The 51028-nt window shown below is 61.2% G+C and carries 43 protein-coding genes and 1 tRNA gene (1 of these 44 cut by a window edge); 26 read left to right on the forward strand and 18 right to left on the reverse strand.

Annotation, left to right across the window (positions count from 1 at the left end):
- The 7 genes from PGB28_RS08810 to PGB28_RS08840 form a co-directional block, all read right to left on the reverse strand.
- Positions 1-610, reverse strand: the 5' portion of a protein-coding gene (locus tag PGB28_RS08810) for an ABC transporter ATP-binding protein (protein WP_271421133.1). The gene continues 920 nt to the left of window position 1, outside the view; only the first 610 of its 1530 coding nucleotides appear in the window; its start codon is at positions 608-610; its stop codon lies beyond the left edge, outside the window.
- Complete coding sequence (gene xdhC, locus PGB28_RS08815; RefSeq protein ID WP_271421134.1) at positions 607-1545, reverse strand: xanthine dehydrogenase accessory protein XdhC; 939 nt, start codon at positions 1543-1545, stop codon at positions 607-609. Before xdhC ends, PGB28_RS08810 begins: the two co-directional genes overlap by 4 nt.
- Positions 1542-3983: a xanthine dehydrogenase molybdopterin binding subunit gene (xdhB, locus tag PGB28_RS08820; RefSeq protein ID WP_271421135.1), complete on the reverse strand. Its 2442-nt coding sequence runs from the start codon at positions 3981-3983 to the stop codon at positions 1542-1544. The genes xdhC and xdhB overlap by 4 nt, the downstream gene beginning before the upstream one ends.
- Entirely contained in the window at positions 3980-5374 is a 1395-nt protein-coding gene (gene xdhA / locus PGB28_RS08825; protein WP_271421136.1) for a xanthine dehydrogenase small subunit, read from the reverse strand. The genes xdhB and xdhA overlap by 4 nt, the downstream gene beginning before the upstream one ends.
- Before the next feature lie 262 nt (positions 5375-5636).
- Positions 5637-6101, reverse strand: coding sequence for an SRPBCC family protein (locus PGB28_RS08830; protein ID WP_271421137.1), 465 nt, complete (start codon positions 6099-6101; stop codon positions 5637-5639).
- A gap of 25 nt (positions 6102-6126) precedes the next feature.
- Positions 6127-6609, reverse strand: coding sequence for an SRPBCC family protein (locus tag PGB28_RS08835; protein ID WP_271421138.1), 483 nt, complete (start codon positions 6607-6609; stop codon positions 6127-6129).
- Positions 6606-6935, reverse strand: coding sequence for an ArsR/SmtB family transcription factor (locus PGB28_RS08840; protein ID WP_271421139.1), 330 nt, complete (start codon positions 6933-6935; stop codon positions 6606-6608). Before PGB28_RS08840 ends, PGB28_RS08835 begins: the two co-directional genes overlap by 4 nt.
- A 124-nt stretch (positions 6936-7059) precedes the next feature.
- Between PGB28_RS08840 and dnaE the strand changes: the two genes are divergently transcribed.
- Positions 7060-10557 carry a DNA polymerase III subunit alpha gene (dnaE, locus tag PGB28_RS08845; protein WP_271421140.1) on the forward strand — a complete coding sequence of 1166 codons (3498 nt, stop codon included), beginning with the start codon at positions 7060-7062 and terminating at the stop codon, positions 10555-10557.
- 52 nt (positions 10558-10609) lie between these two features.
- Here dnaE and PGB28_RS08850 read toward each other — a convergent pair whose 3' ends face one another.
- A complete protein-coding gene (locus PGB28_RS08850; RefSeq protein ID WP_271421141.1) occupies positions 10610-11353 on the reverse strand; it encodes a sulfite exporter TauE/SafE family protein in 744 nt (247 codons plus the stop codon).
- A gap of 173 nt (positions 11354-11526) precedes the next feature.
- Here PGB28_RS08850 and PGB28_RS08855 point away from each other — a divergent pair, with 173 nt between their 5' ends.
- Positions 11527-13227 (forward strand): acyl-CoA dehydrogenase family protein, encoded by a 1701-nt coding sequence (locus PGB28_RS08855; protein ID WP_271421142.1) that lies wholly within the window; start codon positions 11527-11529, stop codon positions 13225-13227.
- Between the two features lie 73 nt (positions 13228-13300).
- Here PGB28_RS08855 and PGB28_RS08860 read toward each other — a convergent pair whose 3' ends face one another.
- Positions 13301-14143 (reverse strand): Hint domain-containing protein, encoded by an 843-nt coding sequence (locus PGB28_RS08860; RefSeq protein WP_333908229.1) that lies wholly within the window; start codon positions 14141-14143, stop codon positions 13301-13303.
- Between the two features lie 405 nt (positions 14144-14548).
- Between PGB28_RS08860 and PGB28_RS08865 the strand changes: the two genes are divergently transcribed.
- Entirely contained in the window at positions 14549-15550 is a 1002-nt protein-coding gene (locus PGB28_RS08865; protein WP_271421144.1) for a hypothetical protein, read from the forward strand.
- Here the strand turns inward: PGB28_RS08865 and PGB28_RS08870 are convergent.
- Positions 15547-15753 carry a SlyX family protein gene (locus PGB28_RS08870; protein ID WP_271421145.1) on the reverse strand — a complete coding sequence of 69 codons (207 nt, stop codon included), beginning with the start codon at positions 15751-15753 and terminating at the stop codon, positions 15547-15549. The genes PGB28_RS08865 and PGB28_RS08870 overlap by 4 nt on opposite strands.
- A gap of 106 nt (positions 15754-15859) precedes the next feature.
- Between PGB28_RS08870 and hisS the strand changes: the two genes are divergently transcribed.
- Genes hisS through hisG form a run of 3 tightly spaced genes read left to right on the forward strand, consistent with a single transcriptional unit; the run spans position 15860 to position 19148 of the window.
- Positions 15860-17374 (forward strand): histidine--tRNA ligase, encoded by a 1515-nt coding sequence (hisS, locus tag PGB28_RS08875; RefSeq protein ID WP_271421146.1) that lies wholly within the window; start codon positions 15860-15862, stop codon positions 17372-17374.
- Positions 17374-18462, forward strand: a complete 1089-nt coding sequence (locus PGB28_RS08880) for an ATP phosphoribosyltransferase regulatory subunit (protein ID WP_271421147.1) — start codon at positions 17374-17376, stop codon at positions 18460-18462. Before hisS ends, PGB28_RS08880 begins: the two co-directional genes overlap by 1 nt.
- Complete coding sequence (gene hisG / locus PGB28_RS08885) at positions 18459-19148, forward strand: ATP phosphoribosyltransferase (protein ID WP_271421148.1); 690 nt, start codon at positions 18459-18461, stop codon at positions 19146-19148. Before PGB28_RS08880 ends, hisG begins: the two co-directional genes overlap by 4 nt.
- A 6-nt stretch (positions 19149-19154) precedes the next feature.
- Here the strand turns inward: hisG and PGB28_RS08890 are convergent, their stop codons facing one another.
- Positions 19155-20600, reverse strand: a complete 1446-nt coding sequence (locus PGB28_RS08890; protein ID WP_271421149.1) for a COG3904 family protein — start codon at positions 20598-20600, stop codon at positions 19155-19157.
- A 199-nt stretch (positions 20601-20799) separates the two neighbouring features.
- Here PGB28_RS08890 and PGB28_RS08895 point away from each other — a divergent pair, with 199 nt between their 5' ends.
- Positions 20800-21336 (forward strand): SH3 domain-containing protein, encoded by a 537-nt coding sequence (locus PGB28_RS08895; protein WP_271421150.1) that lies wholly within the window; start codon positions 20800-20802, stop codon positions 21334-21336.
- Between the two features lie 44 nt (positions 21337-21380).
- Here PGB28_RS08895 and PGB28_RS08900 read toward each other — a convergent pair whose 3' ends face one another.
- Positions 21381-22364, reverse strand: coding sequence for an NAD(P)H-quinone oxidoreductase (locus PGB28_RS08900; RefSeq protein WP_271421151.1), 984 nt, complete (start codon positions 22362-22364; stop codon positions 21381-21383).
- A gap of 3 nt (positions 22365-22367) precedes the next feature.
- On the reverse strand, positions 22368-23078 hold the full coding sequence (locus PGB28_RS08905) for a COQ9 family protein (RefSeq protein WP_271421152.1): 711 nt from the start codon (positions 23076-23078) through the stop codon (positions 22368-22370).
- A 168-nt stretch (positions 23079-23246) separates the two neighbouring features.
- Here PGB28_RS08905 and rpsU point away from each other — a divergent pair, with 168 nt between their 5' ends.
- Positions 23247-23453: a 30S ribosomal protein S21 gene (rpsU, locus tag PGB28_RS08910; protein WP_271421153.1), complete on the forward strand. Its 207-nt coding sequence runs from the start codon at positions 23247-23249 to the stop codon at positions 23451-23453.
- A 166-nt stretch (positions 23454-23619) separates the two neighbouring features.
- Here rpsU and PGB28_RS08915 read toward each other — a convergent pair whose 3' ends face one another.
- The gene (locus PGB28_RS08915; RefSeq protein WP_271421154.1) at positions 23620-23856 is read right to left on the reverse strand and encodes a hypothetical protein; all 237 of its coding nucleotides are present in this window, start codon (positions 23854-23856) and stop codon (positions 23620-23622) included.
- A gap of 463 nt (positions 23857-24319) precedes the next feature.
- Here PGB28_RS08915 and PGB28_RS08920 point away from each other — a divergent pair.
- The 6 genes from PGB28_RS08920 to rplA all read left to right on the forward strand — a co-directional run bounded on the left by PGB28_RS08920 (position 24320) and on the right by rplA (position 29108).
- A tRNA-Trp gene (locus PGB28_RS08920) sits at positions 24320-24395 on the forward strand.
- Positions 24396-24514: 119 nt separating this feature from the next.
- A complete protein-coding gene (locus PGB28_RS08925; RefSeq protein ID WP_271421155.1) occupies positions 24515-26839 on the forward strand; it encodes a caspase family protein in 2325 nt (774 codons plus the stop codon).
- A gap of 80 nt (positions 26840-26919) precedes the next feature.
- The gene (gene secE, locus PGB28_RS08930; RefSeq protein ID WP_271421156.1) at positions 26920-27117 is read left to right on the forward strand and encodes a preprotein translocase subunit SecE; all 198 of its coding nucleotides are present in this window, start codon (positions 26920-26922) and stop codon (positions 27115-27117) included.
- Between the two features lie 188 nt (positions 27118-27305).
- Positions 27306-27839: a transcription termination/antitermination protein NusG gene (nusG, locus tag PGB28_RS08935; RefSeq protein ID WP_271421157.1), complete on the forward strand. Its 534-nt coding sequence runs from the start codon at positions 27306-27308 to the stop codon at positions 27837-27839.
- A gap of 143 nt (positions 27840-27982) precedes the next feature.
- Positions 27983-28408: a 50S ribosomal protein L11 gene (rplK, locus tag PGB28_RS08940; RefSeq protein WP_271421158.1), complete on the forward strand. Its 426-nt coding sequence runs from the start codon at positions 27983-27985 to the stop codon at positions 28406-28408.
- A 1-nt stretch (position 28409) separates the two neighbouring features.
- Positions 28410-29108, forward strand: coding sequence for a 50S ribosomal protein L1 (gene rplA / locus PGB28_RS08945; RefSeq protein ID WP_271421159.1), 699 nt, complete (start codon positions 28410-28412; stop codon positions 29106-29108).
- 173 nt (positions 29109-29281) lie between these two features.
- Here the strand turns inward: rplA and PGB28_RS08950 are convergent, their stop codons facing one another.
- Positions 29282-29593 carry a hypothetical protein gene (locus PGB28_RS08950; protein WP_271421160.1) on the reverse strand — a complete coding sequence of 104 codons (312 nt, stop codon included), beginning with the start codon at positions 29591-29593 and terminating at the stop codon, positions 29282-29284.
- Between the two features lie 91 nt (positions 29594-29684).
- Between PGB28_RS08950 and PGB28_RS08955 the strand changes: the two genes are divergently transcribed.
- The 5 genes from PGB28_RS08955 (at position 29685) to rpoC (ending at position 41642) form a co-directional block, all read left to right on the forward strand.
- A complete protein-coding gene (locus PGB28_RS08955; protein WP_271421161.1) occupies positions 29685-31301 on the forward strand; it encodes a tetratricopeptide repeat protein in 1617 nt (538 codons plus the stop codon).
- 339 nt (positions 31302-31640) lie between these two features.
- Positions 31641-32159 carry a 50S ribosomal protein L10 gene (gene rplJ / locus PGB28_RS08960; protein ID WP_271421162.1) on the forward strand — a complete coding sequence of 173 codons (519 nt, stop codon included), beginning with the start codon at positions 31641-31643 and terminating at the stop codon, positions 32157-32159.
- A gap of 71 nt (positions 32160-32230) precedes the next feature.
- Positions 32231-32614, forward strand: coding sequence for a 50S ribosomal protein L7/L12 (gene rplL, locus PGB28_RS08965; RefSeq protein ID WP_271421163.1), 384 nt, complete (start codon positions 32231-32233; stop codon positions 32612-32614).
- A gap of 555 nt (positions 32615-33169) precedes the next feature.
- Positions 33170-37306 (forward strand): DNA-directed RNA polymerase subunit beta, encoded by a 4137-nt coding sequence (rpoB, locus tag PGB28_RS08970; RefSeq protein ID WP_271421164.1) that lies wholly within the window; start codon positions 33170-33172, stop codon positions 37304-37306.
- A 97-nt stretch (positions 37307-37403) separates the two neighbouring features.
- Positions 37404-41642 (forward strand): DNA-directed RNA polymerase subunit beta', encoded by a 4239-nt coding sequence (rpoC, locus tag PGB28_RS08975; protein WP_271421165.1) that lies wholly within the window; start codon positions 37404-37406, stop codon positions 41640-41642.
- Between the two features lie 79 nt (positions 41643-41721).
- On the opposite strand, the gene betA is transcribed toward rpoC, so the two are convergent.
- Together betA and betI are read right to left on the reverse strand one after the other, a co-directional pair.
- The gene (gene betA, locus PGB28_RS08980) at positions 41722-43380 is read right to left on the reverse strand and encodes a choline dehydrogenase (protein ID WP_271421166.1); all 1659 of its coding nucleotides are present in this window, start codon (positions 43378-43380) and stop codon (positions 41722-41724) included.
- Positions 43377-43955, reverse strand: coding sequence for a choline-binding transcriptional repressor BetI (betI, locus tag PGB28_RS08985; protein WP_271421167.1), 579 nt, complete (start codon positions 43953-43955; stop codon positions 43377-43379). Before betI ends, betA begins: the two co-directional genes overlap by 4 nt.
- Positions 43956-44051: 96 nt before the next feature.
- Here betI and PGB28_RS08990 point away from each other — a divergent pair, with 96 nt between their 5' ends.
- From PGB28_RS08990 to PGB28_RS09000, 3 genes are read left to right on the forward strand one after another with little or no spacing between them, the layout of a single operon-like run.
- Entirely contained in the window at positions 44052-45140 is a 1089-nt protein-coding gene (locus tag PGB28_RS08990) for a CaiB/BaiF CoA transferase family protein (RefSeq protein WP_271421168.1), read from the forward strand.
- Positions 45133-45801 (forward strand): nitroreductase, encoded by a 669-nt coding sequence (locus tag PGB28_RS08995; protein ID WP_271421169.1) that lies wholly within the window; start codon positions 45133-45135, stop codon positions 45799-45801. The genes PGB28_RS08990 and PGB28_RS08995 overlap by 8 nt, the downstream gene beginning before the upstream one ends.
- Positions 45802-45807: 6 nt before the next feature.
- Positions 45808-46695: a DMT family transporter gene (locus PGB28_RS09000; protein WP_271421170.1), complete on the forward strand. Its 888-nt coding sequence runs from the start codon at positions 45808-45810 to the stop codon at positions 46693-46695.
- Here the strand turns inward: PGB28_RS09000 and PGB28_RS09005 are convergent.
- Entirely contained in the window at positions 46642-47466 is an 825-nt protein-coding gene (locus PGB28_RS09005) for a putative rhamnosyl transferase (RefSeq protein ID WP_271421171.1), read from the reverse strand. The two genes, PGB28_RS09000 and PGB28_RS09005, sit on opposite strands and share 54 nt — an antisense overlap.
- A 363-nt stretch (positions 47467-47829) precedes the next feature.
- Here PGB28_RS09005 and rpsL point away from each other — a divergent pair, with 363 nt between their 5' ends.
- The 4 genes from rpsL to PGB28_RS09025 form a co-directional block, all read left to right on the forward strand.
- Complete coding sequence (gene rpsL, locus PGB28_RS09010) at positions 47830-48201, forward strand: 30S ribosomal protein S12 (protein WP_005621086.1); 372 nt, start codon at positions 47830-47832, stop codon at positions 48199-48201.
- A 12-nt stretch (positions 48202-48213) separates the two neighbouring features.
- Positions 48214-48684, forward strand: a complete 471-nt coding sequence (gene rpsG, locus PGB28_RS09015; RefSeq protein ID WP_271421172.1) for a 30S ribosomal protein S7 — start codon at positions 48214-48216, stop codon at positions 48682-48684.
- 20 nt (positions 48685-48704) lie between these two features.
- On the forward strand, positions 48705-50822 hold the full coding sequence (fusA, locus tag PGB28_RS09020; RefSeq protein ID WP_271421173.1) for an elongation factor G: 2118 nt from the start codon (positions 48705-48707) through the stop codon (positions 50820-50822).
- Positions 50823-50909: 87 nt separating this feature from the next.
- Positions 50910-51028, forward strand: a 119-nt coding sequence (locus tag PGB28_RS09025) for a GTP-binding protein (protein ID WP_271421187.1), incomplete at its 3' end; no start/stop codon positions are given.

Below are 51028 nucleotides of genomic sequence, written 5' to 3' on the forward strand. Positions count from 1 at the left end.
CGCGGATTTCTTCCAGCTTGTGGGAGATATAGAGGATCGCGGTGCCCTCTGCGGACAGCTTGCGCAGCGTCTCAAACAGAATCTCCACCTCCTGCGGGGTCAGCACCGAGGTCGGTTCATCCATGATCAGCAGGCGCGGGTCCTGCAAAAGGCAACGAATGATCTCGACCCGCTGCCGTTCGCCCGCTGACAAGCCGCCGACGGTGCGTTCAGGATCGAGCGGCAGGCCATAGGTTTCCGAGACCTCGCGGATCTGCCGCGCCAGATCGCGGGGCTTGGGCGGGTTCTCCATGCCAAGCGCGATGTTTTCCGCCACGGTGAGGGCGTCAAATAGTGAGAAATGCTGAAACACCATCGCCACGCCCGATGCCCGTGCCGCGCGCGGCTCGGCCGGGGCATAGGGTGCGCCGTTCAGCGTCATGGTGCCGCTATCGGGTTTGACCAGCCCGTAGATCATCTTGACCAGCGTGGATTTCCCCGCGCCGTTTTCGCCCAGAAGCGCGTGCACTTCGCCAACGCGGATGTCAAAGGAGACGTCCGAATTGGCAGTGACGCCCGGATAGGCCTTGGTCAGGCCCTTGATTTCCAACAGAACCTCGCTGTCACTCACGCTTCCATCTCCCTCGTCGCAGTCTGTTGCTGCCGCATTTCCAAGTACCGGGCCGCAACGCCCACCGCAATTGCCTGCGGGTGTTTGCCAAGCGCCGGATCCCCGATGGGGCAGGTGATGCGCGAAATTTGCGCATTGCTATGGCCCAATACCGTTAACCGTTTGCGAAACCGCGCCCATTTGGTGGCCGACCCGATCAGCCCGGCGCTGGTAAAACCGTGGCTTAGTGCGGCATGGCACAGCTCCAGATCAAGCGCATGGGAATAAGTCAGGATCAGGTGATGGGCATCATGCGGGGCGTGCGGCATGAGCGCGGGCGGTTTGGCCGCCGGGATCACGGTGACGTTGGCGGGGCAGGTCGTGGGGAACCGCTCTGGCCCCGTATCGACCCAGGTGATCGCCGTGCCGGGCAGCGGTGCCAGCACATCCACCAGCGCACGGCCCACATGGCCCGCGCCCCAGATCCAGATCGTGAAGTCGGGCTTGGCGATGGGTTCGACGAACCAATTGCCGTGCAGGGCGGGCTCCGGCGCGGTGCCGGAATTGCGCATCAGGGTCTCGGCACGGGCGACCGAAAGCGGCCGGTCCCCGGGGCCGCGGGCGTAAAGCCCGGTTTCCGGCACGTGTCCAAGCCGCGTGGCGTCATAGGCTTCGGTCAAAAGCGTTACCGCCCCGCCGCAGCACTGGCCCAGTTCCGGGCCAAGCGGGTGATGGGACAGGTGATAGGCAGTGCCGCGCGCCAGACGCGCGCGCGCCGCCTCTGCCGCCTGATATTCCAATGCGCCACCGCCGATTGTGCCGCTTTGTCCGCTATCCCAGACCAGCATGGCCGCACCCACTTCGCGCGGGGATGAACCCTTGATCCCGGCAATCACCACCCGGGCCACGCGGCCATGTTGGGTCACAGCGTTAAAAAGGGCCGCGCGGTCAATCATCCCAATTGCCTCCGCACGGCCCAAAGGATGCGTTCCGGAGTGGCGGGTGCATCCAGGTCCGGATACCGCTCACCGCAGGCGGCGATGGCGTCCGAAATCGCGAAAAACGCTGACATGCCGAGCATGAAGGGCGGCTCGCCCACGGCCTTGGAGCGATAGATCGTCTCGGAACGGTTTTCACCATCCCAGAGGTCGACATTGAAGATCTCGGGCCGGTCGGAACAGGCCGGGATCTTGTAGGTGGAGGGCGCATGGGTGCGCAGCCGCCCCGCGTCGTCCCAGACCAGCTCTTCCATGGTGAGCCAGCCCGCGCCCTGCACGAATCCGCCCTCGACCTGGCCGATATCCAGCGCCGGGTTCAGCGAGGCCCCGGCATCATGGATGATATCCGTGCGCAGGATGCGGTTTTCGCCGGTGAGCGTGTCGATCACCACCTCGGTCAGCGCTGCCCCATAGGCAAAGTAGAAAAACGGCCGCCCTTGCCCCTTGATCCGGTCCCAGGCGACATCGGGCGTCTTGTAGAACCCGGTCGCCGACAGGCTCACGCGGTTTTCATAGGCGGATTTCGCGGCCTCTGCGAATGTCAGCTGGTTGTCGCCTACATATACGTAGCCATCCTCAAAGCGGACGTTTTCCACCGGTTGCTGATGCAGCTCCGCCAGATGCGCGGCGATGCGCCCGGTGATCTTGTCACAGGCGTCGCGCACGGCCATGCCGTTCAGGTCAGAGCCCGACGAGGCGGCGGTGGCCGAGGTGTTGGGGACCTTGGCGGTGTCGGTCGCGGTGATGCGGATCGTTTCCATCGGCACACCAAAGCGCGACGCGGCGACTTGCGCGACTTTCTGGAACAGGCCTTGACCCATCTCCGTGCCGCCATGGTTCAGGTGGATCGAGCCGTCCTGATAGACATGCACCAGTGCGCCCGCCTGATTGAGATGGGTGAGCGTGAAGGAAATGCCGAACTTCACCGGGGTCAGCGCCAACCCGCGTTTGAGGATCGGGTTCTGCGCATTCCACTCCGTCACCTTCGCCCGGCGTCCGGTGTAATCGGCCCGCTCGGCCAAAGCGTGGGTCATTCCATGCAGGATGAAATCGGTGACCTCCATGCCATAGGGCGTCGTCTGCACCCCGGCGGCAGGTTTTGGCACATCGGGCGCGGCGACGTTATCGGTGGCCCCGCGCGAGGCGAGATCTTCCGACGGACGCTCTGCAGGGCCGGGGGCGGCGTAGCGCGTGGCTTTCCCGTCCGAATGCGCACCGCCATAGCGATGGCCGGTGCCGGGACCCGTCGCCTCGGGCGCGGCGTAGTAATTCGCGCGTCGCACCTCCAGCGGATCGCGGCTAAGGTGATGCGCGATATGGTCCACAACCCGCTCGATCCCCAGCATGCCCTGTGGCCCGCCAAAGCCGCGAAAGGCCGTGGCGCTCTGGGTGTTGGTTTTCAAACGGTGACTTTCGATGCGGGCATGCTCAAGATGATAGGCATTGTCCGCATGCAACATCGCGCGGTCGGCCACAGGCAGGGAGAGGTCCTGCGCCCAACCGCAACGGGCGTATTGGAGGAAATTCACGCCCAGTATCCGCCCCGCATCGTCAAAACCCACCTCATAGTCGATGCGGAAATCATGGCGCTTGCCGGTGATCATCATGTCGTCGTCACGGTCATAGCGCATCTTGCAGGGCTTGCCGGTCAGCCGCGCGGCAATGGCGCAGGCGCAGGCCAGCGCATTGCCCTGGCTTTCCTTGCCGCCAAAGCCGCCGCCCATGCGGCGCGTCTCGACCCGGACGCCATGCATGGGCAGGCCCACGGCCTCGGCCACCTTATGCTGAATCTCGGTCGGATGCTGGGTGGAGGAATGCACCAGCATGTCGCCATTGTCCTGTGGAAGGGCCATGGCGGCCTGACCTTCGAGATAGAAATGCTCTTGTCCGCCCATCTCAAGCGAACCGGTGATCTTGTGCGGGGCGGAGGCGATGGCGCGGGCGGCGTCGCCCTTTTCATAGATGCGTGGGCCGTCTTCGAAATGGCTGTCCGCGGCAAGCGCGTCTTCGATGGTGAGCAGCGGTGTTTCTGCCTCGGTCTCGACCCGGCCCAGCTTTGCTGCCTTGCGGGCGTTGAGGTGGCTGTCAGCGACCACAAGGAACAGGGGCTGGCCGAGATAGTGAATTGAACCGTCGCTCAGGAGCGGCTCGTCATGGATCGAGGGCGAGACGTCATTGGCGAAGGGCAGGTCGTCGGCAGTGAGTACCGCCACCACGCCCGGCGCGGCGCGCACCTCTGCAAGGTCCATCGCTGTGATGCGGCCTTTGGCGATTTCGGACGTGCCAAAGGCCAGGTGCAGCGTGCCGCGTGGGGCGGGGATGTCATCGACATAGCGCGCTGCGCCGCTGACATGCAGCGCGCCCGCGTCATGGGGGAGGGGTTTGGTCACGCTCATGGGGTCACCTCCAGCACGGAGGTTTGCGTGCCGTTCATCTCATGAACGTAACGGAGCAGCATGTTTTTCGCGCTCTCCATGCGGTAGCTGGCCGAGGCACGCATGTCGCTGAGCGGGGTGAAATCCTCCTCAAGCGCGGCGCTGGCGCGCGTGGCGCTTTCCTCGGAGAGCGGATGTCCGATCAGCGCCGCCTCAAGCGCGCTGGCGCGTTTGGGGGTGCCTGCCATGCCGCCGAATGCGATGCGGGCAGCAGTGACCGTGTCGCCCTCAAGGGTCAGGTTGAACGCGCCGCAAACGGCAGAAATGTCCTGATCAAACCGTTTGGAGAGCTTGTAGACCCGCAGATTGGGTTGATCCTTGGGCAGTGTCACGGCCTCGACAAACTCGCCGGGCGCGCAGTCCTGTTTGCCATACTCGATGAAGAAGTCTTCCAAAGGCATGTTGCGCCGGTTATCGCCCTTGCGCAGGTGTAGCGTCGCGCCAAGCGCGATGAGCGGCGGTGGACTGTCGCCGATGGGCGAGCCATTTGCGATATTGCCGCCCAGCGTCGCGGCCTCGCGCACCTGAACCGAACCGTAGCGGCGCAACATTTCGGCAAAGCTGGGATAGAGCGGTTTCATTGCTTCCCAAAGCCGGGCGATGGTCACGCCCGCCCCGATGCGGAGCGTGTCGCCCTGATCCTCGATCTGTTGCAGGTCGCGGCATTTGTGCAGGAAGATCACCGGGTCAAGATCGCGCAGCTGTTTGGTCACCCAGAGGCCGACATCGGTGGCCCCGGCGATCAGAGTTGCTTCGGGGTTGGCCGCATAGAGATCGGCCAGTTCGTCGGAGCTATCGGGGAGGAGGGGGGCGCTGCCCCCCACGCCTTTGGCGCTCCCCCCGAGGTATTTTTCAACAGAAGAAGGATCTGTGCGGGTCCATTGCGGGACCGGCGCGCTTTGAGCGGTTTTCGCTGCGCGAATGATGGGCGCGTAGCCCGTGCAGCGGCAGAGATTGCCCGCCAGCCGGTCGTCGTAATCGGTTTGGCCATTGGCATGGGCCACCGCCATCGAGGCGACGAAACCAGGCGTGCAGAAGCCGCATTGCGATCCGTGTTCGTCCACCATCGCCTGTTGCACCGGGTGCAGCCCGCCATCATCGGCGCGGATGCCTTCGACCGTGCGCACCGATTTGCCATCGAGCTGTGGGAGGAAGAGAATACAGGCGTTGAGCGCCCGGATGCCGTCCGCGTCCTGCACCATCACGGTGCAGGCGCCGCAATCGCCTTCGTTACAACCTTCCTTTGTGCCGGTCAGGCCGCGGGACTCGCGCAGCCAGTCGAGGAGGGTTTCGGTTGGATTGTCGGGACGGACCCGGACAGGCTCTCCGTTTAGAAGAAATCCAATGTCCATGTCTGAAGTACCTGCCGCGGTACCGGTGCACGTTTTTGCGGACCCTCGATGCGGCGTAGAAGGTGCGCGTGCCGTTTGGTTGTCTCAACGATAGGAGGGCGCGTCGTGATCTGGCAAGCAAAACATTGGCCGCGGCGCAGAAATTTCTGGCCGATGCTTAAAAAACGGGATGTCGGCTTTGCGGATAAAGCTAATCAAGCAAAGAGTTTAGTCTTGGAGGTATTTTGAATGTCCTGAAACACTGTTCGGATTCTCCGAATGATCAAAGTGACTGGGCCAGCTCGGCAAGTTGATCCAGGGTGATGCCCCAGCCCTCGTGGAAGCCCATTTTCTCGTGTTGTTCGCGCTGCTCAGTGGTGCGATGCATGACATGCGCGTGATAAAGTGTACCGCCCTCCTGTGGGATCAGGCGCACATCTGCCACCATGAAACAATCGGGTGCGGGGCGGAAACCGAGCCGCATGCCGTCTGTAAAGACCAGCCGTTCGAAACGCTCGGCCAGAAGGAAACAGCCATCGTTTTCCATCAGCATGCCATCGGGCAGTTTCATCACGTTGAAGGCCCGGCCGCCGGCGCGCAGATCGTTGTCGCACTCGACGGTTTCCACGGCGGGCGGGGTGAACCATTGCTTGAACAGCTCCGGTTCCTCCCAGCAGCGCCAGATGGTTTCAGGCGCGGCGTTGATCAGGCGTTCGATCAGCAGGTCGGTTTCCGGGTTGAAGGTCATTGCGTATCCCCTTGGCTAACGTAGGTCAGGCGGCCTGCGTTTCGGCGTAGCGCGCGAGGTTCTCGAAGGCGTGAGTCCAGCCGCCCTCGAATTCCGACAGCATTTCGTCGCCGATAAAACTCATGATCTGGACGGTGACGGTGAGATTGGTCCCGATGTCGCTGGCGGTCAGGTCGCAGCATGCGAGAGACGACCCAAGCGCCGCGCCCTCGGCCATCAGGGTTTCCGCATAAACGAGGCGCGTGGCAGGCTCCATCAGCACCCAGTCGGTCAGCACGGTGACGTAAGGGTTATCGGCTGGACCGCAGCGCGAAACCTCGCGGATTCCGGGCGAGGGGGCGGGTTGGCCCTCGATCCGCACCACGTGCCCGTCGCCGGGCGGACCCCAGGCGCTGCGCGCGGCGGGGTCGATGAGTGCGGTATAAACGGTATCGGGTGCGGCCTTGATCGCGCGGCTCAGGCGCAGTGTGCCCGTGTCGGTGCCCGTTTGTGCGTCTGTGTCGATCATAATTTCCTCCGTTCCATGGCTTCGGCGAGGGCCTGCAAGCGATCCAGCTTGCCTTCCCAGAGGCGGCGCTGGCGGCCGAGCCAGTCTTCGGCCTGCGCCAGCGGCGCGGCTTCAATATTCAGGATGCGGGTGCGGCCGGTCTTTTCACTGCGGATCAGCCCTGCGCTTTCCAGCCGGTTCACATGCTTGAGGAAAGAGGGCAGCGCCATTGCGCTCGGGTCGTGCAGATCCGTGACCGAGGCAGGGCCTTGCGCCAGCCGTTCGATCACCGCGCGGCGGGTCGGGTCGGCCATGGCGGCAAAGAACGTATCGAGTTGGTTATCCATGTGGCTAACTATCTGCGGGGTGCCGGTTCGGGTCAAGTAAAAAGTTATCCGCTTGGCTAAGTGTCTGTGACGCTCCTCCGATTTGGGGCTTTTCGCGGCCTTGCCCCCCACATAAGGTGACCCAATGGCCGATCCTCGATTCATCCACCTCCGCGTCCACACCGAATATTCCCTGCTCGAAGGGTCCATACGGCTGAAAAAGCTGCCCGGGCTGTGTGCCGATATGGACATGCCCGCAGTGGCGGTTACGGATACCAATAACCTGTTCTGTGCGCTGGAGTTTTCCGTTGGCGCACAGGGCGCGGGCGTGCAGCCGATCATGGGCTGTCAGGTCGATCTGGCTTATCAGGAGGTCAAGCCGGGTGACAAACCGGCGCTGCCCGCCGCTGTGGTTCTGCTGGCGCAGAATGAACGCGGGTACGAGAACCTGATGAAGCTCAACTCCTGCCTCTACGTGGACAAGGGCGGGCAGTTGCCACAGGTGACACTGGACGAGCTTGAGACCTATTCCGAGGGGCTGATCTGTCTGTCCGGTGGGCCGGACGGACCGGTGGGCCGGCTCTTGCAGCGCGGCCAGCGACCGGCGGCAGAGGCGCTGATGCGGCGGCTGGCAGGCACTTTTGGTGACCGGTTATATGTGGAATTGCAGCGCCACCCCGGCGACAATGGATTGCCCGAGGCGGAAGAGACCACTGAACGCGGCTTTGTCGAAATGGCTTATGCCATGGACCTGCCTCTGGTGGCCACCAATGACGTCTATTTCCCCAAGCCCGAGATGTACGAGGCGCATGACGCGCTGATCTGTATCGCCGAAGGTGCCTATGTGGATCAGCAGGAGGATCGCCGCCGCCTGACCCGAGAGCATTATTTCAAGAGTCCGGCAGAGATGGCGACGCTGTTTGCCGATCTGCCCGAGGCGCTGGAAAACACGGTGGAGATCGCCAAACGCTGCGCCTTTGGCTGCTATCGCCGTGACCCGATCCTGCCGAAATTCGCTGATGACGAGGTGGCCGAACTGCGCCGGATCGCAAATGAGGGCCTGCAAAAGCGGCTCGCCGTGATCCCCCATGCGGTGAGCGTCGAGGAATATCAGGAGCGGCTCGATTTTGAACTCGGCATTATCGAAGGGATGGGCTTTCCCGGCTACTTCCTGATTGTTGCCGACTTTATCCAATGGGCCAAGGACCATGATATCCCGGTGGGGCCGGGGCGGGGGTCGGGCGCGGGCAGCCTCGTGGCTTATGCGCTGACGATCACCGACCTTGATCCGCTGCGCTATTCGCTCCTGTTCGAGCGGTTCCTGAACCCGGAACGGGTGTCGATGCCGGACTTCGATATCGACTTCTGCATGGATCGTCGGGAAGAGGTGATCGCCTATGTTCAGCGGAAGTATGGCCGCGACAAGGTGGGGCAGATCATCACCTTTGGCGCGTTGCTTTCAAAAGCTGCGGTGCGTGACATCGGGCGCGTTTTGCAGATGCCTTATGGGCAGGTGGACCGGCTGTCCAAGATGATCCCGGTGGAGGGCGTGAAACCCGTCAGCATCGAAAAGGCGCTGCAGGATGAGCCGCGCCTGCGCGAAGAAGCGCGCAACGAAGAGGTGGTGGACCGGCTTCTGACCTATGGCCAGCAGGTCGAGGGGCTGCTCCGCAATGCATCGACCCACGCCGCCGGTGTGGTGATCGGCGACAGGCCACTGGACGAACTGGTCCCGCTTTATCAGGACCCGCGTTCGGACATGCCGGCCACCCAGTTCAACATGAAATGGGTGGAACAGGCGGGTCTGGTAAAGTTCGACTTTCTGGGTCTCAAGACGCTGACCGTAATCCAGAACGCCATGGATCTGATCTTTAAATCCGGTCGCCCGCTGCATGTCTCTGCCACCGGCACGGAACTGTATGAACCGGCCGAAGGGGCGGAAAACCAGATCAACGCCATCCCGCTGGATGATGAGGCGGCCTACAAGCTCTATGCCGCGGCCAAGACGGTGGCGGTGTTTCAGGTGGAAAGCTCGGGCATGATGGATGCGCTCAAGCGCATGAAGCCCACCTGTATCGAGGATATCGTGGCGCTCGTGGCGCTGTACCGGCCCGGCCCGATGGAGAACATCCCGACCTATTGCGAGGTCAAGAACGGGGTGAAGGAGATCACCTCGGTCCATCCGCTGATTGACCATATCCTTGAAGAGACCCAGGGCATCATCGTCTATCAGGAACAGGTGATGCAGATCGCGCAGGTCATGGCGGGCTACAGCCTTGGCGGCGCGGACCTGCTACGCCGGGCGATGGGTAAAAAGATCAAGGAGGCGATGGACGCCGAACGCCCCAAGTTCGAAAAGGGCGCGGCGGAAAACGGGGTGGACAAGAAAAAGGCCACCGAGGTTTTCGACCTTCTGGAGAAATTCGCGAACTACGGCTTCAACAAGTCCCACGCCGCCGCCTATGCGGTGGTGAGCTACCAGACCGCATGGCTCAAGGCCAACCACCCTGTCGAATTCATGGCAGGCGTCATGAATTGCGACCTGCATCTGACCGACAAGCTGGCGGTGTATTTCGAAGAGGTGCGCAAGGGGCTGTCGCTGCCTTGGGTGCCGCCCTGTGTGAACCGATCGTTGGCCACCTTTGACGTGGTGGACGGGGCGCTCGTCTATGCGTTGGGCGCTTTGAAGAATGTCGGTGTCGAAGCGATGAAGCTGGTGGTCGAGGGCAGGGGGGACAAAGCCTTTGCTACGCTGTTCGATTTTGCCCGGCGCGTGGATCTCAAGAAGGTGGGCAAGCGGCCTTTGGAAATGCTGGCGCGGGCCGGGGCGTTTGACGCGCTCGATCCGAACCGTCGCCGGGTGTTTGAAAGCCTCGACGGGTTGGTAAGCTACTCCGCCGCCGTGCATGACCAGAAGAATTCCTCGCAGGTCAGCCTGTTTGGTGAGGCGGGTGAGGACCTGCCGGAGCCGCGTCTCGCCCCGGTCAATGACTGGCTGCCCGCCGAACGGCTTGCCGAAGAATTCAAGGCGGTGGGATTTTACCTCTCGGGCCACCCGCTGGATGATTACATGGCGCCGCTCAAGCGCAAGGGCGTGATGACGCTGGACGAGGTGACGGCCAAGGCGGAAAGCTCGGCCTGTATCGCCAAGCTGGCGGGCGTTGTCGCCGGGCGGCAGGAGCGTAAATCGGCGCGCGGCAATCGCTTTGCCTTTTGCCAGTTGTCCGACACGACGGGCGCCTATGAGGTCACGCTGTTTTCCGAGACGCTGGAGAAATCCCGCGAGCATCTGGAAACCGGGGCCAAGGTGGTTGTCACAGTTGAGGCGACGATGGAAAGCGACCAGTTGAAGCTGTTGGGTCGCTCCGTGGCACCGATTGATGTGGCGGTGGCGGATGCGGGATCAACCGGGTTGAAAGTGTTCGTCGAGGAAGAGGCGGCGTTGCCGTCGGTTGCGACGATCCTTGCGGATGCGGCGGACAAGGTGCAGCGTGCCGCCAAGGGCCCGATTTATCTGTGCCTGATGGACCCGCGTTTGCCGGGTGAGGTCGAGATCGACACTGGCGCTGAATACCCGGTGTCACCCGAGATCAAGGGGGCCTTGAAGAGCCTGCCGGGGGTGATGGCGGTTGAGGAAGTCTGAAAACGATTTCATTCAATGAAATCGGTCCGAAATCTTTTGAAGATTTCGGTCTCTACATCGCAAACACCGCCCGCCGCACCAGGTTCAGCCCCGCCACCAGCAGCACCACCAGTGTTGCGCGCCGGAATGTCGCCTGATCAATCCGATCCTGCACCTTGCCGCCCAGCCACATGCCCAGAATAGCAGGCAGGGTGAGCAGCGCCGAGAAGGCCAGCGTCTCGGCCCTGACGACACCGCTGCCCGCATGGGCAAAGAGCAGCATGACCGAGCCCAGCCCGAACGCCGCCCCCTGCGCCCGCATCTGCGCGCGTTTCTCTGTGTTCAAGGCGGTAAGATAAGCCACCAAGGGCGGGCCCCAGACCCCGGACAGCCCGCCGATGAACCCGGCGACCGCCCCCACCAGCCCTTCGATCCACCCCACTTGCCGCGCCAGATGAAACCGCACCCCGCCCAGTTGCATCAGGCAGAACGCCGTCACAGGTACGCCGATGGCGAGAAACAGGACCCAGACCGGCAGCAGCACGAAAAGCTGCGCCGACAGCACCAGCATGACGCCAGCCGTGATCATGAAGACGCGAAATTGCACGACCGAGGCCACCGCCGCTGGCACGCCCTGACGCAGCGCCTGCATCCCGTTGGTCACCAGCGTCGGCAGGATCAACCCGGCCAGCGCCAGATCAGGCGGCAGGAAGCTGCCCAACAGCGAAATCATGATCATCGGAAGGGCAAAGCCGACAATGCCTTTCACGATCCCTGCAAACAGCGCCACTGCGCCGCAGGCAAAAATCAGTGACATGCTTGGTTCCAGCCCTAAACTCTCCATGATCCCCGCCTAGCACAGGTGCTAAAGCCCCGCACCGGAAAATGTGCGCGTAATTTTTGGAATGCCGTGGGCCGATAAACGTATTTTTGTTGCGCTGCACCTGCGAAGTGATTATGCACGTGCGAGATAGCAGAAGGATGTGATTCATGGCCCATGACGGACAGGACCTGACAATGGAGGCAAGCGTGCTTCTCCCCGATCTTCTTTCCCTTACCGGCGCGGCGGTTGCCCCGGTTGAGCAGATCTTTGGAAAGGCCCGCGCCCATGTGCGGGACCTGGTCGTCAAGGACGGTCGCGTCTCGGGCGGGCTGGTCGAGGCCAATCAGGACGCGGCGCATGGCCTGGCCTGGCTTGCGACCTATCTGGAATCGCTGCGCCAGATGCAGGGCTGGGCCGAGCGGATGCAATCCGAGGGCAAGTTCGGTGAATTGGAGCAGCTGATCCATCAGATCGCTGTCGGCGAATATCTGGGCCAGATCCGCGGCGGCATTCCGATGAACCAGGGCGAGATCATGCGCCCGCGTGATTTCGGCGTGGACACGACAGAACTCAAGGCGCTGGATACGCCCGAGATTGAAACGCTCCTGACCTCGGCCAATACTACTGCCGCGCGGATGCGTCTGGTTGAACTGATGCAGGAGCAGCAGGCCTCCACCATGTTCGGCGCTTCCGGTCTGGACGAAGAACTGGAGATGATCCGTGAGCAGTTCCGCCGTTACGCGGTGGAAAACGTGATCCCGCATGCCCATGAGTGGCACCTCAAGGACGAGCTGATCCCGATGGAAATCATCGAGGAACTGGCCGAGATGGGTGTCTTTGGCCTGACCATCCCGGAGGAATATGGCGGGTTTGGCCTCTCTAAAGCGTCGATGTGTGTCGTCTCGGAAGAGCTGTCGCGCGGCTATATCGGTGTGGGCTCGCTTGGCACGCGCTCCGAGATTGCGGCCGAGCTGATCATCGCGGGCGGCACGGAAGAGCAGAAACAGAAATGGCTGCCAGCGCTGGCCTCGGGTGAGAAACTGCCCACTGCGGTCTTTACCGAGCCGAACACCGGCTCTGACCTGGGCTCCCTGCGGACCCGCGCGGTCAAGGATGACAACGGCGATTACAAGATCACCGGCAACAAGACCTGGATCACCCATGCCGCGCGGACCCATGTGATGACGCTTCTGGCGCGGACCGATCCGGAGACCAGCGATTACCGTGGCCTGTCCATGTTCCTGGCCGAGAAGACCCCCGGCGACGATGCCAACCCGTTCCCGACCGAGGGCATGACCGGCGGCGAGATCGAAGTGCTGGGCTATCGCGGCATGAAGGAATACGAGCTGGGCTTCGACAACTTTCATGTGAAGGGCGAAAACCTCTTGGGTCAGGAAGAGGGCAAGGGTTTCAAACAGCTCATGGAGACCTTCGAGAGCGCCCGCATCCAAACCGCCGCCCGCGCCATTGGCGTGGCGCAATCGGCGCTGGACGTTTCGATGCAATATGCCATCGACCGCAAGCAATTCGGCAAATCGCTGATCAACTTCCCGCGTGTGGCGGGCAAGCTGGCGATGATGGCGGTAGAGATCATGGTTGCGCGTCAGCTGACCTATTTCTCGGCCCGTGAAAAGGACGAGGGCCGCCGCTGCGACCTTGAGGCCGGGATGGCCAAACTCCTTGGTGCGCGTGTTGCATGGGCCGCTGCCGACAACGGTCTGCAAATCCATGGCGGCAACGGCTTTGCGTTGGAATACGGCATCAGCCGCATCCTGTGTGACGCCCGTATCCTCAACATCTTTGAAGGCGCGGCAGAAATTCAGGCGCAGGTGATTGCACGCCGCCTGCTGGATCAGAAAACCAACTGATTCATCGCTTTGGTAACAAAAACGCCCCCCCGCCTGTCGCGGGGGGCGTTTTCATTTGAGTACGGCCCTCTCGCTACGCTGCGTTGTGCCGCAGCACCGCGAATTCACTGGTGCTCAGATTGCGCCGGGCAAAATCGCCGTAGCTTCGCGGATCATGCTCCAGCTCTGGCATCCCTTCGATCAACCGCGCGCGATCCGCGTCATCCAGCGTCGAAAGCTGTGCGCTTGCCGGGTGAAAGCTTTCGGTTTCCATCCCGTTGGCCCAGAGGATCTCGTGCCGGGGCAGGAGCAGATGCACATAGGTCACTTCGCGCACTGTCAGGTCAATCTCGGCCATACGAGCATCAATGAGCGACCGGGCCGAGACCAGAACCTCGGGCGTGTTGAACAATTCGGCCACGCGCGGCCCCTTAACCAACATGCGATGTTCCGGTGACACGAGGAAAGACGTGCCGGGCCGGTCCTGACCAAAGGCATCGGCAAAGATGCGCACCGGGCGCAGGTTGGGCATGGCATAGAGCCGCGCGCCGGTCATGCGCCGCGCGCCGGTCCAGAGGATTTCCTGCGGACCGTTGTCCTTGGTCAGCACCCTGTCACCGGGGCGCAGGGTTTCGACGCGGCGGGCGCCATGTTCCGTTTCGATCAAGGTGCCGGGGGTGAAACAGATCACCCCCTGATCCCGGCGCTCAGGGTCGCTGAAGCGGGTCATATGCGCGATATCCACAACCCACAGGTCGCGGTTCCGGGGCGGCATCTTGTTGAGGAACATCAGGAGCGGCCGGTTGTTTGCACCGGCTTCGATCAGTGTGACGGTAAAGCTGTCGCTGCCGTCCGACACGATGAATGTACCGTCGTCCAGCAGGGGGGCAGGGTCACGCTCGATTGCGGATAGATCTGTCGTTTCACGGCTCTGCACGGCCGCTCCGACAAGCTTGCGCACCATTCGTGCGGCGCGTCGCCTTGTGTTCTCTTCGTCGTCTGCCCCTTGCAGCCGCAAGACATCACGCGGGCCATCAACGCAAAGCGTCTCCCCCGTCCATTGCCACGTCGCCCCAACCCGGAGTGAGCTGAAAGACGGGGCCCGGAAGCCATCCAGTTCTGTCTGCGACCAAGAGATGACGAACGTGCCTTGATAGCCCGTTCCCATGCTCTGACCTGCCTCGTTTATTTTTATTCCCAATAGTCTAGCAAAATCGAATCGGTCTGGGAACCGGGAAATGAGAGCGCTGATAACCGCCACATGGATGACGATTGCGGCGCGGGGCTGGACCTCAATAGCCGCCGTGCGCTAGGACCATCGCGGAACTAACGGAGCCGACCTATGGCGAGAGTTTTCACATCGACAGGCGCGATCCTGTTTCTCGCGGTTTTGGCGGGCTGTGGCGATCCATTGTCGGATGTTCCGAAACTGTCCGAGGTCGAACTTGCACAGGATGCTCCGGTGGCCGAGCTGGCCGCACCCGGGAACGAAGCGGACGCGCCCGTTGCCCGACCGGGGCTCCTGCGCGGATTGTTGGGCGGTGACAAGTCGCGGGATGCGGATAACATGGCGTTAGAGCCAGCCGAGGCGGCGCCGGAAAGTCCCGCAGAGGCCGAGCCCGGGGCCGTGGTCGATGCGGAGCCGGATGACGCTGCACCCGCGCCGACCCAACGCGGGTTGTTCGGCTTGTTCCGTGGCAAACCCGCGCCCGTCACGGATCAAGATGCGGAGACCGAGGTCGCAGCCCTGCCCGAAACCGGGGCCACGCCGGAAACCACGACCGATGCTCCGAAAAAGCGCGGGCTGTTCGGTTTGTCATCTCCTGGAAAGTCCGGAGAAAGCATAGCCTTGCCGCCGTCCGTCCCGCCCGGAACACTGCTGGGTTTTGGCGTCGTCAAACCGGTCTGCGACCTGCCTCGTGCCAAACGTGGCAAGGAAACCGGGGCGTTTCCCGAACGTGGCAAGACCTGGCGGCTCTATGATTCCGCGCCCGGCAAGACATCACCGCATCCGTTCTACATTACCGGTTTCGAGGATGGCTGCGCGCGCACCTTTACCGCCGCCGTTGCTGTATTTGGATCGCCCGAGATGCATGAATTGCTGCGCTACGGTCTACCCGCCAAGGTGCAGCCCTATTCCGAAACCGACAAGGTCTATGAAAAGATCAAGCGGCGGATCTGCAAGGTGGGCAAAGGCAAACCCTGTGGCGCGCGGATTGGCCAGCTCGAGAAAACAACTGTTTTCGTAAGTGCTTATGAGAAGTACGGCAACAATGGCACTTGGTTCAACATGCTCTTGCATGAGGGAGAGATTGCCGCCACCGATCTCAAGTCGGGCGGTTAGTAATGCGGCGGGCGTTCATCGCCCAGCACCACGCCGCCGGACTGATCCGCTTGTCGTTCCGCCTCGCGCTCCATCAGCATCTGCACCCGGCGGGTGAGCAATGCGATCTCGCTGTCCTGCCGTGCGATCACGTCTGACATCTCCTCCATCGCGCGTTGCAGATGGGCGAGTTGTTCTTCGAGCGTTTCAACCTGTTTCGTCATGGGGGCAGCGGTAGCCTTATTTCTTCCTCGCGTCGAGGGCGAAGGTTGCCCCTCACCCCGCTTCCCGCTACACCGCGCGCGACAGTGAAAGAGCCGGAACAGACCCATGGCCAAGCAAAAGAAACAACCCCGCCCCAAGGCGATCACGCCCAAGGGGTTCCGCGACTATTTCGGGCACGAGGTGACCGAGCGCACCGAGATGCTGCAGACCATCGCCGGGGTCTATCATCGCTATGGATTCGATGCGCTGGAGAGTAGCGCAGTTGAGACGGTCGAGGCGCTGGGCAAGTTCCTTCCTGATGTGGACCGTCCAAATGAAGGCGTCTTTGCATGGCAGGAGGATGACAGCGATTGGGTGGCGCTGCGCTATGACCTGACTGCGCCTCTGGCGCGGGTCTATGCGCAGTATCGCAACGACCTGCCCACGCCCTATCGCCGCTATGCGATGGGACCGGTCTGGCGCAACGAGAAACCCGGCCCGGGGCGGTATCGGCAATTCTATCAATGCGATGCGGATACGGTTGGGGCACCCTCGGTTGCCGCAGATGCCGAGATCTGCGCAATGCTGGCCGACACGCTGGAAGCGGTGGGCATTTCCCGAGGTGACTACGTCGTGCGGGTGAACAATCGCAAGGTGCTGAACGGGGTGCTGGAAAACGTCTTTGGGACTATTGAAGCTGGCGAACAAAACATAGTCAAAAGCAATCCAACCGGCGAAGAAAAAAAACAAGCTGTGCTGCGTACCATCGACAAATTCGACAAGGTCGGCGAGGCGGGTGTGCGCGAACTCTTGGGCAAGGGGCGGCTTGATCAGTCCGGTGCCTATATCGACGGCGTTGGGTTGAGCGAAGAGCAGGCGGCACCGGTGATCGCCTTCCTTACGTCGAAAGAGGCGGATGCGGAAGCGACATTGGCGAATTTGCGCCAAGCTGTCGGCGAGAGCGTTGTCGGCGCAGTAGGAGTTCGGGAACTGGAGCAGATCGCCTCGTTGTTGCTGGCGCAAGGCTACGGCCCCGACCGCATCGTGATTGACCCCTCCGTCGTGCGTGGGCTTGGCTATTACACCGGCCCCGTTTTCGAGGCCGAACTGACCTTTGAGATCACCGATGAAAAGGGCCGCCCCCGGCAATTCGGCTCCGTCGCGGGCGGCGGGCGCTATGACGATCTGGTCAAGCGCTTCACCGGACAGGCCGTCCCTGCCACGGGTGTCAGCATTGGCGTGGACCGGCTGCTTGCCGCGCTGCGCGAAAAGGGGCGGATCACCTCGCATGAACAGGGTCCTGTCGTCGTGACTGTGATGGACCGCGACCGGATGGCGGACTACCAGTCCATGGTGGCCGAGCTGCGCAATGCGGGCATCCGGGCCGAGGTGTACCTGGGTAATCCGAAAAACTTCGGCAACCAGCTCAAATATGCCGACAAGCGCAATTCCCCCGTCGCGATCATTCAGGGCAGCGACGAGGCCGAGCGCGGCGTGGTGCAGATCAAGGACCTGATCCTTGGCGCGCAGATTGCCGAGAACGCGACGCTGGAAGAATGGAAGGAGCGCCCCTCGCAATTCGAAGTGGCGCGGGCTGACATGATCGCCAAAGTGCGCGAGATCATCGAGGCACATTCCTGATGCCGAACCGGGCAGAAATCATCGCCGAGGCCCAGCGCCTGCGCGCGCGCTTCGAGGCGCAGGGCGCGCAGGTGGTGCAGACGCCGGTGCTGCAATCCGCCGAGACGCTCCTCGACCTTTATGGCGAGGATATCCGCGGGCGCGCCTATGTCACAGCCGATCCGCTGCATGGCGAACAGATGCTGCGCCCCGATTTTACCGTGCCGGTGGTGCAGATGCATATGGCAGAGGGTGCCGAGCCTGCACGCTACACCTATTCTGGCGCGGTATTCCGGCGGCAAGAGGAAAATCCCGAGCGCGACAGCGAGTATCTGCAGGTCGGATACGAGCTGTTTGACCGCGCCGACCCTGCCGCCTGCGAAGCCGAGGTGTTCACCGAAATTTCGGCGGCGCTTGAGGGGCTGAGCCTGCGCGCGGCAACTGGCGATATCGGGTTGCTGATGGCCGCCGTGGACGGGTTGGAGACAACGGAGCGGCGCAAAGCGGCGCTGCGGCGGCACATCTGGCGTCCGCGTCGGTTCCGCGCGCTGCTCGACCGTTTTTCGGGCCGCGTGCCGGTTCCCGCCAGTCGCGCGGCGCTGTTGGCGGCCAAAACGCCCATGACGCATGATATTCCGCATGTTGGCCTGCGTGGCGAGGCCGAGATTGCCGCGCGGATCGACGCGCTGCGCGAAGATGCATCCGCGGCCCCATTGTCCGGTAGGCAGGTCGATCTGATCGAAGCGTTGCTCAATGTGCGCGAGACCCTGCCCTTTGCCCTCGAACAATTGCGCGACATCGCGGTCGACCTGCCGTCGATCCAGGCCGCGGTTGATGGGCTGGCCGCCCGCTGTGACGCACTGTCGGCGCGCGGTGTCGATATCGAAACACTGGAATTCGAGGGCAGCTATGGTCGCACCTCGATGGAGTATTACGACGGGTTCGTTTTCGGCCTCTATGCCGAGGGTCGGCCTGACCTGCCCCCGGTGGCCACGGGCGGTCGATACGATGCGCTGACCGCCGCGCTGGGCGGTGGCACGGGCATCCCGGCGGTGGGCGCGGTGATCCGTCCGGGGCTGGTGCTGCGCCTCAGGGAGGGCCGGGGATGACGATCAAGCTGGGTGTGCCGTCCAAGGGGCGGTTGATGGAAAAGACCTTTGACTGGTTCGGCGCGCGTGGTGTGATGCTGGAGCGGACCGGGTCGGACCGCGAATATGCCGGGGCAGTTTCCGGTGTGGAGGGCGTCGAACTTGTGTTGCTGTCCGCCGGAGAAATCCCGCGTGAGCTGGCCGCCGGGCGCATTCATCTGGGCGTGACGGGAACCGACCTTATTCAGGAAAAGCTGGCCCATTGGGATCAGCAGGTCGAGCCGGTGGCCGAGCTTGGCTTTGGGCATGCCGATCTGATCATCGCGGTGCCCGCCTGCTGGGTGGATGTGGACACGCTGGATGATCTGGATGCGGCGGCGGCAGCGTTTCGCACCACGCATGGCTTCCGGATGCGGATAGCCACCAAATACCACCGGTTGGTGCGTGACTTCCTGCGCGACAGCGGTGTTGCGGATTATCAGCTGGTGGACAGCCAGGGCGCAACCGAGGGCACGGTCAAGAACCTGACCGCCGAGGCGATTGCCGACATCACCTCGACCGGTGAGACACTGCGCGCCAATCACCTCAAGATCCTGTCTGACGGGTTGGTGCTCAAGTCTCAGGCCACGCTATGGCGCAGCCGGGTGACGGCGCTGTCCGGTGCTGAACGGGCCGCGATGAAGGCGCTTCTGGCCAAGGTGGGTTGAGGCGCCTCAACCGGTCTCCAGAAAGCAGAACGTATTTCCGGAGCTGCGGTTGAGCCAGCATGTCCCGTCGGGCACAGGCGGGGTTTCCCAGTCATAGACCTCTGTCGCGTCAGAGCCGTTCACGAATGTGTCGACGCTGCCATTCGCGTTGAGCACGGTCAGAACGGATGTCTTTGATCCCGATGGCCAGGTGAAAACCCGGTCAGAGCGGGTGTTTAGATCGGACGACGTGACCTCAAAGTGGTGCAGGGCGCAGGTCTCAGTGTCGCGTTGCTCCTGTCCGCGCCAGACGGAACAGGTGCCCGAGACGCGCCGGTCCTTGTCCGGCGGGGTCAACTCGGTGACCGAACGGAATTCGATCTCGTCGTCGCGTTCGCGGGCAATGTCGTCCAGCCGCAGGCGATTGTCATAGAACATGGCGGGCATGACCCCTTTTGCCGCCCCGTCGCCCCAGCCAATCGTGCCATTGGGGTAGGGCCAGGCCCAGCCGGGTGCCACGGGCGTGTCGAAGGCTTGCGGGGCCTCGGTCGGCAGGGACAGTGTACAGCTATGCATCGCGCCTTCGTCGCCGTAGCCGGATATGGTGTAGGCCGGGCCGTCAGCTGTGTCGAACTTTTGCGGTCCGTAGCCATAGCGCGGTTTCTCGAACTCGCTCCAGTATTCCCAGATCGGTTTGAAACTGGGATCGACCCCCACCTGATAGGCGTAATCCTTGGTGCAGGCATTCGCTGCGGCCAGTGGTGTCACATCCGGTGGGTAGTAGGTGCCCACCACCGGAAAGCCCCATTGCCCCGCATCGAAAAGCGTTTCGACAAAACGCATCTCAGACGGAGGCGTTGTCAGGATCGTGTTGAGAATGCTGTCAGAGAGGGTCCAGATGCGTTTGCGCGCGCTGATTTCACCAAGCCCCGCAATCGCGATCCGATAGGCTTTTTCCACCGCAGCCTTGGAATATTGCTCGTCCGGTACGGCGAGTGACGGGGCGTGAAACCCCAGCCGTGCGGTGGCGTGCAAGATCCGGTTCGGGCGGGTGTCGCCGTCGCCTGTCAACAACTCGGTGCCCGCAAGGAACAGCACCGCACAGGCGGATTGACAGGAGGCATCGCGGGCCACGGCTGTCCCGAGCTGTTCGGAATAGAGAATGTCTCCCATCCGGATCGCCTCGGTCAGGCTGCCACCGGGGCTGTCGAGGCAGAGGCGCTGCGTGCCGAAGGTTGTGAAGACCGGTTCGACATCAGACAACCCAAGCTCCTTGCGTTCGATGGCTTCGGCGTTGGCGCGCAATTCGGCGACAAGCGTTTCCAACGCCTGTGCATCGCCGCTTTCGATCGGACCGGTAAGGGTTGCGATGCAGTGCATGTAGCCGTCGCCGCCCTTTTCCAGCGTCGCGGCTGCTGCTGTGCCGGATATGAGGGCAAGGCCGATCACGAGGGTTGTGGTCAAATTGAGCATCGCATTCTTCCAACAGCCTGAATTCCTTGATCAGACTAAGCCGGGACCAAGGGCCGGGACAAGCGCGCCGGGCAGGGAAATGTCGCAGGCTGAATGCTGCCAATCGGCGCGGCTGGCTGTATCATCTGGCGATTTCCCACAGGACGCAGGCCCTTGGGGTGGCCAGACTCGCCGCAGGTATCAGAAATTGAGGTGAGCCATGCTGATGCGCTCTGTGGTCCTTGCTGTCTTCGCCTGCTTTGCCGGTGCCGCCCTGCTGGCCGATCTAGTCTACAAGGTCGGGCATGTGGCCGCTGACGATGTGTTGAATGTGCGACAAGGTCCATCCGTTGATTTCGACATCCTCATGGGGCTGCCGCCGGGATATCGCGGCGTGCAGAAACTGGTTTGTGTGCTTGTCAAACCCGATCCGCACGGTGCAGCACCGTCGCAAATGCCGGAATGGTGCATGATCGCGGATCATGGCGGCATGTTGGGATGGGTCAACGCGCGGTATTTGGTTGTTGATACTGCGCCGCCTGCGCGCCTGCGGCTTGTGGCAGGGTACAGGTCCTACGACGATGCCTGTCAGCTTGTCGGCGAAAGTGAAGCGGTTGCGGATTATCTTGATCACTCTGCCGATCTTGTCGCCTGCCCGAAAGAGCATCCAGGAATAGTTGAGCTGCAACAGGAAATGGGCGCACAGCCTGTGACGGAGCTTGACGGCTATGTGTTGCTGAGCATCCCAAGAGGATAAGCGGGACGCAGTAACACCGCCCCGCCTGCAGGCCCAACGGGTGATCAGCCCACCTTCAGAACGATCTTTCCAATATGCCCGCTGCTTTCCATGCGGGCGTGGGCCTGTGCCGCATCCTCGAGCGCGAATTCCGAATCCATGACAGGGCCGATCTTGCCAGTATCCAGCAGGGGCCAGACCTCTTGGCGCAGGGCGGTTGCGATGCGGGCCTTGGCCAGGTCGGATTGGGGTCGCAGGGTCGAACCGGTGATGGTCAGCCGCCGCATCATCAACGGCGCGAAATTTACTTCGACCTTGGGGCCTTGCAGAAAAGCGATCTGAACCAGCCGACCGTCTTCGGCCAGCGATTTGAGGTTGCGCAGGATGTAATCGCCGCCCACCATGTCGAGGATCAGCTCAGCCCCGCCTTCGGCCTTGAGCACGTCCACGAAATCCTCGTCGCGGTAGTTGATTGCGCGTTCCGCGCCCAGTTCCACGCATTTGGCGCATTTCTCATCGGACCCTGCCGTGGCAAACACGCGGGCGCCGAAGTGGCTGGCCAATTGGATCGCTGTCGTGCCAATGCCACTGGAGCCGCCATGCACCAGAAAGCGTTCGCCCGCCTGTAATGCGCCGCGCTGAAAGACATTCGACCAGACGGTGAAATAGGTCTCGGGCAAACAGGCCGCTTCGCGCAGGCCCATGCCCACGGGGATCGGAAGGCAGTGGGCCGCCGGGGTGGCCACATATTCCGCATAACCGCCGCCGGGCAGCAGGGCACAGACCTGATCGCCCAGTGCCCAGTCCGACACACCGTCGCCAAGCGCCACAATCTCGCCCGAGGCCTCCAGCCCCGGCAGATCGCTGGCGGTGGGGGGCGGGGCATAGCTTCCGGCGCGCTGCAACGCATCGGGGCGGTTCACCCCGGCATAGGCCACCTTGATCACCACCTCGCCGTGGCGCGGTGTGGGAACGGGCCGTTCAGTCAGTTGAAGAACATCCGGACCACCCGGTTCAGTGATCTCGACGGCCTGCATCATCTGGGTCATGTCTTATCCTTGGGATTGGTCGTTTTGAGGGCTGCGCCACATGCCGGGCAGATCATCAAGATCGGGCGTGCGCATCGGGGCCTTGACCTGCGACAACAGCCAATTGGGGCCAGCCATGAGTTTGGACAGCACGGGATTATTATTGACCTGCGCTTTCACCTTTTCAAAGCGCATCACGTCTTCGATCCGGCGGTCGAGAAAGTCCCAGGTCGCCTGATGGTCCAGAGAATCATCGCCCAGCCAAAAGAGAAGGGTCGAGCTGTAGACCCCGCTGAGCGTGGCGCGTTTGGTGTACCAGTTCACATCGGTGGATGTGTCGCCAAGTGCGGTCCAGATCACATCACAGGTCTGCCAGATCGCGCGGGCCCCGTCCGCGGCGTGATGGGGCAGCGCAAAGAGCGTTGTGCCGCGACGCACGACCTCCTTGTCATCAGCCACCTCCAGACGGGTGCGCACGGCAAAGGCGATGCGGTCGCGAAAGCGCATTTCGCCGAGGTCGGCGGCTTTGAGCCGCGCCACCATCAAGGCGTCGCCGCGTTGGTGAAAGGCCAGCGCCAGATCCACGGCACCGCGCGGGCACAGTGCGCGCGCTACGGTTTCATCGACGCCGGAATCAGAGACCGCTGCGCGAAATGTAGCATCGCTCCAGCCGTCAAAGGGCACGTGCAAAAGAGCGGCGTCGAGGAGTCTCTGCTTGGGATCTGCGGCTGTCATGATCTGTCCTTTCGGAGCGCGTTGGCATTATCCTAAAGCGTTTCAGGGACAGGGTGAAACCGATTTCCCGGCCCATGAAAGCCTGTAGACAAGTAGGGCGGCCTTTGCTATATGGCCACCTCCTGCAATTTCCTTGCAACTCAAACTTAGAAAGGTGGTGAAAACCACATGCAGGTTAGTGTTCGCGACAACAATGTCGAACAGGCGCTCCGTGCCCTGAAGAAAAAGCTGCAGCGTGAAGGTGTCTTCCGTGAAATGAAGCTCAAGCAACATTTCGAGAAGCCGTCCGAGAAAAAAGCGCGCGAGAAAGCTGAAGCGATCCGCCGTGCCCGTAAACTGGCACGCAAGAAAGCCCAGCGCGAAGGTTTGCTCTAAGCACCACCTTCCAGCTTTGGACACAAGTTTTGACGACCCCCGCGGCATCCGCTTCGGGGGTTTGTCTTTTTCGCAGGCATGAGCACAACAAAAAGGCCCGGGCTGGAGCGCGGGCCTTTTGTGGTCTGCCCTGCCAGGGAGAAGACGGCAGGGCAGGGGGCGGTCTTCAGCCCCATTTCATGACCAGTGCCTTCACGACAGCCGCGCGGTCGCCATGGCTGCCGCCGGAGTGGATCACGTTCAGCAGCGAGCGGATCTGGATGTCGGTCAGCGCGGAAACGTCAGCGCCAGGTGCGAAGCGCTGGATTTCGCGTTCGTTGCCGACCGTGTCGAGCGTCATGGCGGAAGCCGAGGTTGCGGCACCGGCAAGGGCGAGGGCGGTGATTGCGATAAACTTTTTCATGGTGTTTAGCCTTTCTTGAATTGCCCCAATGGGCGTTGATTGAATTGCGTCGGCGGTTGCGTCCGACACCCATCAAGCTGGCTGGCGGGGCGTAATTTCTCAAATCACGGATCGGCTCACGCGCGCTCACTGCATTGTAGGCTTGAAGGTGAACTGGACGATGCAACCGGCAGGGCCGGATTGCTTTGCCCCCTGTATTTGCGACCGATTGGTCTGTTTCATCTGGCACCGGGGCCGCGATCAATGTGTGATCATCCCGGCCCGAGATCGCGTGGCGGCGCAAGTCACGATGTTATGTGCGATGGCGCACATCGAGAATTGTAATCAAATCTCCCGGTGCGGTGAGGCATGGCTTGCTGCTGCGCGCGGCGGCGTGATGGTTTGGCGAATGCGCGTGAATGCAAAAGCCGGAAATCGGCTCTTGATCTCGCATCGGGGCGGTAGTATTCGATCCCCCGGCCTTAGGGGTATAGCTCAGCTGGTAGAGCGACGGTCTCCAAAACCGTAGGTCGCGGGTTCGAACCCTGCTGCCCCTGCCATTTCCCAGACAAAGTTCGGGTATAAAGTGACATGTTCGGTCACGCCCGCTGCCGCGCTCTTGCCCGATCCCGTCGTTTCGGGTCACTCTGGGCAGGACGTGCCAAATGGGATTTACACCATGCTCACCTGGACCCTTCGATCCGTTTCCGTGCTCGCCCTTTCGGTCGCGCTCAGTGTCAGCGCGTCGGCCGAGGGGGCGAATAATGACATCCTGTTCCAGCGCTATGATGATGGTGGCGAATACCGGGGAACCATGCGCGACGGGCTTCAGCACGGCAGCGGCGTTTACACGTTGCCAAATGGGTATCGCTACGAAGGGGAGTGGGTGGCGGGTGAAATCCGCGGGCAGGGTACGGCAGAGTTCCCGAACGGGTCTGTCTATACCGGCGCGTTCGTCAAAGGTGAACCGCATGGGCAGGGGAGAATCGTCTTCGCCGATGGCGGCACCTATGAAGGCGACTGGCGCGACGGCAAGATCGATGGGACAGGCGTGGCGCGCTATGCCAATGGCGTCACCTATGAAGGCGCATTCCGGGCGGCCCAGCACCACGGCACGGGTGTGATGACCCGGCCCAGCGGTTTTCGGTATGAGGGTGACTGGGTCAATGGCGAGGCGCGCGGGCGCGGTGAGATCGACTATGCCAATGGAGATCACTACCGGGGCGAGGTGCGCAATACCGAACCCTATGGACGTGGTACCCTAACGCTTGCGGATGGGCGCATGTTTGACGGGCGCTGGGTGAAAGGATTCGTTCTGGGGGGCGGGCGTATTACCGAAGCCGACGGAACCCGGACGTCAAACGGGCCGCTGACTGGCAAGGGGCGGCTTGTGCAGCCCGATGGCATGATCCTTGAAGCCGATTTTCGCAACGGCGCTCCGCATGGCATTGGCCGCGCGGTGTTTGCCGACGGCGCGATCTATGAAGGCACGTTCAACAACGGCGCGCGCGAAGGGACAGGCAAGACGACCTATCCCTCTGGCGATGTTTATGAGGGTGATTTCGTCGACAACAAGCGGCACGGAGAGGGTACATTCACGGGCACCGACGGCTACCTTTATGTCGGAGACTGGTACGAGGGGGATATCGAAGGGCAGGGGAGTGTCACCTATCCTGATGGTTCGGTCTATGTCGGGTCCTTCATCGACGGGGTCGCGGATGGTGTGGGCAAAATCACCTATACCGACGGCGCGACCTATGACGGTGAGTGGAAAGAGGGCGTAATCAACGGCAAGGGGATCGCGCGCTATGCCAACGGGATCGTCTATGACGGGGCGTTCAAAGAGGCCCAAACCCACGGCTACGGTGTCATGACCTATGCCGATGGCTATCGCTATGAAGGTGAGTTCGCCAATGGCACGCGCGAGGGACAGGGCACAGCCACCTATCCCGATGGCACGGTTTACACTGGTACGTTCAGGAATGGCGAACGCGACGGACAGGGCAAGATCGTCATGGCCGACGGGTTTGCATACGAAGGTTTGTGGCAGGGCGGCGAAATCACCGGGGAAGGCGAGGCGCGATATACCAATGGTGACGTCTATCGCGGAACATTTGTCCGCGGACAGCGCGAAGGGCTCGGGCTGATCATTTATGCAGATGGCCAGAGGTTCTACGGCACGTGGAAACAGGGCGCGCTGGCCAAGCAATTGCCGGAACCGGAACCCGCCGTGGGCATTGCAGTTGCCGAAGAAGACGAGGCACCGCAACCCGATCCCGGGATCGCCCCGGACGGCAGTCACGTGGCGTTGATCATTGGCAATGCGGCTTACGAATATGCGACGCGGCTTGCCAATCCGCTCAATGATGCCCGCGCCGTGGCGCAGCGCTTCACCGCCTTGGGATATGATGTGCTGCATGTCGAGGACGCGGATGGCGGTGCGTTCCGGCGTGCCCTGGGGCAGTTTTCCCAGATGGCCCTGGGGGCGGATATTGCGGTGGTCTACTACGCCGGTCACGGCATTGAACTGGACGGACGCAATTTCCTGATCCCGGTGGATGCGCGTATGGATTCGGATGTCACCGCACGGTTTGAAACGGTGGCGCTGGATGACTTGTCCTCTGCCGCGCAACTGGCGGGCAAGCTGGGTCTGGTTCTGCTGGACGCTTGCCGTGACAACCCGTTTGCCCGTGATATGGCACGCCGGGATGGCACAAGATCGCTGAGCCGCGGGCTTGCGCCGGTCGAGGTGAACCGTTCCGGGCTTTTGATCTCTTTCGCGGCAGAAGCAGGGGCAACCGCGGCCGACAGCGCCGGGGGGCAGCATTCGCCTTATACCGAGGCCCTGTTGCGGGTTTTGGAGGACCCGGAACTGGAAGTGGGGCGCATGTTCCGGCGCTTGCGCGCCACAGTACGCGAGGCCACGGGCGGCAAACAGGTCCCGATCGAGCGGATGCAATTGCCGGACGAAGATGTTTTCCTGCACCGGCGGCGCGAGGGTTAGGCCGGGCGGCGCACTGCGCCCTTGAAATCCCTGTCCCGGGCGCGTATCTGGCGCCCTAACTCGGTCGAGGAAGTATAAGAATGGCTATGACAAACCCCCTCCAGTTCATTCAGCAGGTGCGCGCCGAAGTCGCCAAGGTCGTTTGGCCGACCCGCCGTGAAGTGCTGCTGACAACGGTGATGGTCTTTATCATGGCCACGTTGACGGCGATTTTCTTTGCGCTCGTGGACATCCTGATCCGCTCCGGTCTTCAAGGCATTCTGGGGATGTTCGGCTAAGGGGGCTGCCCCCTTGAATTGATCGAGCAAGAGCGGTATCCACGCGGCATTCCCAAGACATCTGGCGCGTGGCGATTCGGTCGACGCGCCGATTTTTTGTTTTGGGACTGTATGCGATGACATGCTCAACGCATTGAGAACAAAAGAGTTTCGGTCGAACGGCCGGCCAACACGAAGGTGAGCGCCAGATGGCAAAGCGGTGGTATTCGGTTTCGGTCCTCTCGAATTTCGAGAAGAAGATCGCCGAACAGATCAGACAGGCGACGATCGAACAGGGGCTTGAGGACCAGATCGAAGAGGTTCTGGTGCCCACGGAAGAAGTGATCGAAGTGCGTCGCGGCAAGAAAGTGACCACCGAGCGCCGCTTTATGCCCGGTTATGTGTTGGTGCGCATGGAAATGTCGGATCAGGGCTATCACCTGATCAACTCGATCAACCGCGTCACTGGCTTCCTGGGCCCGCAAGGTCGCCCGATGCCGATGCGCGATGCCGAGGTGCAGGCGATCCTGGGTCGCGTCGCCGAGGGCGAGGAAGCCCCGCGCACGCTCATCCATTTCGAGGTGGGCGAAAAGGTCAAGGTCTCCGATGGCCCGTTCGAGGATTTCGACGGTATGATCGAAGAAGTCGACGACGAGAACCAGCGCCTCAAGGTGTCGGTTTCGATCTTTGGCCGGGAAACCCCGGTCGAGCTGGAATACACACAGGTCACCAAACAGACCTGATGTGGGCGGTGGGTTGAAAAACCCATCCTACGGCGGTTGCGCCGTTCGTTTGTGGGAGGCGAGGGCATCGCGATGCCCGGACCGCACCACGTCAACCAGATCCCGAGGGACGCGTCCCGAAGGAGTTGAAAAGGAGAAGGCCAATGGCCAAGAAACTCGTCGGCAGCATGAAGCTGCAGGTGCCCGCCGGGCAAGCCAACCCGTCGCCGCCGGTCGGTCCGGCGCTGGGTCAGCGCGGCATCAACATCATGGAATTCTGCAAGGCGTTCAACGCCAAGACGCAGGACATGGAGCCCGGCGCGCCGTGCCCGACCGTGATCACCTATTATCAGGACAAGTCCTTTACCATGGACATCAAGACGCCCCCGGCGTCCTATTACCTGAAAAAGGCGGCCAAGCTGAAATCCGGTGCCAAGACTCCGTCCCGTGAGACGGTCGGAACCGTGACCGTGAAGCAGGTTCGTGAGATCGCCGAGGCGAAGATGAAAGACCTCAACGCGAACGATATCGAAGCCGCAATGAAGATCATCGTTGGCTCCGCCAACTCCATGGGCATCGAGGTGAAGTAAGATGGCAAAGCTTGGAAAACGCACCCGCGCGGCCCGTGAAGCCTTTGCCGGGAAAGAGAACGTCACCGTTGAGGAAGCCGTTGAGCTGATCAAGGGGAACTCGAATGTCAAATTCGACGAAACCGTCGAAATCGCCATGGTGCTGGGTGTTGACCCGCGCCACGCCGACCAGATGGTCCGCGGCGTTGTCGGCCTGCCCAACGGCACCGGTAAAACCGTGCGTGTCGCCGTGTTTGCCCGTGGCCCCAAGGCCGAAGAAGCCCAGGCCGCAGGTGCCGATATCGTTGGTGCAGAGGACCTGATGGAAACCGTGCAATCCGGCAAGATCGAGTTCGACCGCTGCATTGCGACGCCGGACATGATGCCGATTGTCGGCCGTCTGGGCAAGGTGCTTGGCCCCCGCAACCTGATGCCGAACCCCAAGGTTGGCACCGTGACCATGGACGTGGCCGAAGCCGTGAAAAACGCCAAAGGCGGCGAAGTTCAGTTCAAGGTCGAGAAAGCTGGCGTGGTTCATGCCGGTGTGGGCAAAGCCTCGTTCGACGCCGACAAACTGGCCGAGAACATCCGTGCTTTCGTCGGCGCGGTGGCCAAGGCCAAACCGTCGGACGCCAAAGGTGCTTACATGAAAAAGATCTCGCTCAGCTCCACAATGGGCCCGGGCGTGTCGGTGGCGGTTGACTCGGCACACGCTGAGTAAACCCGGCTGACAGTTGGATTGGGAAAGGCGTCCTGCGGGGCGCCTTTTCTTTTTGTGTGGTTGTCCGTTGTGCGGAGGAAGCAGACATGTGTGTTTGCCGATCTGGGTTGTGGAAGCTCACATCAAGGCTGGAAGACTCCACTAGGAAATTTGTTTCGCCCGCCAGGCCTTGATCACTCGGTTTTAGCAAGCGCGTCAGCACCTTTTGGGGAGCAATCTTCCACGAAGGTCCATTCCGGCTTGGCGTTTTCTTCGCGGATCAGGTCGATCACCCGTGCATACCGATCGCCATACTGCTGCAGCATCGTCACTCGCGCGGCAACATCAGCGGACAGTTCGACCGGCTCTCCATTCACGGCCAACACTGTGGTCGGCGGGCAGGTCTTGGGGGCTGCCTGTGAGCCACTTATGCCGACTGTCATCGAAAGCGCGAAAGTGGCGACAAAGGCTGTGGATTTTGCAATACTTGTCATCGTGTCCTCCATTGGTTGGGTAAGAAGCGCCCTTTGACGGCGAGCGCGTTCCTCCAGTGGGGCCTCAAAGCGACAGCGAAAGTCACGAAAGCGGGCACGAAAAATGCCGAAATCGAATCAGGTGATTGATATCAAAGGGTTTCGTTTTCATCAGCGATCAGTTGAACTGCATGACCCCGACGGCAATTTGGTGCCCTTGCGCCCGCAATCGCTCCGCGTTTTGTCTGTTCTGAGCGAGCGGGCCGGGGAACTTGTCTCAAAAGGCAGCCTTATGGAACGGGTCTGGGCGGACACCCACGTGACCGACGATAGCCTTGTCCAGTGCATCTCGGAGATCCGCAAAGCACTTGGTCCCGAGGCGGGCGCTCTCCTGCGCACCGTGCCGAAACAGGGCTATCGCCTCGAGGTGTCGCGCGCGCGGCCACGTCGCCCGTCCCTGCTCACTACAGTTCGGATCGCCGTTCTGACCACCTTGGCGGCTCTCGCGCTTTTGGCGCTCTTGCTCACTCCTCGTCAGCAAGCCGCATCGGAGGTCCAGTCGATCGCTGTTCTGCCTTTCGAGAACCTCAGCGGCCTAGCCGGGCAGGCCTACTACTCCAATGGCCTTGCAGAGGAGCTCATCGTAAATCTCTCAAGAATCGCCGATCTCAGGGTCGTGTCGCGGGCAGCGTCCTTTTCTGTTGCGCAGAGTGTGAGCGATCCGCGACAGGTCGCTCGGGAATTGCAGGTGTCCTACCTCGTAGAGGGCAGTGTGCGCCGCGAGGGTGAGACCCTACGGATCACGGCGGCGCTAATCGACGGCGCAAACGGCGAAAACATCTGGGCTGACAGCTATGCGGGGGCCGAAGCCGATGTGTTCGATTTCCACGAGACGGTCCTCTCCGAAATCGTGCGTGTGTTGTCGGTCCGGCTGTCCCGGCAAGAGCGTGAACGCCTGGGCGTTCGGGGCACGCGCGATGTCGATGCCTTTGAAAACTACCTTCGAGGCAGAGAACTGGCCAGCTTCCTGACCGCGAGCCAAAATGAACAAGCAGAAGAGGCCTTTGTCGAGGCTATACGACGCGACCCAGATTACGCCGCAGCCCACGCGCAGCTTTCTATCGTGCTCAGCATGCGGGCCGAGTACGGCTGGACAAGCGATGTGACGAACACCTTGGCGAGGGCGGTGCTGCATGCGGAACGGGCGGTGGCGCTGTCGCCCGATCTGCCCTTTGCTCATTTCGCGCTCGGACGGCTTTTGTCCCGAAGTTTTATCGCGGACCTGGCGGGGGCCAGCGCCGAATTCGAGAGGGCCATCGAACTCGACCCAAACTATACGGACGCTTACGCTTTTTACGCGATCGTGCAGGTGGCAGCTGGACGGGCAGAGGATGGGCTGAACACCATCTCGGAGGCCTTCGCCCGCAATCCCGTTCCCCCATATTGGTACTATATGCCGCTTGGACTGGCCAATTTCTACCGCGGCGACTACGAAGCAGCAGAGGCTGCGCTGACTGAACTTCTCCAGCGCAATCCGAACCTCCAGAATGCGCTGCGGATCCTGATCGCAACTTATGGTCATATGGGACGGCTGGACGACGCCGAGTGGCTGGCCATGGAATACGAGGCCTTGGGCGTCCCCGCCACGATTTCTGAAATCATGCAGGTGATGAACATCGAGCACCCTCCCTACCGAGAGGCGGTCATTGACGGGTTGAGACTTGCCGGCCTGCCAGAATAGAAGCCTCAAGCCTGCACCATATACTGAAACATGGTCACTGGGTTGCGATGGTTTCGGCTCACAGCGAGCGTTACATCACCGCTCTTGACCCTAGGCCAATCCCGTCATACTCCACACCCTGCACTTCACCCGCGATTCGCGGGCTGGGATGCAAATCGTCCAAGACGGTGGGTGGGGACATATCCCCTTAATCTCCTGCCTGAGACGGGAAGAGACCAGATTGGCCGAGGGTATTTCCTCGGGCGCTCTTGGCGGACCCCCGTAAAAGTGGACCTGAACGCCGGGTGTAAGCCCGGCAGAACTGAGCCGGGGGGCAACCCCCAATATTGGAGTGAAACTGTGGATAGAGCCCAGAAAGAGAAAGTGGTCGAGGAACTCGGCCAGATCTTCGAAAGCTCTGGCGTCGTTGTGGTCTCCCACTACGAAGGTCTCACAGTTGCCGAGATGCAGGATCTGCGCGCACGTGCTCGTGAAGCAGGTGGGTCGGTCCGCGTCGCCAAGAACAGGCTCGCCAAGATCGCCCTTGATGGAAAGCCCTGCGAAAGCATTGCTGACTATCTGACGGGTATGACCGTGCTCACCTATTCCGAGGACCCCGTGGCAGCAGCCAAGGTGGCCGAGGACTTCGCCAAGGAGAACAAGAAGTTCGAAATCCTTGGCGGGGCCATAGGTGAAACCGCACTGGACCGTGCCGGTGTCGAAGCCGTGTCGAAAATGCCGTCGCGCGAGGAGCTCATTGCTTCCATCGTCGGCTGCATCGGCGCACCTGCTTCGAATATCGCCGGGGCCATTGGCGCACCTGCTTCGAATATCGCTTCCATCCTCTCGACCATCGAGGAAAAGGCCGAAGCGGCGTAAGGCAACTGACAAGATCTGCGTAGGGATCCCTCCCGACGTTGGAACACATCTAGATACGGAAAGAGTCAATCATGGCTGATCTGAAAAAACTGGCAGAAGAAATCGTCAACCTGACGCTGCTGGAAGCACAAGAACTGAAAACCATCCTCAAAGACGAATACGGCATCGAGCCCGCCGCTGGCGGCGCGGTTATGGTTGCCGGTGCAGCTGGCGGCGACGCCGGTGGCGCGGCTGCTGAAGAGCAGACCGAATTCGACGTGATCCTCAAGTCCGCCGGCGACAAGAAGATCAACGTGATCAAAGAAGTCCGCGCCATCACCGGCCTGGGCCTCAAAGAAGCCAAAGAGCTGGTCGAAGCTGGCGGCAAAGCCGTCAAAGAAGGCGTCGACAAAGCCGAAGCAGAAGACCTCAAAGGCAAGCTGGAAGCAGCTGGCGCCGAAGTCGAGCTCAAGTAATTCGGGCCTTCGGGCTTGGTTTACGGACAGGCGTCACCGCAAGGTGGCGTCTGTTTTCGTTTTTGTAGCTGGCACTCTGACCGATTTCTTTTGAAGAAATCGGACCGGAAACTTTCAAAGTTTCCGCATCCGCCGACTGCGCGGCTGTCTATCCAGCTTGACCGGTCTCGCGCTTTTTGGCATGCTTTCCTAGATTAAAGTTTCATCAACCCTTGGGCTCAGGGGTTGCGCTCTTTGCGTTCACGACATATTTGGAAGTTTCACGCGGTTTCGAGCGATTCGGAGCCGCCTTTTCTGTCTGGAAACATGGGAGCCCCTCACTCAAATCTGATTTGTCTGACATGCTCCGAAAGGTCAGCCAAATCAAAGAATTAACCTTCCTGGCTCGGTAAGGCTCTGATGTGCAGGGCTTTTCCAAGGCAGGAAAGCAAATCGAGAGCGGCGCGGTGGGACGCGCAGCGAGAATGGATTTGTTGGCCAGCTTGTCTCTGATGGGTGCGATTGCAGAAGCCCGACTGCGATCGGTCCGGTGAGAAATGAAAGGTGTCCAGACACATGGCGCAAAGCTTCCTCGGTCAAAAACGTCTTCGCCGCTATTACGGCAAGATCCGTGAAGTCCTTGAAATGCCGAACCTTATCGAGGTTCAGAAATCTTCTTATGATCTCTTCCTGAAATCCGGTGATCAGCTGGAGCCGATGGACGGCGAAGGCATCAAAGGTGTTTTTCAGTCGGTGTTCCCGATCAAGGATTTCAACGAAACATCCGTTCTGGAATTCGTAAATTACGAGCTGGAAAAGCCGAAATTCGACGTTGAAGAATGCCAGCAGCGCGATCTGACCTACAGCGCGCCGCTCAAAGTGACGCTGCGCCTCATCGTGTTTGATGTGGACGAGGATACCGGCGCGAAATCCGTCAAGGACATCAAGGAACAGGATGTGTTCATGGGCGATATGCCCCTGATGACACCGAATGGCACCTTTGTCGTGAACGGCACTGAACGCGTGATCGTGTCCCAGATGCACCGCTCGCCCGGTGTGTTCTTTGACCATGACAAGGGCAAGACCCACAGCTCGGGCAAGCTGCTCTTTGCCTGCCGCATCATTCCCTATCGCGGCTCGTGGCTGGACTTTGAATTTGACGCCAAGGACATCGTCTTTGCACGCATCGACCGCCGCCGGAAACTCCCGGTGACGACGCTTCTCTACGCTCTTGGTCTCGACCAGGAAGCTATCATGGATGCCTATTACAACACGGTGTCCTATACCCTGCGCAAAGGCGAAGGCTGGGCGACCAAGTTCTTCCCCGAGCGTGTGCGCGGCACCCGCCCGACCTATGACCTTGTGGATGCGGGCACCGGCGAAGTGATTGCCGAAGCGGGCAAGAAAGTCACCCCGCGCGCTGTCAAGAAGCTGATCGACGAAGGCAAGGTTGAGGAACTGCTGCTGCCGTTCGACCAGATTGTCGGCAAATTCGTCGCCAAGGACATCATCAACGAAGAAACCGGCGCGATCTATGTCGAGGCCGGCGATGAGCTGACCTGGGAAGTGGACAAGGACGGGGACGTCACCGGCGGTTCGCTCAAGGAACTGCTGGATGCGGGTATCACCGAGATCCCGGTTCTGGACATCGACAACATCACGGTCGGCCCCTACATGCGCAACACCATGGCGCAGGACAAGAACATGAACCGCGACACCGCGCTCATGGATATCTACCGCGTGATGCGTCCGGGCGAGCCGCCCACCGTCGAAGCGGCCTCTGCGCTGTTCGACACGCTGTTCTTTGACAGCGAGCGTTATGACCTGTCCGCTGTTGGCCGCGTGAAGATGAACATGCGTCTGGCGCTGGAGAAGCCCGACACCCAGCGCACGCTGGACCGCGAAGACATCGTGGCCTGTGTCAAGGCGCTGGTGGAGCTGCGTGACGGCAAGGGCGACATCGACGACATCGACCACCTTGGCAACCGCCGTGTGCGCTCGGTCGGCGAATTGATGGAAAACCAGTACCGCGTCGGTCTTCTCCGTATGGAGCGCGCGATCAAGGAGCGCATGTCGTCAGTCGAGATCGACACCGTCATGCCGCAGGATCTGATCAACGCGAAACCGGCGGCTGCCGCGGTGCGCGAATTCTTTGGCTCCTCGCAGCTTAGCCAATTCATGGACCAGACCAACCCGCTCTCGGAAGTCACGCACAAACGCCGTCTCTCGGCGCTTGGGCCGGGCGGTCTGACCCGTGAGCGTGCCGGCTTTGAGGTGCGCGACGTGCACCCGACCCACTATGGCCGGATGTGCCCGATTGAAACGCCGGAAGGCCCGAACATCGGTCTGATCAACTCGCTGGCTACCTTTGCCCGCGTGAACAAATACGGCTTCATCGAGACCCCCTACCGCGTGGTCAAGGACGGCACCGTCACCGACGAAGTGCACTACATGTCCGCAACCGAGGAAATGCGCCACACCGTGGCGCAGGCGAACGCCAATCTCGACGAAAACATGAAGTTCGTGAACGATCTGGTGTCGACCCGGAAATCCGGTGACTACACGCTTTCGCCGAACGAAAACGTGGACCTGATCGACGTTAGCCCGAAACAGCTGGTCTCGGTTGCGGCCTCGCTCATTCCGTTCCTGGAAAACGACGACGCGAACCGCGCTCTGATGGGCTCGAACATGCAACGTCAGGCGGTTCCGACGCTCCGTTCCGAGGCACCGCTTGTGGGCACCGGGATCGAAGAGGTCGTGGCACGTGACTCCGGCGCCGCGATCACCGCGTTCCGCGCCGGTGTGATCGACCAGGTGGACGCACAGCGGATCGTGATCCGGGCCACGGAAGACCTCGAAGTGGGTGATCCGGGCGTGGATATCTACCGCATGCGCAAGTTCCAGCGTTCTAACCAGAACACCTGTATCAACCAGCGTCCGCTGGTGAAGGTGGGTGACACTGTTCAGAAAGGCGAGGTGATTGCCGATGGCCCGTCCACCGATATGGGTGAACTGGCTCTGGGCAAGAACGTCATCGTCGCCTTCATGCCCTGGAATGGCTACAACTACGAAGACTCGATCCTGATCTCTGAGCGCATCGCGCGTGATGACGTCTTTACCTCGGTCCATATCGAGGAATTCGAAGTCGCGGCACGTGACACCAAGCTTGGGCCGGAAGAGATCACCCGCGATATCCCCAACGTGGGCGAGGAAGCGCTACGCAATCTCGATGAGGCGGGCATCGTCTATATCGGTGCCGATGTGGAGCCGGGCGATATCCTCGTGGGCAAGATCACTCCGAAGGGTGAATCGCCGATGACGCCGGAGGAAAAACTGCTCCGCGCGATCTTTGGCGAGAAAGCCTCGGACGTGCGCGACACCTCGCTGCGCGTCAAGCCGGGTGATTTCGGCACGGTCGTGGAAGTGCGCGTGTTCAACCGCCATGGTGTGGAAAAAGACGAGCGTGCGCTGCAGATCGAACGCGAAGAGATCGAGCGTCTGGCCCGTGACCGGGACGACGAATTGGGCATTCTGGACCGCAACATCTATGCGCGTCTGAAGACCCTGATCCTTGGCAAAACCGCTGTCAAAGGCCCGCGTGGCGTGAAAGCGAACTCGGAAATCACCGAGGAGCTGCTGGAAAGCCTGAGCCGTGGCCAGTGGTGGCAGCTGGCGCTGTCCGAAGAGGAAGACGCCAAAATCGTCGAAGCGCTCAACGAGCAATATGAGGCGCAGAAGCGCCAGCTCGATGCGCGGTTCGAGGACAAGGTGGAGAAGGTGCGCCGCGGCGACGATCTGCCCCCGGGCGTGATGAAGATGGTCAAGGTTTTCGTGGCGGTGAAGCGCAAGCTGCAGCCGGGCGACAAGATGGCCGGCCGTCACGGCAACAAGGGTGTGATTTCCCGCGTTGTTCCGATGGAGGACATGCCGTTCCTCGCGGACGGGACACCGGTGGATTTCTGTCTCAACCCGCTGGGCGTGCCGTCGCGGATGAACGTTGGTCAGATCCTTGAAACCCATATGGGCTGGGCCGCGCGCGGTCTGGGTCTGAAGATCGACGATGCTCTGGGCGAATATCGCCGCTCTGGCGACATGACCCCGGTCCGCGAAGCGCTGCGCATCGCGTATGGCGACGAGGTCTATGAAGAGGGCCTTGCCGGTATGGACGAGGCGGATCTTCTGGAAGCGGCGGGCAATGTGACCCGCGGTGTGCCGATCGCAACGCCGGTCTTCGACGGGGCGAAGGAGATGGATGTCAACGATGCGCTGACCCGCGCGGGCTTTGACACGTCGGGCCAGTCGATCCTGTTTGATGGCCGCACCGGTGAGCAATTCTCGCGTCCTGTGACTGTGGGCGTGAAATACCTGCTCAAGCTGCACCACCTTGTGGATGACAAGATCCACGCGCGGTCTACCGGGCCTTACAGCCTTGTGACCCAGCAGCCGCTGGGCGGTAAAGCGCAGTTCGGTGGCCAGCGTTTCGGGGAAATGGAGGTCTGGGCTCTGGAAGCTTATGGCGCCGCCTACACCCTGCAGGAAATGCTGACCGTGAAATCGGACGACGTGGCCGGCCGGACCAAGGTCTATGAGAGCATCGTCAAGGGCGAAGACAATTTCGAGGCCGGTGTGCCGGAGAGCTTCAACGTGCTCGTGAAAGAAGTCCGTGGCCTTGGCCTGAACATGGAACTCCTGGATGCGGAGGAGGATGAGTAAGCGCAACGTGCCGAAATCTTTCAAAGGTTTCGGCCCGTTTTCTTCAAAAGAAAACGGCGCGAACCCAACCCTTTCCGCCAGCCTTTAAGGAAATCAAATGAACCAGGAACTGACCAACAACCCGTTCAACCCGCTCACGCCGCCCAAGGTGTTTGACGAGATCAAAGTCTCGCTCGCCTCGCCGGAGCGGATCCTCTCTTGGTCCTATGGTGAGATCAAGAAGCCGGAAACCATCAACTACCGCACGTTCAAACCTGAGCGTGACGGTTTGTTCTGCGCGCGTATCTTTGGCCCGATCAAGGACTACGAATGCCTCTGCGGCAAATATAAGCGCATGAAATATCGCGGCGTTGTCTGCGAGAAATGCGGCGTGGAAGTGACCCTGCAAAAGGTCCGCCGCGAACGCATGGGCCATATCGAGCTGGCCGCGCCCTGCGCCCATATCTGGTTCCTCAAGTCGCTGCCCTCGCGTATTGGCCTGATGCTGGACATGACGCTGCGCGATCTGGAGCGGGTTCTCTACTTTGAGAATTACGTTGTGATCGAGCCGGGCCTGACCGACCTCACCTATGGCCAGATGCTCTCGGAAGAAGAGTTCATGGACGCCCAGGACGCCTATGGCATGGATGCCTTCACCGCCAATATCGGCGCCGAGGCCATCCGCGAAATGCTGGCGGCGATTGATCTGGAATCCGAGGCCGAGCAACTGCGCGCCGATCTCAAAGAGGCGACAGGCGAGCTGAAGCCCAAGAAGATCATCAAGCGTCTGAAGGTGGTCGAAAGCTTCCTCGAATCCGGCAACCGCCCGGAATGGATGGTGCTGACCGTGATCCCCGTGATCCCGCCGGAACTGCGCCCGCTGGTGCCGCTGGATGGGGGCCGTTTCGCGACCTCTGACCTCAACGACCTCTATCGCCGCGTGATCAACCGGAACAACCGTCTCAAGCGCCTGATCGAGCTGCGCGCGCCCGATATCATCGTCCGGAACGAAAAGCGGATGCTGCAAGAATCGGTTGATGCGCTGTTCGACAACGGTCGCCGTGGTCGCGTCATCACCGGTGCCAACAAGCGCCCGCTGAAATCGCTCAGCGACATGCTCAAAGGCAAGCAGGGCCGCTTCCGTCAGAACCTTCTGGGGAAACGCGTCGACTTCTCGGGCCGGTCTGTCATCGTGACCGGGCCGGAGCTGAAGCTGCACCAATGTGGCCTGCCCAAGAAGATGGCCTTGGAACTGTTCAAGCCGTTCATCTATTCGCGGCTTGAGGCCAAGGGGCTCAGCTCCACGGTCAAGCAAGCCAAGAAGCTGGTGGAAAAAGAGCGTCCCGAGGTGTGGGATATCCTTGATGAGGTAATCCGCGAGCATCCGGTCCTGTTGAACCGCGCGCCGACGCTGCACCGTCTGGGCATTCAGGCCTTTGAGCCCGTGCTGATCGAAGGCAAGGCGATCCAGCTTCACCCGCTGGTCTGTTCGGCGTTCAACGCGGACTTTGACGGCGACCAGATGGCTGTGCACGTCCCGCTTTCGCTGGAAGCCCAGCTGGAAGCACGCGTTCTGATGATGTCGACGAACAACGTTCTGTCGCCGGCAAACGGCGCGCCGATCATCGTTCCGTCGCAGGACATGATCCTTGGCCTTTACTACGTGTCGATCCAGCGTGACGGCATGAAGGGCGAGGGCATGGTGTTCTCGTCGATCGAGGAAGTCGAACACGCTCTGGGCGCGGGTGAAGTGCATATGCACGCCAAGATCACCGCGCGGATCAAGCAGATCGATGAAAACGGGCTGGAAGTCTACAAGCGTTATGAAACCACCCCGGGCCGTGTGCGGCTGGGTGCGCTTCTGCCGCTGAATACCAAGGCACCGTTCGAGCTTGTGAACCGTCTGTTGCGGAAGAAAGACGTGCAGAACGTCATCGACACCGTCTACCGCTACTGCGGTCAGAAAGAGAGCGTCATCTTCTGTGACCAGATCATGACCATGGGTTTCCGCGAAGCGTTCAAGGCGGGCATTTCGTTCGGCAAGGACGACATGGTGATCCCCGATGGTAAATGGACCATCGTGGACGAGACCCGTGATCAGGTGAAAGACTTTGAACAACAGTACATGGACGGCCTGATCACTCAGGGCGAGAAGTACAACAAGGTTGTCGATGCATGGTCGAAATGTAACGACAAGGTCACCGAGGCGATGATGTCGACCATCTCGGCGGAACGACGCGACGAAAACGGCGCGGTCATGGAGCCGAACTCGGTCTACATGATGGCCCATTCGGGTGCGCGTGGCTCGGTTACACAGATGAAGCAGCTGGGCGGGATGCGCGGCCTGATGGCGAAGCCGAACGGCGACATCATCGAAACGCCGATCATCTCGAACTTCAAGGAAGGTCTGACCGTTCTTGAATACTTCAACTCGACCCACGGCGCCCGTAAGGGTCTGTCGGATACCGCTCTGAAAACCGCGAACTCCGGTTACCTGACCCGTCGTCTTGTCGACGTCGCGCAGGACTGCATTGTGCGCATGAAGGACTGTGGCACCGACAAGTCGATCACGGCGGAAGCGGCCGTGAACGATGGCGAGGTTGTCGCATCGCTGGGCGAACGTGTTCTGGGCCGTGTCGCGGCCGAGGATGTGCTGCGCCCGGGTACAGAAGAGGTGCTGATCAAGGAAGGTCAGCTGATCGACGAACGCGCTGCGGACTCGGTCGAGGTCGCGGGCGTACCCAAGATGCGTATCCGCTCGCCGCTGACCTGTGAGGCCGAGGAAGGCGTCTGCGCCATGTGCTATGGCCGTGACCTTGCGCGCGGCACCATGGTGAATACCGGCGAAGCCGTTGGTATCATCGCGGCACAGTCCATCGGCGAACCCGGTACGCAGCTGACGATGCGGACTTTCCACATCGGCGGTGTTGCGCAGGGTGGCCAACAGTCGTTCCAGGAAGCGGGTCAGGAAGGCGAGATCGCCTTTGAAGGCGCCAGCACGCTGGAAAACTCGTCTGGCGAAACGCTGGTCATGGGCCGTAACATGAAGCTGATCATCCGCGATGAGCACGGTGCGGAACGGGCCAGCTTCAAGCTGGGCTACGGCACAAAGCTGTTCGTCAAGGAAGGCGACAAGGTTGGCCGGGGCGACAAGCTTTATGAGTGGGACCCCTACACGCTGCCGATCCTGGCCGAAAAAGACGGTATCGCGCGTCACGTGGACCTGGTGAACGGCGTGGCCGTGCGCGAGGAAACCGACGATGCAACCGGTATGACCCAGAAGATCGTGGCCGACTGGCGCGCCGCGCCCAAAGGCAACGAGCTGAAGCCCGAGATCATCCTGATCGACGGCGATGGCGAGCCGGTGCGCAACGAGGCGGGCAACCCGATCACCTATCCGATGTCGGTGGACGCGATCCTGTCGGTCGAAGACATGGCAGAGGTCAAGGCCGGTGACGTTGTCGCGCGGATCCCGCGCGAAGGTGCCAAGACCAAGGACATCACCGGTGGTCTGCCGCGTGTTGCCGAACTGTTCGAGGCCCGTCGTCCCAAGGATCACGCGATCATCGCCGAAATCGATGGTTACGTGCGCTTTGGCAAGGACTACAAGAACAAGCGCCGCATCTCGATCGAACCGTCGGACGACACGATGGAGCCCGTCGAATACATGGTGCCCAAGGGCAAGCACATTCCGGTTCAGGAAGGCGATTTTGTCCAGAAGGGCGACTATATCATGGACGGCAACCCCGCGCCGCATGACATCCTGGCCATCATGGGTGTCGAAGCGCTGGCGAACTACATGATCGACGAGGTTCAGGACGTCTATCGTCTGCAGGGTGTGAAGATCAACGACAAGCATGTCGAAGTGATCGTGCGCCAGATGCTGCAGAAATGGGAGATCCAGGACAGTGGCGACACCACGCTGCTCAAGGGCGAACATGTGGACAAGGCCGAGTTTGACGCGGCCAATGAAAAGTCCATCGCCAAGGGCGGTCGTCCGGCACAGGGCGAGCCGATCCTGCTTGGGATCACCAAGGCATCGCTGCAAACGCGCTCCTTCATCTCGGCGGCTTCCTTCCAAGAGACCACCCGCGTGCTCACCGAGGCCTCGGTGCAGGGCAAGAAGGACAAGCTGGTCGGTCTCAAGGAGAACGTCATCGTGGGCCGCCTGATCCCGGCGGGCACAGGTGGCGCGACCCAGAAGGTCCGTCATATTGCGCAAAGCCGCGACAACGTGGTGATCGAGGCACGCCGCGAAGAGGCCGAAGCCGCTGCTGCGTTGGTCGCTCCGTCCGATGACATGGTCGGTGGCGACGCGTTCAGCCAGCCGATCGTGGACGAGGAAAGCCGCGATTAAGCGTCTCACCTGACATTAAAAAGCCCCGTCCGCAGATATGCGGGCGGGGCTTTTTCTTTGCCGGTCCGCGCGGGTTCGCTTAGCGCTGTTGCGTTTCCCAATCCGGATGGAACCAGGGTTGGGCATTGTCGCGTGGCAGCACGCCCCGACCAAGAATGTGATCAGCCGCCTTCTCTCCAACCATGATGGACGGCCCATTCAGATTGCCGTTGGTGATGCGCGGAAAGATGGAACTGTCGGCTACGCGCAGACGTTCGACACCGATCACGCGGCATTCCGGGTCGACCACAGCTTGCGGGTCGTCGGCAGCCCCCATCCGGCAAGTGCCGCAAGGATGATAGGCGCTTTCGACATGTTCCCGGATGAAGTCGTCGAGCTCATCATCGGTCTGGCAATCGGCACCGGGTTGAATCTCATGACTAGCAAAGGGTGCGAAGGCCTCTTGTGCAAAGATCTCGCGTGTGAGGCGGATGCAGGTGCGGAAATCCTCCCAGTCCTTGGCATGGGACATGTAGTTGAACAGGATGCACGGCGCATCGCGCGGATCGGCGGATCGCAGGGTCACGGCACCACGTGACGGAGACCGCATGGGGCCGGTATGCGCCTGAAATCCGTGGCCTTCGGCGGCGGTCTGACCGTCATAGCGCACGGCAATGGGAAGGAAGTGGTACTGGATGTCGGGGTAACGGACCCCCGCCCGGGAGCGGATGAACCCGGTGCTTTCGAACTGGTTCGATGCACCGGGACCGGATCGGTTGAGCATCCATTGCAGCCCCACCCAGGCCTTGCCGAACAGGTTCCAGTATTTGTAAAGCGACACCGGCTGGGACGCGGCCATCTGGATGTAGAGTTCCAGATGGTCCTGAAGGTTGCGGCCCACGCCGGGGCGATTGGCAACAACGTCGATGCCGTGGGCGGCCAGCTGCGCGCCCGGTCCGATCCCCGACAGCATCAAGAGTTTCGGGCTATTGATGGCCGAAGCCGCGAGAATGACTTCGCGATTTGCATGAATGCGCTCTTCCCCGCCGTGGCGCAGGACATCGACGCCACGGGCGCTGCCGTCCTCGATCACGATCTTGGTCGCCAGCCCACGAATGACTTGACACAGGCCCGTCGCCTCCGCCGGGCGCAGATAGGCCCGCGCGGCGGACCAGCGCTGGCCTTTGTGGATCGTCGCCTCAAACGGGCCAAACCCTTCCTGTTTCTCGCCGTTGTAATCAGCGGTCACGTCATAGCCCGCCTGCATGCCCGCTTCGACAAAGGCGCGGGTCAGCGGATTGGTACGCGGGCCACGCGTGACATGCAGCGGGCCGTGCGCGCCCCGCCAATCGGGGTCACCACCATGGCCGGCATCATCCCAGCATTCCATGCGTTTGAAATAGGGCAGCACATCGGCATAGGACCATCCGCGTGCGCCGCTGTCTTCCCAATGCTCGTAATCGCCCGCATGGCCGCGGACATAAACCATCCCGTTGATAGAGGACGATCCGCCCAGCACCTTGCCACGCGGACAGGCCAGACGCCTGCCGCCAAGATAGGGTTCCGGTTCGGTCCGATAGCCCCAATCATAGCGTTTCATGTTCATCGGAAAGGACAGCGCACCGGGCATCTGGATCAGTGGCCCCGCATCCGTGCCACCATATTCAATGACAATGACGGAATACCCCGCTTCGGTCAGGCGGTAGGCCATGGCGCACCCGGCCGAGCCCGCGCCGACAATCACGTAATCCGCGTTCATTGGTTTGCCCGTGCGAGTTCGATCTCGAGTTGGCGCAGGATCGTGGCTGTTGCGCGGGCACCATCCGGGGCGGCGCTCAGGCCCTCGCGCAGGTAAAGCCCATCGATCAGCGCGGCGATCCGTTCGGCGGCCTCGACCGGGTGGCGGACCAATGGCCGCAAGGCGTGGCGCAGGTTCGAGCGCAGCCTGCGCTGATAAATGGACAACAGCCTGTGGGCCTCGGGCGAAGACAGCGCCAGCGCGTAGAAATTCATCCAGGCCGAGACGACAGCGCGCTGGAAATTGTCACCGGAAAACCCGGCTTCGACAATGCCCGCAAGCCGATCCCGGGGCGACGTGGCCCCGCGCAAGGCCGCGCGCACCTCTTGCCCATAGGCCGACAGGATATGCGTCATCGTCGCCAGGAAGATCTGGTCCTTGCCGCCGAAATAATGATGGGCCAGCCCGGATGAGACGCCAGCGCGGCGCGCAATGGCAGACACGGTAATATCCAGCGAGCCGGTCGCGCCGATCTCGGCAATTGTTGCCGCGATCAGCGCCTCACGCCGGATCGGCTCCATTCCTTGTTTGGGCATTTTGTGCTCTCATCGCGTTGTGACCGGGCAAACATATGTTATTGATTGACTGGTCAGTCAATAAAAATCAGAGCGAACAGCGCGGGGGAGAACGGGGTGCTCAACGGGATACGCATTGTTGAGGTCGAAGGGCTTGGCCCCGGACCGTTTGCCGGGATGATGCTGGCGGATCTGGGCGCGGATGTGATTGTGGTGCATCGCAAAAGCGGCGGGACCAATCCGGCCAAAGGCGCGGAAAACCTTTTGGATCGCGGCAAACGCTCGATTGCGCTGGACCTGAAGGATGCGGGTGATGTGCGGCTCTTCAAGCGTATCGTGGCAACGGCGGATGGACTGATCGAAGGGTTTCGCCCGGGTGTCATGGAACGACTTGGCCTTGGTCCTGAAGATTTGCACAAAGTCTGCCCAACGCTTGTCTACGGACGCATGACTGGCTGGGGGCAGGATGGGCCACGCGCTGAGCAGGCCGGGCATGATCTCAACTATCTCGGGCTGTCTGGCGCGCTTTGGTATGCCTCGCCGCCGGGACAGCCACCGCAGACGCCGCCGACACTGGTCGGTGATATTGGTGGCGGGGCTATGTATCTGGTTGCGGGCATGCTGGCGGGGCTGCTTAGGGCCAGGACCACGGGGCAGGGCTGTGTGGTGGACGCGTCAATCGTCGATGGCTCGGCGCATATGATGGCGCTTTTGATGTCGCTGCAATCGGCGGGCGCGCTCAATGAGACGCGAGGTCAGAGCCTGTTGGACGGGCCGCATTGGAGCCGTTGTTACACCTGCGCCTGCGGTGGGTATCTGTCGGTACAGGCGCTGGAGCCGCAGTTTTATGCGCAGTTTCTCGATCTGGCCGGGCTGGCAGATGATCCGGCATTTGCAGCGCAATATGACAGGGCTCAGTGGCCCCAACAGGCGGCGCGGCTTGAGGCGCTTTTTGCTGCGCAGCCATTGTCGCATTGGCTGACTGTGTTCGATGGCAGTGATGCCTGCGTTGCGCCAGTGCTCAGCCCATGGCAGTCGCGCGACGACGCGCATTTGACCGCGCGCGGCGTCTGGGTCGAGGGACCGGGTGGCCTGCAGCCGCGTGCGGCACCGCGATTTGACGGGCACATGCCGGATATGCCGGGTAAGGTGCCCGGGCGGGATGCCGACCGCGATGCAATCCTGAAGGACCTGGAGAATGAATGAGTTCGACGCCCTGAACCGGATCATGGAGCGGCGCTATTCCTGCCGTCGATTTCGACCCGATCCGGTGCCGCGCGCGGAGATCGAGGCCGTGGTGCGCACAGCGCAAAAGGTGCCGTCCTGGTGCAATTCCCAGCCGTGGCAGGTGATCATAACAGACGCCCGCGAAACCGACCGATTGCGCGATGCGCTGCAAGCGGCGATGGACAGGCCCGCCGCACCGGACATTGCATTCCCTGTCGCCTATGAAGGCGTTTACAAGGATCGACGGCGGGAATGCGGCTGGCAGCTTTATGAGGCGGTTGGCGTCGCGAAAGGCGATCGCGAAGGATCGGCCCGCCAGATGGCGGAGAATTTCCGCTTTTTTGACGCGCCGCATGTGGCGCTGGTAACGACACCTGCGGCACTCGGCACATATGGAGCCATCGACTGCGGTGCGTTTGTCACCGCCTTCACGCTTGCCGCCGCCGCGCGTGGTATCGATACGATCCCACAGGCCGCGCTGGCCGCTTATGCGCCGTTCTTTCGGGATCGCTATGATATTCCCGATGACCGGCAGTTTGTCTGCGGCATCTCCTTTGGCTATGGCGATGCCACGCATCCGGCCAATGGGTTTCGCACGAACCGCGCCGCGCCCGGTGACGTGATCGAGTGGCGGGACTGACCCAATATGCAGGACAATACCAAAGGCGCGTTGCTGATGATGGGCTCCATGGCGGGGTTCACCTTTAACGACACAATGGTCAAACTGACCGGGGGCGAGGTGCCGTTGTTCCAGTTGGTGTTTCTGCGCGGGGTGCTGGCGAGTTTCGGGATTTATCTGATCGCGCGCTATCTGGGCGCGGTGCGATTGACCCTGCCGCGGCGGGACTGGGCGCTCGTTCTGATCCGGTCTGCGGCCGAAATCGCCGCAACGGTGTTCTTCCTGTCGGCGTTGTTTCGCATGCCATTGGCCAATGTGACAGCGGTGTTGCAGATCCTGCCGCTCAGCGTCGCCTTGGGGGCGGCGTTGATATTCCGGGAACAGGTCGGGTGGCGCCGGTGGCTGGCCATCGCGGTGGGGTTTTGCGGCATGCTCCTGATCGTGCGCCCGGGCCCCGAGGGCTTCAGCACCGCAACCCTATACGCGCTGATCACTGTGGTTTGTGCCACCATCCGTGATCTTGCGACCCGGCGCATGTCCAGCGCGGTGCCCTCCATGATGGTGTCGCTCTGCGCGGCCCTGTCGGTCACGATCTTTGCCGGATTGGCCAGCCTGCCCGGAGGCTGGGCACCGGTCAGCGCGCAGAACGCGCTCTACATTCTGGGGGCGGCGGGCTTCATCCTTGGGGCCTACCTGTGCAGCGTCATGGTGATGCGCGTGGGCGATGTGTCGTTCACCGCGCCATTCCGCTACACGGGGCTGATCTGGGCGCTGATCCTTGGCTATCTGATCTGGGGCGACTGGCCGACACCGCTGACATTGCTGGGGGCGGGGATTGTCGTGTCGATGGGGCTTTACACGCTATTCCGTGAAAACCGGCTGGCCCGCAAAAATCTTGCGCACCGCCTCCGCTGAGATGGCGAAGGACTCCTGAAAATAGGCCTCCCCCTCCAGATCGAGCCGTTTGAGTTTGACCTTGGTCACGCGCTTGCCCTGACGCGAGTCGTTGTGGTCGTTGTGGCCGCGCACATACATGTTCTCATGGGTGAAGGTGACGGTAGGCATGAACCGGTTGAGCCGGTTATGGCCGAAATTCATGATCGTGTGGCGGGCCCAGGGTTTGACCGCCATGGCCAGTGCCACGCCCCAATAGGGGGTTACGGTTTCCTCGGCCAGAATGCCCGCCGCATCGGGGCGTGCGATATAGCCCCGGTTGAAATCAAAGCCGACAAGCCGGTGGGATTTGAGCAGCGCCTTGCAGTCCACCGCCGCCTCCCGCAACCGCTGGACAAAGGTGACCGCCACCGCGTCATCGTCATCGTGGCGGAATTGCAGGCAGGGTTTCCCAAGATCGTCGCGCGCGTCGTTGAGCAGCTCGGCCATGACCTGCCGGTGATTGCGCGGCGGCTGGGCCACCACACGTGCCTGCGGGAAATCGGCGATCAGGTCCATCAACCGGTCGTGATATGGCTTGGGCAACTGGTCGCCGATCACGATGAGAAGGGTGAAATCGCCGTCGGTCTGCGCCTTGAGACCGGGCAGGGTGATGGCCTCGAAATGGCGGAAACGTTCCTCCATCCGATCTGCGGCATAGAGATAGGCGATACGATCCTCGATACGGTCATGTTCAACCTGGAACCCGCCAAGCGCCGGATATGAAAACCGGCACAACCCAATCACCTGCATCGACGATCCTTGCCTCTTGAACTCTTGCTGCTGATGCAGCAAACCATGGCATTGCGGCATTGACTTGGCAATGTCTGCGGCCTTGCCCGGGCGATGTCGGGACCCACTGTTGACAAGCTTTCCGACTCCCCCTATACGCGCCGCTATCTCGGCACCGGGCAGCCCCTTTGCCGACTTCATATTGCAGTGGTCAAGATCCGGGCACTTATAGCTCCGATCCTCTGATAACCAACCGCGTCGTACACCTCGGAATGGGTACGGTCGCGGATTTTGCGTTTTTGCGTCAGCCTTAGACGCAATTGAACAGAACCCGCACGCGCCCGTCGCGTGCATGAAATGAGAGCAACCGGGGAAGAGACCTCTATGCCAACGATTCAGCAGCTGATCCGCAAGCCGCGTCAGCCCAAAGTCAAACGCTCCAAGTCCATGCATCTGGAGCAATGTCCGCAAAAACGCGGCGTGTGCACACGCGTCTACACCACCACTCCGAAGAAGCCGAACTCGGCGATGCGGAAAGTGGCCAAGGTGCGTCTGACCAACGGTTTCGAAGTGATCAGCTACATCCCCGGTGAAAGCCACAACCTGCAGGAACACTCGGTTGTGCTGATCCGCGGCGGTCGTGTCAAAGACCTTCCCGGTGTGCGTTACCACATCCTTCGCGGTGTTCTGGATACCCAGGGCGTCAAAGACCGTAAGCAACGCCGCTCGAAATACGGCGCGAAGCGTCCCAAGTAAGAGGATTACGATATGTCCCGCCGTCACGCCGCTGAAAAACGCGAAGTCCTGCCTGACGCCAAATATGGCGACAAGGTTCTGACCAAATTCATGAACAACCTGATGATCGACGGCAAGAAGTCGGTCGCAGAGAAAATCGTCTACAATGCGCTGGAGCGTATCGAAGACAAGGTGAAGCGCGCGCCCGTGGAGCTGTTCCACGAAGCGCTCGACAATATCAAGCCGTCGGTAGAGGTTCGCTCCCGCCGGGTTGGTGGTGCTACCTACCAGGTACCCGTCGAAGTGCGCCCCGAGCGCCGCGAAGCGCTGGCCATCCGCTGGCTGATTAACGCGTCGCGCGCCCGCAACGAAAACACCATGGAAGAACGCCTCGCCGGCGAGCTGCTGGATGCTGTAAATTCCCGCGGTTCCGCTGTGAAGAAGCGCGAAGACACCCACAAGATGGCCGACGCGAACAAAGCGTTCAGCCATTACCGCTGGTAAACCCACGAGGCATCAGACCAATGGCACGCGATTATCCGCTCGACCGCTACCGCAACTTCGGCATCATGGCCCATATCGACGCAGGCAAGACCACCTGCTCGGAACGGATCCTGTTTTATACCGGCAAATCCCACAACATTGGTGAGGTGCACGATGGTGCGGCCACCATGGACTGGATGGAGCAGGAACAGGAACGCGGGATCACCATCACTTCGGCTGCGACTACCACCTTCTGGGAACGCACCGAAGATGGCGAAACCGCCGACACGCCCAAGCACCGGATGAACATCATCGACACACCCGGCCACGTGGACTTCACCATCGAAGTCGAACGCTCGCTGGCAGTTCTCGACGGTGCGGTTGCGGTTCTTGACGCCAACGCAGGCGTTGAACCCCAGACCGAAACCGTGTGGCGTCAGGCTGACCGCTACAAGGTTCCGCGTATCGTGTTCGTCAACAAGATGGACAAGATCGGCGCTGACTTCTTCAACTGCGTGCACATGATCGAAGACCGCACCGGCGCGATTGCTGTGCCTGTCGGTATCCCGATTGGTGCCGAGAACGAGCTTGAAGGTCTGATTGACCTCGTCACCATGGAAGAATGGCTGTGGCAGGGCGAAGATCTGGGTGCGTCCTGGATCAAGGCCCCGATCCGCGACAGCCTCAAGGACATGGCCGACGAATGGCGCGCCAAGATGATCGAGAACGCCGTCGAAATGGACGACGACGCGATGGAAGCCTATCTCGAAGGCGAAGAGCCTGACGTTCCCACGCTGCGCAAACTGCTGCGCAAGGGTACGCTTGCGATGGCCTTTGTGCCGGTTCTGGGCGGCTCTGCCTTCAAGAACAAAGGCGTGCAGCCGCTGCTCAACGCCGTGATCGACTACCTGCCCAGCCCGCTGGACGTTGTTGATTACATGGGCTTCAAGCCGGGCGACGAGACCGAGACACGGAACATCCCGCGCCGCGCAGACGACGACATGCCTTTCGCGGGTCTGGCGTTCAAAATCATGAACGACCCGTTTGTCGGTTCGCTGACCTTTACCCGCATCTACTCGGGTAAAATGAACAAGGGTGACTCGATCCTGAACTCGACCAAGGGCAAGAAAGAGCGCATCGGTCGTATGATGATGATGCACTCCAACAACCGTGAAGAGATCGAAGAGGCATTTGCCGGTGACATCATCGCGCTGGCGGGTCTGAAAGACACCACCACCGGTGACACGCTGTGCGACGCCAAGGATCCTGTGGTTCTCGAAACCATGACCTTCCCCGATCCGGTGATCGAGATCGCCGTTGAGCCCAAGACCAAGGGCGACCAGGAGAAGATGTCCGCAGGTCTGGCCCGTCTGGCTGCAGAAGACCCGTCCTTCCGCGTGGAGACCGACCTCGAGTCCGGTCAGACCATCATGAAGGGCATGGGCGAACTGCACCTCGACATTCTGGTTGACCGCCTGAAGCGTGAATTCAAGGTCGAAGCCAATATCGGTGCACCCCAGGTGGCCTATCGCGAGACCATCTCGCACGAGGTCGAGCACACCTACACCCACAAGAAACAGTCGGGTGGTTCGGGTCAGTTCGCCGAGGTCAAAATGGTCATCGCACCGACAGAAGCTGGCGAAGGCTACTCCTTCGAGTCCCGCATCGTTGGTGGTTCTGTGCCCAAGGAATACATCCCGGGCGTCGAAAAAGGCATCAACTCGGTCATGGATAGCGGCCCGCTGGCTGGTTTCCCCGTGATCGACTTCAAGGTGGCCCTGATCGACGGTAAGTTCCACGATGTGGACTCCAGCGTTCTGGCGTTCGAAATCGCAGCACGTATGTGCATGCGCGAAGGCATGAAGAAAGCGGGCGCCAAGCTGCTGGAGCCGATGATGAAGGTCGAAGTGGTCACTCCGGAAGAATATACCGGCGGGATCATCGGCGACCTGACCTCGCGTCGCGGTCAGGTGTCGGGGCAGGAGCCGCGCGGCAACGCCGTTGCGATCAACGCCTTCGTGCCGCTGGCCAACATGTTCGGCTACATCAACACCCTGCGCTCCATGTCGTCGGGCCGCGCGCAGTTCACGATGCAGTTCGACCATTACGACCCGGTTCCGCAGAACATCTCGGACGAGATTCAGGCAAAATACGCATAATGGGATGGCGGGGTTGACCCCGCCCTACCCACCAACCGTAGGGCGGGGCTCACCCCGCCACCCACAAAAATCAAGGGAGCCAATACCATGGCAAAGGAAAAGTTTGAGCGTTCCAAACCGCACGTGAACATCGGCACGATTGGTCACGTTGACCACGGCAAGACGACGCTGACGGCGGCGATCACCAAGCAATTTGGTGACTTCAA

The organism is Primorskyibacter aestuariivivens (assembly GCF_028023675.1).
Classification (GTDB): Bacteria; Pseudomonadota; Alphaproteobacteria; order Rhodobacterales; family Rhodobacteraceae; genus Marinovum; species Marinovum aestuariivivens.

Bases quoted from the DNA above. Each gene is read 5' to 3' on its own strand.
- PGB28_RS08955 (WP_271421161.1), top strand. From the start codon at position 29,685: ATGCCGAAATCGAATCAGGTGATTGATATCAAAGGGTTTCGTTTTCAT.
- PGB28_RS08950 (WP_271421160.1), bottom strand. From the start codon at position 29,593: ATGGAGGACACGATGACAAGTATTGCAAAATCCACAGCCTTTGTCGCC.
- PGB28_RS08895 (WP_271421150.1), top strand. From the start codon at position 20,800: ATGCTGATGCGCTCTGTGGTCCTTGCTGTCTTCGCCTGCTTTGCCGGT.
- rpoC (WP_271421165.1), top strand. From the start codon at position 37,404: ATGAACCAGGAACTGACCAACAACCCGTTCAACCCGCTCACGCCGCCC.
- rplA (WP_271421159.1), top strand. From the start codon at position 28,410: ATGGCAAAGCTTGGAAAACGCACCCGCGCGGCCCGTGAAGCCTTTGCC.
- PGB28_RS08870 (WP_271421145.1), bottom strand. From the start codon at position 15,753: ATGACGAAACAGGTTGAAACGCTCGAAGAACAACTCGCCCATCTGCAA.
- PGB28_RS09005 (WP_271421171.1), bottom strand. From the start codon at position 47,466: ATGCAGGTGATTGGGTTGTGCCGGTTTTCATATCCGGCGCTTGGCGGG.
- PGB28_RS08830 (WP_271421137.1), bottom strand. From the start codon at position 6,101: ATGACCTTCAACCCGGAAACCGACCTGCTGATCGAACGCCTGATCAAC.
- betI (WP_271421167.1), bottom strand. From the start codon at position 43,955: ATGCCCAAACAAGGAATGGAGCCGATCCGGCGTGAGGCGCTGATCGCG.
- hisG (WP_271421148.1), top strand. From the start codon at position 18,459: ATGACGATCAAGCTGGGTGTGCCGTCCAAGGGGCGGTTGATGGAAAAG.
- fusA (WP_271421173.1), top strand. From the start codon at position 48,705: ATGGCACGCGATTATCCGCTCGACCGCTACCGCAACTTCGGCATCATG.
- PGB28_RS08840 (WP_271421139.1), bottom strand. From the start codon at position 6,935: ATGGATAACCAACTCGATACGTTCTTTGCCGCCATGGCCGACCCGACC.
- PGB28_RS08855 (WP_271421142.1), top strand. From the start codon at position 11,527: ATGGCCCATGACGGACAGGACCTGACAATGGAGGCAAGCGTGCTTCTC.
- dnaE (WP_271421140.1), top strand. From the start codon at position 7,060: ATGGCCGATCCTCGATTCATCCACCTCCGCGTCCACACCGAATATTCC.
- rpsL (WP_005621086.1), top strand. From the start codon at position 47,830: ATGCCAACGATTCAGCAGCTGATCCGCAAGCCGCGTCAGCCCAAAGTC.
- rplK (WP_271421158.1), top strand. From the start codon at position 27,983: ATGGCCAAGAAACTCGTCGGCAGCATGAAGCTGCAGGTGCCCGCCGGG.
- xdhB (WP_271421135.1), bottom strand. From the start codon at position 3,983: ATGAGCGTGACCAAACCCCTCCCCCATGACGCGGGCGCGCTGCATGTC.
- PGB28_RS09000 (WP_271421170.1), top strand. From the start codon at position 45,808: ATGCAGGACAATACCAAAGGCGCGTTGCTGATGATGGGCTCCATGGCG.
- rplL (WP_271421163.1), top strand. From the start codon at position 32,231: ATGGCTGATCTGAAAAAACTGGCAGAAGAAATCGTCAACCTGACGCTG.
- xdhC (WP_271421134.1), bottom strand. From the start codon at position 1,545: ATGATTGACCGCGCGGCCCTTTTTAACGCTGTGACCCAACATGGCCGC.
- PGB28_RS08915 (WP_271421154.1), bottom strand. From the start codon at position 23,856: ATGAAAAAGTTTATCGCAATCACCGCCCTCGCCCTTGCCGGTGCCGCA.
- PGB28_RS08995 (WP_271421169.1), top strand. From the start codon at position 45,133: ATGAATGAGTTCGACGCCCTGAACCGGATCATGGAGCGGCGCTATTCC.
- betA (WP_271421166.1), bottom strand. From the start codon at position 43,380: ATGAACGCGGATTACGTGATTGTCGGCGCGGGCTCGGCCGGGTGCGCC.
- PGB28_RS08850 (WP_271421141.1), bottom strand. From the start codon at position 11,353: ATGTCACTGATTTTTGCCTGCGGCGCAGTGGCGCTGTTTGCAGGGATC.
- secE (WP_271421156.1), top strand. From the start codon at position 26,920: ATGGCTATGACAAACCCCCTCCAGTTCATTCAGCAGGTGCGCGCCGAA.
- rpsU (WP_271421153.1), top strand. From the start codon at position 23,247: ATGCAGGTTAGTGTTCGCGACAACAATGTCGAACAGGCGCTCCGTGCC.
- PGB28_RS08890 (WP_271421149.1), bottom strand. From the start codon at position 20,600: ATGCTCAATTTGACCACAACCCTCGTGATCGGCCTTGCCCTCATATCC.
- PGB28_RS08865 (WP_271421144.1), top strand. From the start codon at position 14,549: ATGGCGAGAGTTTTCACATCGACAGGCGCGATCCTGTTTCTCGCGGTT.
- PGB28_RS08900 (WP_271421151.1), bottom strand. From the start codon at position 22,364: ATGACCCAGATGATGCAGGCCGTCGAGATCACTGAACCGGGTGGTCCG.
- PGB28_RS08905 (WP_271421152.1), bottom strand. From the start codon at position 23,078: ATGACAGCCGCAGATCCCAAGCAGAGACTCCTCGACGCCGCTCTTTTG.
- rpsG (WP_271421172.1), top strand. From the start codon at position 48,214: ATGTCCCGCCGTCACGCCGCTGAAAAACGCGAAGTCCTGCCTGACGCC.
- hisS (WP_271421146.1), top strand. From the start codon at position 15,860: ATGGCCAAGCAAAAGAAACAACCCCGCCCCAAGGCGATCACGCCCAAG.
- PGB28_RS08925 (WP_271421155.1), top strand. From the start codon at position 24,515: ATGCTCACCTGGACCCTTCGATCCGTTTCCGTGCTCGCCCTTTCGGTC.
- PGB28_RS08880 (WP_271421147.1), top strand. From the start codon at position 17,374: ATGCCGAACCGGGCAGAAATCATCGCCGAGGCCCAGCGCCTGCGCGCG.
- xdhA (WP_271421136.1), bottom strand. From the start codon at position 5,374: ATGGACATTGGATTTCTTCTAAACGGAGAGCCTGTCCGGGTCCGTCCC.
- PGB28_RS08835 (WP_271421138.1), bottom strand. From the start codon at position 6,609: ATGATCGACACAGACGCACAAACGGGCACCGACACGGGCACACTGCGC.
- rpoB (WP_271421164.1), top strand. From the start codon at position 33,170: ATGGCGCAAAGCTTCCTCGGTCAAAAACGTCTTCGCCGCTATTACGGC.
- nusG (WP_271421157.1), top strand. From the start codon at position 27,306: ATGGCAAAGCGGTGGTATTCGGTTTCGGTCCTCTCGAATTTCGAGAAG.